This is a genomic window from Nocardioides sp. AN3 (assembly GCF_054653495.1).
The window spans coordinates 111,726-158,240 of record NZ_BAAIGC010000012.1 but is presented as its reverse complement, the minus strand read 5'-3'; the positions used below and the strand labels follow the sequence as shown (position 1 = coordinate 158,240).

The 46,515-nt window shown below is 68.9% G+C and carries 47 protein-coding genes and 1 tRNA gene; 28 read left to right on the top strand and 20 right to left on the bottom strand.

What is annotated here, in order from left to right; translation table 11 throughout:
- Positions 1-501 (bottom strand): biotin carboxylase N-terminal domain-containing protein (locus tag ACYQ1K_RS15295; RefSeq protein WP_459983971.1); only part of this gene is annotated, 501 nt, incomplete at its 3' end.
- A 116-nt stretch (positions 502-617) separates the two neighbouring features.
- Here ACYQ1K_RS15295 and ACYQ1K_RS15290 point away from each other — a divergent pair.
- Positions 618-1,814 carry an acyl-CoA dehydrogenase family protein gene (locus ACYQ1K_RS15290; RefSeq protein ID WP_459983970.1) on the top strand — a complete coding sequence of 399 codons (1,197 nt, stop codon included), beginning with the start codon at positions 618-620 and terminating at the stop codon, positions 1,812-1,814.
- 34 nt (positions 1,815-1,848) lie between these two features.
- Positions 1,849-2,370 carry a GtrA family protein gene (locus ACYQ1K_RS15285; protein ID WP_459983969.1) on the top strand — a complete coding sequence of 174 codons (522 nt, stop codon included), beginning with the start codon at positions 1,849-1,851 and terminating at the stop codon, positions 2,368-2,370.
- Here ACYQ1K_RS15285 and ACYQ1K_RS15280 read toward each other — a convergent pair.
- The 3 genes from ACYQ1K_RS15280 to bcp form a co-directional block, all read right to left on the bottom strand.
- Positions 2,355-2,963 carry a Maf family protein gene (locus ACYQ1K_RS15280; protein WP_459983968.1) on the bottom strand — a complete coding sequence of 203 codons (609 nt, stop codon included), beginning with the start codon at positions 2,961-2,963 and terminating at the stop codon, positions 2,355-2,357. The two genes, ACYQ1K_RS15285 and ACYQ1K_RS15280, sit on opposite strands and share 16 nt — an antisense overlap.
- 1 nt (position 2,964) lies before the next feature.
- Positions 2,965-3,037, bottom strand: a tRNA-Leu gene (locus ACYQ1K_RS15275).
- Positions 3,038-3,172: 135 nt separating this feature from the next.
- On the bottom strand, positions 3,173-3,640 hold the full coding sequence (gene bcp / locus ACYQ1K_RS15270) for a thioredoxin-dependent thiol peroxidase (protein ID WP_459983967.1): 468 nt from the start codon (positions 3,638-3,640) through the stop codon (positions 3,173-3,175).
- Between the two features lie 44 nt (positions 3,641-3,684).
- Here bcp and ACYQ1K_RS15265 point away from each other — a divergent pair, with 44 nt between their 5' ends.
- Positions 3,685-3,939, top strand: a complete 255-nt coding sequence (locus ACYQ1K_RS15265) for a DUF3618 domain-containing protein (RefSeq protein WP_459983966.1) — start codon at positions 3,685-3,687, stop codon at positions 3,937-3,939.
- Positions 3,940-3,947: 8 nt separating this feature from the next.
- Complete coding sequence (locus ACYQ1K_RS15260; RefSeq protein WP_459983965.1) at positions 3,948-4,271, top strand: GroES family chaperonin; 324 nt, start codon at positions 3,948-3,950, stop codon at positions 4,269-4,271.
- Between the two features lie 4 nt (positions 4,272-4,275).
- Here ACYQ1K_RS15260 and ACYQ1K_RS15255 read toward each other — a convergent pair whose 3' ends face one another.
- The 3 genes from ACYQ1K_RS15255 to ACYQ1K_RS15245 all read right to left on the bottom strand — a co-directional run bounded on the left by ACYQ1K_RS15255 (position 4,276) and on the right by ACYQ1K_RS15245 (position 6,711).
- On the bottom strand, positions 4,276-4,902 hold the full coding sequence (locus ACYQ1K_RS15255; protein WP_459983964.1) for a class F sortase: 627 nt from the start codon (positions 4,900-4,902) through the stop codon (positions 4,276-4,278).
- Entirely contained in the window at positions 4,899-6,188 is a 1,290-nt protein-coding gene (locus ACYQ1K_RS15250) for a hypothetical protein (protein WP_459983963.1), read from the bottom strand. The genes ACYQ1K_RS15255 and ACYQ1K_RS15250 overlap by 4 nt, the downstream gene beginning before the upstream one ends.
- 103 nt (positions 6,189-6,291) lie before the next feature.
- Entirely contained in the window at positions 6,292-6,711 is a 420-nt protein-coding gene (locus ACYQ1K_RS15245) for a PPOX class F420-dependent oxidoreductase (RefSeq protein WP_459983962.1), read from the bottom strand.
- A gap of 110 nt (positions 6,712-6,821) precedes the next feature.
- Here ACYQ1K_RS15245 and ACYQ1K_RS15240 point away from each other — a divergent pair, with 110 nt between their 5' ends.
- From ACYQ1K_RS15240 to ACYQ1K_RS15230, 3 genes are all read left to right on the top strand, one after another.
- Complete coding sequence (locus tag ACYQ1K_RS15240; protein WP_459983961.1) at positions 6,822-7,154, top strand: hypothetical protein; 333 nt, start codon at positions 6,822-6,824, stop codon at positions 7,152-7,154.
- A 171-nt stretch (positions 7,155-7,325) separates the two neighbouring features.
- Positions 7,326-7,574 carry a type II toxin-antitoxin system Phd/YefM family antitoxin gene (locus ACYQ1K_RS15235; RefSeq protein ID WP_459983960.1) on the top strand — a complete coding sequence of 83 codons (249 nt, stop codon included), beginning with the start codon at positions 7,326-7,328 and terminating at the stop codon, positions 7,572-7,574.
- On the top strand, positions 7,571-7,975 hold the full coding sequence (locus ACYQ1K_RS15230; protein ID WP_459983959.1) for a type II toxin-antitoxin system VapC family toxin: 405 nt from the start codon (positions 7,571-7,573) through the stop codon (positions 7,973-7,975). The genes ACYQ1K_RS15235 and ACYQ1K_RS15230 overlap by 4 nt, the downstream gene beginning before the upstream one ends.
- Positions 7,976-8,079: 104 nt before the next feature.
- Here ACYQ1K_RS15230 and ACYQ1K_RS15225 read toward each other — a convergent pair whose 3' ends face one another.
- From ACYQ1K_RS15225 to ACYQ1K_RS15210, 4 genes are read right to left on the bottom strand one after another with little or no spacing between them, the layout of a single operon-like run.
- Positions 8,080-9,258 (bottom strand): right-handed parallel beta-helix repeat-containing protein, encoded by a 1,179-nt coding sequence (locus ACYQ1K_RS15225; protein WP_459983958.1) that lies wholly within the window; start codon positions 9,256-9,258, stop codon positions 8,080-8,082.
- A gap of 24 nt (positions 9,259-9,282) precedes the next feature.
- On the bottom strand, positions 9,283-9,492 hold the full coding sequence (locus ACYQ1K_RS15220) for a hypothetical protein (RefSeq protein WP_459983957.1): 210 nt from the start codon (positions 9,490-9,492) through the stop codon (positions 9,283-9,285).
- On the bottom strand, positions 9,476-10,726 hold the full coding sequence (locus ACYQ1K_RS15215) for a glycoside hydrolase family 32 protein (protein WP_459983956.1): 1,251 nt from the start codon (positions 10,724-10,726) through the stop codon (positions 9,476-9,478). The genes ACYQ1K_RS15220 and ACYQ1K_RS15215 overlap by 17 nt, the downstream gene beginning before the upstream one ends.
- A gap of 6 nt (positions 10,727-10,732) precedes the next feature.
- Complete coding sequence (locus ACYQ1K_RS15210; protein WP_459983955.1) at positions 10,733-12,088, bottom strand: glycoside hydrolase family 172 protein; 1,356 nt, start codon at positions 12,086-12,088, stop codon at positions 10,733-10,735.
- Between the two features lie 172 nt (positions 12,089-12,260).
- Here ACYQ1K_RS15210 and ACYQ1K_RS15205 point away from each other — a divergent pair, with 172 nt between their 5' ends.
- The 5 genes from ACYQ1K_RS15205 (at position 12,261) to ACYQ1K_RS15185 (ending at position 17,558) form a co-directional block, all read left to right on the top strand.
- A complete protein-coding gene (locus ACYQ1K_RS15205; RefSeq protein ID WP_459983954.1) occupies positions 12,261-13,307 on the top strand; it encodes a LacI family DNA-binding transcriptional regulator in 1,047 nt (348 codons plus the stop codon).
- Positions 13,308-13,417: 110 nt separating this feature from the next.
- A complete protein-coding gene (locus tag ACYQ1K_RS15200; protein WP_459983953.1) occupies positions 13,418-14,740 on the top strand; it encodes an ABC transporter substrate-binding protein in 1,323 nt (440 codons plus the stop codon).
- 102 nt (positions 14,741-14,842) lie between these two features.
- Complete coding sequence (locus ACYQ1K_RS15195; protein ID WP_459983952.1) at positions 14,843-15,709, top strand: carbohydrate ABC transporter permease; 867 nt, start codon at positions 14,843-14,845, stop codon at positions 15,707-15,709.
- Positions 15,706-16,632, top strand: coding sequence for a carbohydrate ABC transporter permease (locus ACYQ1K_RS15190; protein ID WP_459983951.1), 927 nt, complete (start codon positions 15,706-15,708; stop codon positions 16,630-16,632). The genes ACYQ1K_RS15195 and ACYQ1K_RS15190 overlap by 4 nt, the downstream gene beginning before the upstream one ends.
- A 2-nt stretch (positions 16,633-16,634) precedes the next feature.
- The gene (locus tag ACYQ1K_RS15185) at positions 16,635-17,558 is read left to right on the top strand and encodes a carbohydrate kinase family protein (RefSeq protein ID WP_459983950.1); all 924 of its coding nucleotides are present in this window, start codon (positions 16,635-16,637) and stop codon (positions 17,556-17,558) included.
- Between the two features lie 110 nt (positions 17,559-17,668).
- Here the strand turns inward: ACYQ1K_RS15185 and ACYQ1K_RS15180 are convergent, their stop codons facing one another.
- Complete coding sequence (locus ACYQ1K_RS15180) at positions 17,669-18,337, bottom strand: alpha/beta fold hydrolase (RefSeq protein WP_459983949.1); 669 nt, start codon at positions 18,335-18,337, stop codon at positions 17,669-17,671.
- 179 nt (positions 18,338-18,516) lie between these two features.
- On the opposite strand from ACYQ1K_RS15180, the gene ACYQ1K_RS15175 reads away from it, so the two are divergent.
- From ACYQ1K_RS15175 to ACYQ1K_RS15135, 9 genes are all read left to right on the top strand, one after another.
- A complete protein-coding gene (locus tag ACYQ1K_RS15175) occupies positions 18,517-19,206 on the top strand; it encodes a GntR family transcriptional regulator (RefSeq protein WP_459983948.1) in 690 nt (229 codons plus the stop codon).
- A 1-nt stretch (position 19,207) separates the two neighbouring features.
- Positions 19,208-20,722, top strand: a complete 1,515-nt coding sequence (locus ACYQ1K_RS15170; protein WP_459983947.1) for an ABC transporter ATP-binding protein — start codon at positions 19,208-19,210, stop codon at positions 20,720-20,722.
- Positions 20,719-21,792, top strand: coding sequence for an ABC transporter permease (locus ACYQ1K_RS15165; RefSeq protein WP_459983946.1), 1,074 nt, complete (start codon positions 20,719-20,721; stop codon positions 21,790-21,792). Before ACYQ1K_RS15170 ends, ACYQ1K_RS15165 begins: the two co-directional genes overlap by 4 nt.
- A complete protein-coding gene (locus tag ACYQ1K_RS15160; protein WP_459983945.1) occupies positions 21,789-22,706 on the top strand; it encodes an ABC transporter permease in 918 nt (305 codons plus the stop codon). Before ACYQ1K_RS15165 ends, ACYQ1K_RS15160 begins: the two co-directional genes overlap by 4 nt.
- Positions 22,707-22,799: 93 nt before the next feature.
- Positions 22,800-23,951, top strand: a complete 1,152-nt coding sequence (locus ACYQ1K_RS15155; protein ID WP_459983944.1) for a BMP family ABC transporter substrate-binding protein — start codon at positions 22,800-22,802, stop codon at positions 23,949-23,951.
- 13 nt (positions 23,952-23,964) lie between these two features.
- Entirely contained in the window at positions 23,965-24,588 is a 624-nt protein-coding gene (locus ACYQ1K_RS15150) for a cysteine hydrolase family protein (protein WP_459983943.1), read from the top strand.
- Positions 24,585-25,292, top strand: a complete 708-nt coding sequence (gene biuH, locus ACYQ1K_RS15145) for a biuret amidohydrolase (RefSeq protein WP_459983942.1) — start codon at positions 24,585-24,587, stop codon at positions 25,290-25,292. Before ACYQ1K_RS15150 ends, biuH begins: the two co-directional genes overlap by 4 nt.
- Before the next feature lie 153 nt (positions 25,293-25,445).
- Complete coding sequence (locus ACYQ1K_RS15140) at positions 25,446-26,759, top strand: NtaA/DmoA family FMN-dependent monooxygenase (RefSeq protein ID WP_459983941.1); 1,314 nt, start codon at positions 25,446-25,448, stop codon at positions 26,757-26,759.
- 74 nt (positions 26,760-26,833) lie between these two features.
- Positions 26,834-28,456 carry an ABC transporter substrate-binding protein gene (locus tag ACYQ1K_RS15135; protein ID WP_459983940.1) on the top strand — a complete coding sequence of 541 codons (1,623 nt, stop codon included), beginning with the start codon at positions 26,834-26,836 and terminating at the stop codon, positions 28,454-28,456.
- Positions 28,457-28,522: 66 nt separating this feature from the next.
- Here the strand turns inward: ACYQ1K_RS15135 and ACYQ1K_RS15130 are convergent, their stop codons facing one another.
- Both ACYQ1K_RS15130 and ACYQ1K_RS15125 read right to left on the bottom strand, forming a co-directional pair.
- Positions 28,523-29,023 (bottom strand): flavin reductase family protein, encoded by a 501-nt coding sequence (locus ACYQ1K_RS15130; protein ID WP_459983939.1) that lies wholly within the window; start codon positions 29,021-29,023, stop codon positions 28,523-28,525.
- Complete coding sequence (locus ACYQ1K_RS15125; RefSeq protein ID WP_459983938.1) at positions 29,020-29,502, bottom strand: NADPH-dependent FMN reductase; 483 nt, start codon at positions 29,500-29,502, stop codon at positions 29,020-29,022. Before ACYQ1K_RS15125 ends, ACYQ1K_RS15130 begins: the two co-directional genes overlap by 4 nt.
- Before the next feature lie 191 nt (positions 29,503-29,693).
- On the opposite strand from ACYQ1K_RS15125, the gene ACYQ1K_RS15120 reads away from it, so the two are divergent.
- The 7 genes from ACYQ1K_RS15120 to ACYQ1K_RS15090 all read left to right on the top strand — a co-directional run bounded on the left by ACYQ1K_RS15120 (position 29,694) and on the right by ACYQ1K_RS15090 (position 38,978).
- Positions 29,694-30,977 carry an MFS transporter gene (locus ACYQ1K_RS15120; protein WP_459983937.1) on the top strand — a complete coding sequence of 428 codons (1,284 nt, stop codon included), beginning with the start codon at positions 29,694-29,696 and terminating at the stop codon, positions 30,975-30,977.
- The gene (locus ACYQ1K_RS15115; RefSeq protein ID WP_459983936.1) at positions 30,974-32,257 is read left to right on the top strand and encodes an MFS transporter; all 1,284 of its coding nucleotides are present in this window, start codon (positions 30,974-30,976) and stop codon (positions 32,255-32,257) included. The genes ACYQ1K_RS15120 and ACYQ1K_RS15115 overlap by 4 nt, the downstream gene beginning before the upstream one ends.
- A 147-nt stretch (positions 32,258-32,404) precedes the next feature.
- Positions 32,405-34,390, top strand: a complete 1,986-nt coding sequence (locus ACYQ1K_RS15110) for a dipeptide ABC transporter ATP-binding protein (RefSeq protein WP_459983935.1) — start codon at positions 32,405-32,407, stop codon at positions 34,388-34,390.
- Positions 34,391-34,421: 31 nt separating this feature from the next.
- Positions 34,422-35,732, top strand: coding sequence for an NtaA/DmoA family FMN-dependent monooxygenase (locus ACYQ1K_RS15105; RefSeq protein WP_459983934.1), 1,311 nt, complete (start codon positions 34,422-34,424; stop codon positions 35,730-35,732).
- Between the two features lie 11 nt (positions 35,733-35,743).
- A complete protein-coding gene (locus tag ACYQ1K_RS15100; RefSeq protein ID WP_459983933.1) occupies positions 35,744-37,057 on the top strand; it encodes an NtaA/DmoA family FMN-dependent monooxygenase in 1,314 nt (437 codons plus the stop codon).
- Positions 37,058-37,085: 28 nt separating this feature from the next.
- Positions 37,086-37,967, top strand: a complete 882-nt coding sequence (locus tag ACYQ1K_RS15095; protein WP_459983932.1) for an ABC transporter permease — start codon at positions 37,086-37,088, stop codon at positions 37,965-37,967.
- Between the two features lie 15 nt (positions 37,968-37,982).
- Positions 37,983-38,978, top strand: coding sequence for an ABC transporter permease (locus ACYQ1K_RS15090; protein WP_459983931.1), 996 nt, complete (start codon positions 37,983-37,985; stop codon positions 38,976-38,978).
- A 72-nt stretch (positions 38,979-39,050) separates the two neighbouring features.
- Here ACYQ1K_RS15090 and ACYQ1K_RS15085 read toward each other — a convergent pair whose 3' ends face one another.
- From ACYQ1K_RS15085 to ACYQ1K_RS15060, 6 genes are all read right to left on the bottom strand, one after another.
- The gene (locus tag ACYQ1K_RS15085; protein ID WP_459983930.1) at positions 39,051-39,830 is read right to left on the bottom strand and encodes a GntR family transcriptional regulator; all 780 of its coding nucleotides are present in this window, start codon (positions 39,828-39,830) and stop codon (positions 39,051-39,053) included.
- 132 nt (positions 39,831-39,962) lie between these two features.
- Positions 39,963-41,264, bottom strand: a complete 1,302-nt coding sequence (locus tag ACYQ1K_RS15080; protein ID WP_459983929.1) for an NtaA/DmoA family FMN-dependent monooxygenase — start codon at positions 41,262-41,264, stop codon at positions 39,963-39,965.
- A 94-nt stretch (positions 41,265-41,358) separates the two neighbouring features.
- Complete coding sequence (locus ACYQ1K_RS15075) at positions 41,359-42,561, bottom strand: MFS transporter (RefSeq protein WP_459983928.1); 1,203 nt, start codon at positions 42,559-42,561, stop codon at positions 41,359-41,361.
- Positions 42,562-42,646: 85 nt separating this feature from the next.
- The gene (locus ACYQ1K_RS15070; protein WP_459983927.1) at positions 42,647-43,963 is read right to left on the bottom strand and encodes an NtaA/DmoA family FMN-dependent monooxygenase; all 1,317 of its coding nucleotides are present in this window, start codon (positions 43,961-43,963) and stop codon (positions 42,647-42,649) included.
- Between the two features lie 16 nt (positions 43,964-43,979).
- Complete coding sequence (locus tag ACYQ1K_RS15065; RefSeq protein WP_459983926.1) at positions 43,980-45,293, bottom strand: NtaA/DmoA family FMN-dependent monooxygenase; 1,314 nt, start codon at positions 45,291-45,293, stop codon at positions 43,980-43,982.
- 15 nt (positions 45,294-45,308) lie between these two features.
- On the bottom strand, positions 45,309-45,995 hold the full coding sequence (locus tag ACYQ1K_RS15060; RefSeq protein WP_459983925.1) for a riboflavin kinase: 687 nt from the start codon (positions 45,993-45,995) through the stop codon (positions 45,309-45,311).
- Positions 45,996-46,515: the final 520 nt, after the last annotated feature.

Sequence of the window (46,515 nt, the reverse complement as noted above, 5' to 3'; positions counted from 1 at the left end):
ACCGCCGCCGAAGACGGCTTTGATCGCGACCGGGAGGCCGTTCTCGCGGGCGAAGGCGATGATCTCCTCGGCGTCCTTGACCGGGTCCTTCAGGCCGGGGGCGAGGGGGGCGTTGGCCTGTTGGGCGATCTGCTTGGCCTTGGCCTTGTCGCCCAGGGCTTCGATCGCGGCGGGTGGGGGGCCGATCCAGGTCAGTCCGGCATCGAGGACGGCTTGGGCGAAGTCGGCGTTCTCGGCCAAGAACCCATAGCCCGGGTGGACCGAGTCCGCCCCGGACCGCTTCGCGACGTCGATGATCTTGTCGATGGAGAGGTAGGACTCCGCCGGGGTCGCACCACCCAGGGCGTAGGCCTCATCGGCCAGCCGGACATGCAACGCGTGGGCGTCGGGGTCGGCATAGACCGCCACACTGCCGATCCCGGCATCCTTCGCAGCGCGGATCACCCGCACCGCGATCTCGCCACGGTTCGCGATCAGGACCTTCGACAGCGGCTTGCTCAACTCGACGACTCCTCCGACTACCAAAGCGTGGGCCGTCCCACTCTAGGGGAGTGCCGCACGGGCGTCGTGTGAGCATCGTCTCGCGGTTTTGGTTAATGAACGCTAACCTGTTCGTCATGCCTACTTCGAACGGTTACGGCGAGCTGTCCCGCGAGCACGAGGAGTTCCGGCGGGTCGTGCGCGACTTCGCCGAGGCGGAGATCGCCCCTCACGTCGCGCAATGGGACCGGGACCACCACTTCCCGGTCGACGTCGTCCAGAAGATGGGCGACCTCGGTCTCTTCGGCCTCACGGCTCCGGAGGAGTTCGGCGGCGCCGGCGGGGACTTCACGTCGCTGTGCGTGGCGATCGAGGAGCTCGGACGGGTGGACCAGTCGATGGGCATCACCCTCGAGGCGGGGGTGGGGCTCGGGATCAACCCGATCCTCACGTTCGGCACGCCAGCGCAGAAGAAGCAGTGGCTGCCGGACCTCGTCGCCGGCCACGCGCTGGCGGGCTTCGGCCTGACCGAGCCCGGCGCCGGCTCGGACGCGGGTGCGACCCGGACGCGCGCGGAGCTCGTCAACGACGAGTGGATCGTCAACGGCGCCAAGCAGTTCATCACCAACTCCGGGTCCTCGATCACCAGCCTGGTGACCGTCACCGCGCGGACCGGCGTCAAGGACGACGGCAAGCCGGAGATCAGTGCGATCGTGGTGCCGTCGGGCACGCCGGGCTTCACCGCCGAGAAGCCGTACGAGAAGCTCGGCTGGCACGCCTCCGACACCCACCCGCTCACCTTCGAGGACGTGCGCGTCCCCGCGGACCACCTCTTGGGGGAGCGCGGCCGGGGCTACGCCCAGTTCCTCGCCACGCTCGACGACGGGCGGGTGGCCATCGCCGCGCTGGCCGTCGGCCTCATCCAGGGGTGCCTCGACCTGTGCGTGACCTACGCCGGCGAGCGGCAGACCTTCGGCGGCCCGATCGGGCGCAAGCAGGGCGTGGCGTTCCAGATCGCCGACCTCGAGGTCATGCTGCACGCCGGCCGGCTGCTCACCTACCGCGCCGCGGCTCTCAAGGACGCCGGCGCCGCCGCCGGCAAGGTCAACACCGCGGAGTTCAAGCAGGCCGCGGCCATCGCGAAGCTCTACACCTCCGAGTCAGCGGTCACCGCGACGCGCATCGCCACGCAGGTGTTCGGCGGCTACGGCTTCATGGAGGAGTACGCCGTGGCGCGGTTCTACCGGGACGCCAAGATCCTCGAGATCGGCGAAGGCACCTCCGAGGTCCAGCGGATGCTCATTGCACGGGGGCTCGGTCTGCCTGTCGAGTGAGGCGCGGGGCGGTCCGCCTCCTACCATGGGCCGCATGCCGCGCCGCCACGTGATCGTCGAGGCCGCGCGGTTCATGGCGGTCGGAGCCGTGTCCACGGCGGTGGCGATTGTCCTCTACAACTGGCTGGCCTACGAGCCCTACCAGCTGTGGTCGCCGTTGAAGGGCCACCTCACCTGGGCCTACATCGTCTCGCACGGCGTCGGCATGATCGTGTCCTACGAGCTCTCGCGCCGGTGGACCTTCCGGCAGCGGTCCGGCAGCACGAAGGCCGGCGAGGGCTTCCTGTCCTACGCCGTCATCAACATCATCACCATGACGACGATCCCCCTCGGCTGCCTTTGGTTCAGCCGGCACGTCCTGGGGCTCACCTCACAGCTCGACGACAACCTCGCCGGCAACTTCATCGGACTGCTGCTCTCGCAGGTGGCCCGGTTCTACCTGTTCCGGCGGTTCGTGTTCCACCGGCCGATCCGCTACACCGAGGTCTACGACGACCCCTCCGAGGACCTCGGCGATCCCGACGAGCCGGTCGGGGAGCCTCAGCTGGTCGACTGAGCCCACAGGCTCGGCCACCAGTGGCCCAGCTCGCGCACGAGCTCGCGCAGCAGCGGCAGGCTGACGCCCACGACGTTGTGGTGGTCGCCTTCGATCCCGGTGACGAAGCCGCCGCCCAGGCCGTCGACGGTGAACGCGCCGGCCACGTGCAGGGGCTCGCCCGTGGCGACGTACGCCGTGATCTCCTCATCCGTCACGTCGGCGAAGTGGACGGTCGTGCTGGCGGTCGCGGCCGCCGTCCGGCCGGTCGCGGTGTCGACGAGGCTGTGACCGGTGTGCAGCACGCCCGAGCGTCCGCGCATGTCCTGCCAGCGCCTCATCGCCTCCTCCGGCGTGCCCGGCTTGCCCCAGGGCTCGCCATCGAGGTCGAGGACCGAGTCGCACCCGAGCACGAGCGCGCCGACGGGCACCTCGCCGCGCGGTGCCACCGCCGCGGCCTTGAGCTCGGCCAGCTGCAGCGCGAGCTCCACCGGGGCGAGCCCCTCGAGCTGGTCCTCGTCGACGCCGCTGACGATCACGACCGGGTCGACGCCCGCGTTGCGCAGCGTCTGCAGCCGGGCGGGGGACTGGGAGGCCAGCACGAGGACCGTCATGTGCGCCCGGTGAGATTCGAACTCACACTTGACGGCACCTAAAGCCGCTCTCTCTGCCGTTGGAGTACGGGCGCTCAGCGGACAGTCTAGGGACCTCCCTGATCGTCCTCGGGACCCGCTGGTTCGTCGAGGTATGCAGCCGAGTCGTCACTGCCCGCGTGGAACTCCGCACGGGGAGTGCCCACTCGGCTGCATACCTCGACGAACGGTCAGCCGAGCCCCAAGTCCTTGCGGAGCTTGGCGACGTGGCCGGTGGCCTTGACGTTGTAGGCGGCGTACTCGATCTTGCCGGTCTCGTCGACGACGAACGTCGACCGGATGACGCCCTCGACGACCTTGCCGTAGAGCTTCTTCTCGCCGAACGCGCCCCAGGCCTGCAGGACCTCCTTGTCGGGGTCGGAGAGCAGGGTGATCGTGAGGGAGTCGCGCTCGCGGAACTTGGCGAGCTTCTCGGGCTTGTCGGGCGAGATGCCGAGCACCTCGTAGCCCTGGGCCTTCAGCGCGTCGAGGGAGTCGGTGAAGTCGCAGGCCTGCTTCGTGCAGCCGGGCGTCATGGCCGCCGGGTAGAAGTAGACGATCACCTTGCGACCGGCCAGGTCACCCAACGAGACGCTCTCGCCGGTGTCGGAGGGCAGGGTGAAGGCAGGCGCTGTGTCACCGGGCTGGAGGCGGCTCATGGTGCGAAACCTACTCGGTGGCAGTGTGTTGATAACTTGGGCCCATGACCAAGGCCGATCGCTCGTCGCAGCTCGAGCACGAGATCGAGGTGACGCGCGAGCGCCTCGCGGGAACCATCGACCAACTGATCTACCGGTCCAGCCCGAAGACGATCGTGCGACGCCAGATCGAGGCGATCAAGGCGACGTACGTCGACCCGGTGACCGGCGAGCCCAACACGCCCAACATCCTCAAGACCGTCGGCGTCGTGGCCGGAGTCGTGGGGCTGATGGTCACCCTTCGCAGGCTGTCGCGGTAGCAGCGCCGGTGAGCAGCAAGACTCCGATCAAGATGCTCCACGACCGGATCCTCGTGGAGCTGGACCGCGAGGCCGGGGAGCGCCGGTCCTCCGGCGGGATCGTCATCCCTGCGACGGCCGCGATGGGCGCGCGCCGGCTGTCGTGGTCGCGGGTGGTCGCCGTCGGTCCGCACGCACGGTCGGTGCAGGTGGACGATCGCGTGCTGTTCGACGCCGAGGACAAGGCCGAGGTCGAGGTCTCCGGCGAGGTCTACATCATCATGCGCGAGCGGGACGTGCACGCCGTCGCGGCGGAGCGGGTCGCCGAGGAGGCCACCGGCCTCTACCTCTGAGGCCTCACCCGAGGGCGCCGGTCTGTCTCTCGGCGGGCTCGCCGAGCGGGCGAGCGAGGACCACCACGTTGCTCTCGTACTCGGCGCCGTTCCAGTCCGTGCACGTCACCAGGACCAGTCGCCCGCGGCCCCGGTCCTGGCCGAACAGCTGCTGCGCGTGCCGCGCGAGCTGACGATGGCTGTAGACGGTCGTGCGCTCGACCTCGTAGCGCATGGTGCCGCGCCGCGAGATCACGTCGACGAGGTCCCCCGTGGTGAGACGACCCAGCCGGTCCATGCTGGCGCCGCCGGTGTGCACCGTGTGACCGGTGATGACGGTCTGCCCCTGCGGCGCCCCCGGCTTGGCGCTCGCCGACCACCAGCCCACTTCGCGGTAGTCGCGTGGCGGGTCCAGCGCCCGGCCGGCCATCTCGATCGGCACGATCGGTGCCGTCACCCTCAGCTTCGGCATGGCGAGGCGGATCGGCGCTCCGGGACTGACCGCCGCATATCGCGGCGCCCCCGCCTCCGCCTCGTGACCCGGCACGACGAAGGACCCGATGACGGCCCCTCCCGCCAGGACGCCGACCAGGAGCTGGAGGCCGGTCGCGGTCGCGGCGGCGTACCGTCCGAGCCGCGCGAGCCCGCTCACGACCGGAGGCTGCGCCGGAAGCCCCAGACGCCCGCGCCGGTGCCGGCCAGCACGAGCCCGGCGAGTGCGGCGATCGCGAGCGCGGAGGGCGCGTCCTCGAAGGAGGCGGCGCCGGACTTCACGGCCGTCGGGACTGCCGTGTCCGCGGGCGGGTCGGCCACAGGCGCGTCAGCCGGAGTCGACGGGTCGAGCGCGGGCGCTGCGGCCGGAGCCGCGAGACGTCCACTCGGACCGCAGGTCACATGCCCGACGACCAGGCTCGCGAGATCGGCGTCGACGAACTGCTGGGCTGCGGGCAGCACACTGAGGTCGAGCGCCGTCACGTCGATGGCGCCGGCTGACGGCCTCGACTGCTTGTTGAGCTCGATGTCGAGCACGTTCTGGTCCAGCGGCGCCAGCTGAGGGCCGAGGGCGTCCGTGACGTTCGCCTTCACCTGGTCGAGGACGGTCGCCACCGTCATCCCGGCCGGCATCGTGAGGCTCGCCAGCGGCCCCGACGAGCCGCCCAGCGCGGTGTCGAGCTGGTGCGCGACGGCCTCCTCGACGGCGGTGACGACCTTGCTCATGTCAGTGAGCACGTGCGTGTTGGGAGCAGGATGCACGGGCAGCGAGACCAGGTCGACGCGGCCCAGCGGCGCCGGAGCCGCGAGATAGGCGGTCCCGTCCGCGATGCTGGCGGTGCCGCCGGCGGTCCCGGGGTCTGCGGCGCAGGAGGCCTGCACCGCCTTTACGTCGAGGCCGAGCGTGGGGCTGCCGAGAGCGTCGAGCAGCTGGTTGACCACCGGCGCCGCCGCAGCGGACACAGCACCGGCGATCGTCGTGTCGATGCCCTGGTCGATGTCGTCGGGCGCCACCTGCACATGGCTGAAGTCGGCGGTGGCAGCGCCCATGGTGACGGTCTGGCCGCCGGTCAGGCAGCTGGTCCCGTCCCCGACCTGGGCCAACGTCGCACCTTGCCCGGCGATTCCGGCGCAGGCGGCCGAGTGGCCGTGGCCGTCCGCCACACGTGCCGCGGCATCCTGCGCCAGGGTGCCGAGGTTCGTGGCCCGCTGTCCCGCGAGCGCCGGCACGGCGGGACTGTTGGTGCCGGAGGTCGACTCGCGGGTCCCGTCGTTCGTGGCCGTGAAGGTGCCCGAGTCGGCCCCGTGCCCCGCGACGCTGACCTGCAGCGCGGTCGCGGAGGCACGGGCGATCGGATCGGCGGCGTACGCCGGTCCCGTGGCCAGAAGCGCCAGGGCCGCGGCCGCTGCGGCCGAGCTGGCACGGGGGAACAGACGGTGACTCAACTCGACCTCCACGTCGCTCAGCGCCCTCCCCGCAGGCGCGGGTGGACGAACCGATCAACGGCCCCGGTCGGCGAAGGTTACGCGTCAGTAACTCGTGGGTCGCTCACGGCAGAAGGCCGTAGGCGCGCGTGGGCCGCAGACGCACCACCAGCCGGCCGTCGGCGACCATGGCGCGGCGGTAGTCGTCCCAGTCGTCGTGCTCGCCCTTGATGGCGCGGAACAGCTCGACCAGCTCCTCGACGGTCGCGTCGTCGGGATCCTCGGCGACGGGGGAGAGCTCGACATCGCACTCGAGGACGACGTACTCCCAGAAGCTGCTCCCGTTGACGTGCAGCGCCGCCCACGGCCGCCGGCGGAGGTTGCGGACCTTGGCGCGGTCGGCGACGCTCGAGACCCGGACGATGCCGTCGCTGCCGACCGCGTGCGACACGTTGGACAGCTGAGGGTGGCCGTCGTTCTTCAGGGTGGCGAGGACGGCTTCGTGGCCGGCGGCGACGACGGCCAGCGCATCGGTGATCTCCATGTCGGCAGTGTGCTCCACCGGTGGTCGTGTGGCGGGGACGTCGCCCGGGTACCTCCGAGACGGGAGTGAGGCATGACCCTGCATCGTCGCGGGGTTCCTGGGAGGACGTCATGAAGGCTCTTCGATGGCTCGGCGCGAGCCTGCTCAGCCTCGTCGGAGGACTGCTCGGGTTGGTCGGGGCGCTTCTGTGCGTCACGATCATCCTGGCCCCGCTGGGCATCCCGATCCTGTTCCTGGCGCGCCGCCTGTTCCGGACGGCGGGGGATCTGGTGATCCCGCGCAAGGTGCGGCACCCGCTCGAGGCGCTCAGCGATGCGGCCTCCGACAGCACGTCCGACGTGACCAAGACCGTCGGCAAGAAGGGCAAGGCCGCCCGCAAGCAGAGCAAGCGGGCGACCCGCAAGGTCACCAAGAAGGCGAAGAAGGCCAAGAGCGCCCTCTGACGGTCGTCTCCGGACCAGCGCCACCTGTCGCGGACGTCATGCGGACGGAGCAAGTGGTTGCACCATCGGCATGACGTCCTGGACGGAACCCGGCCAGGGGCGCCAGCTCCTGTGCTGGCTTCGAGGGATCGCGACATCTCGCACGGCTAGCACAAGTGCTACTCTCGGAGCATGGAGACGGTGGGGCTGCGCGAGCTACGACAGGACGCCTCCGAGCTGGTACGGCGGGTCGAGGCGGGCGAGGAGATCACGATCACCGTCTCCGGACGTCCCAGTGCTCGGTTGGTCGCGGCGCGCGCCGTGGAGTGGCGAGCGTGGGGTGAGATCGCAGACCTCTTCCACGGGCCCGCCGATCCGGATTGGGAGAGCGACAGGGACCTGGTCGACAACGAGGTTCGCGATCCCTGGGCAGAGCGGTGACGGCGTCGAGCGCCGCACCTGAGCGGGCCATCCTCGACACCAGCGTGCTTGTCGGTGAGCAAGTCGCGCCGATACCGGGCCTGCTCGCGATCAGCGCGATCACGCTTGCTGAACTGAACTTCGGCGTCCTGGTCGCGAAGACGACGGAGGTCAGGGCAGAGCGACTCCGTCGGCTCAACCTGCTGCAGCGTCGCTTCGACGCGCTCCCTGTCGATGAGGCTGTTTCCGTCAGCTACGGCCGCCTCGCGGCTGCTGTCGTCGACGCAGGGCGGCAGCCGCGGGGTCGCGTGATGGACCTCTTGATCGCTGCCACCGCTCACGCTCACGGCGCGCGGCTCTACACACGCAACCTTCGCGACTTCGTCGGACTCGACGGTCTCGTGGACGTTGTCGGGGTGTGACGGCTCCCGACGAGGGGACCAAGGGCCGCGAAGGGGACTTTCGACCGCGGCGCGGTGCGCTGGCCAAGAGTGTCCAGCGCACCGCGCGCTCGGGTGAAGGGGCCTCAGGGTGTGGCGACGAACGACATGTTGCCTCCCGTGAGGTCTTGCAGCTGCGAGGAGGTTCCGGACCACAGGACCTTCGTGGCAGTGGTGCTGGAGTCCAGGACGTGGCGCACCGGTATGTTCGAGACGAGCTTGTTGGTGGCCAGGTAGTTGCCGTTGCCGCCCTTGACGAGCACGACGGTGGGCGTGGCACCCGCGGGCACGACGTTGGCCGCAGGCACGTTGAACGAGAACGTGTTCGACGTGACCGAGTTGTCGTTGCCGTTGAGCTGGACCATGCCGTAGAGATCGTCGTTGCGGGCGGGCCCGCCGTCGCCGAAGATGCGGCGGAAGTGGTTTCCGGAGATGAGCTGCTCGTGGCACGGGGTCTCGTGCACGATCATCCCCGAGAAGTTGCTGACGAACTTGTTGCCGGTGATGACGGCGCGGTGCACGCTCTTGAACTGCATCCGTGCCCCCCACAGCAGGCTGTTGCCGCTGATGACGCAGTTCTCGTTGTTCTCGATGAAGAGCGAGTTCCCCGCCCACGCGCTGATCAGGTAGTTGTTGGTGACCTTGCCGACGATGGACCCGTCGTTCATCTGGATGGCGCTGCCGCACTCGGCGATGAAGTTGTTGGTGATGTTGAAGGCGTCGGCGTTGCGCACGACGAGGGCGTTGGCGAGGTAGACGAACCCCATGCCCTCGACGCGGAGCGAGTCGGTGTCGTACTGCACCTTGATGCCCGTCTTGCCGTTCCCCGGCAGGTAGGGCTTGGAGCTGCTCACCCCGTCGATGCAGAAGTCCTGGAAGACGATCGAGTTGAGACGCCCGTTGGTCCCGGGGTCGGTGGCCCGGTTGACGAGGAACCCGACCTGGTTGGTGTTGGCGATCTGCACGTGGCTGGACCCGGGCAGGGTCTCGACCCAGGCGGAGTGGTCGACGTCGTCACGGATCGCCTCGGACATGAAGCCGTGCCCCGACCCCTTGATCGTCAGGAAGCCGACGTCGATGTTCACCGTGGTCTGGAGTGTGTAGTGCCCCGGCGGGATGTAGATGACGGCACCCGGACGGGTCGTCTGCCCGGTCTGCTGGGAGTGGATGTCGGCGATGATCTCGTTGATGACCAGGCCGATGTCGGTGTAGGGGGACACGGTCGCGCCGGGCCACGCGGTCACGTCGTAGACGGTTGATGCCATGGAGTGGTTCCTCTTCCTTCTCGCTCAGAGCAGGCCGACGATGGAGTCGTACGGCGGTGGGGGCTGCCAGGCAGGAGCGGCCGCGTCCGCGCGGTCGATGCCGAACGCCAGGCGGGCGAAGGGCGTCACCGCCGCGGTCGCGGCGAGGACCTGCAGGATCCTGCGACGCGAGACGCCCGGGTGCGGCCTCTCGTGCGCCGACTCGACGGACCCCATGTCAGCGGCCCGTCCCAAGGAACCATGCTTCGACCCCTTCGCTCGCCGAGCGCCAGGTGGTCGTGTGCTCGACGGGGCCACCGAGGATCCCGCGATCGGAGGAGACCTCGATGACGGACCCGTCCACGACGACCCGCAGGCGCTCACCGCTCCAGGGCATCGACCAGGCTTCCTGGCCGGGCCGCTCGAGCGTCACGATCTGGTCCTGCACGGCCAGGCGGGCGGTCTTGCCCGCGGGACCCTCGAGCAGCAGTTCAGCGTCGGTGGACGTCGGGTGCCAGGTGAGATCGAAGCTTGCGGCAAGCTCGCCGGCCTCGAGGGGCTTCTGCCGCCTGAGATCCAGGTCGGGGTGGGGTGAGGCGACCAGCCGGCCCTCACGCACCGACAGCAGGTGGGGCACGCTCAGGCAGCTCGCCCACCCGGCCTCGGCATCGACGACGCCGCGCATCCAGAACATCAGGCACGGCCGGCCGTCCTTGTCCCGGAAGAACGAGGGCGCATAGTAGGAGCCGCCGAAGCTGAGCTGCCCCCACTCGGTCGGGGAGAACCGACCGGCGGCGTAGGTCTCGGGCCCACCGAGCGCGTAGCCGGCGTAGTGGAGGACGTCGTCGTCCCAGACGGAGCTGACCATGGCCCAGTGACCGTCGACGTCGAAGATCTGCGGGCACTCCCACAACGCCCCCATCCAGACCGGCTCGACCTCCGTCGTCGACCGGGACAGTGCGACGCCGTCGTACGTCCAGGTGTCCAGGTCCTCGGAGGTGTAGGTGAGTGCGAGTGCGTCCCCGCCGCGGGTCGCCGCCCCGACGAACATCCGCCAGCCTTCGCCCTCGCGCCGGACGAACGGATCGCGGAAGGCGATGAGATCCAGCTCGGCAGGGGGCCGGACGACGATCTCGCCCTTCGTCCAGGTGTCCCAGGTGGTGTCGTGCGGGGTGGCGAGCCTGACGCGACCGAGCCCCAGGTCGGGGTGGGCCACCGAGGTGTAGAGGATGCGCGTGCGCTCCCGGTCGTCCACGAGGCTGCCGGTCCAGATGCCGTCGTCGCCGTCGCCGGGCGCGATGGCGATCTCGCGGTGGCTCCAGGTCAGCAGATCCGGGCTGACGGCGTGGCCCCAGTGGCAGTTCGGCCCCCACACCAGGCTGTCGGGGACGAACTGGTGGAAGAGGTGATATTCGCCGGCGTGGAAGGTCAGGCCGTGCGGGTCGTTGATCCAGCCCTGCTCGGCGGTGAAGTGGAGTAGCGGCCGCATCGCCAGTCACTTCCTTCCAGCGTCGTAGGCGCGACGGATCGCGCGGGCCTGCTCGACGTTGCCGCGCTCCCACTGGTCGACCTGCTCGCGGCGCTCCTCACGCAGCGCGTCGCGGGCCTCGACGAACCTCCGCATCCGCTCCTCGGCCTGTGCGCGGGCGGCGCGCTGCTCGTCGGTCAGCGTCGGGAGGGGCGCCTCGATCACCCGGTCGACGGGCCTCAGCGGGAGGCGCTGGTCGACGTCGGGCACCTCCAGCACGGGGGAGGGCAGGGTCTGATACCAGTACGCCGTCGACGACCAGTCGTCGGAGAGGTGGTTGCCGTGACCGTGCTCGAAGGTCACCTTGATCCGCTTCTCGAACCGGATCGGGTCGACCATGTGGAACCGGTAGCTGTGGTGGAAGCCGGGGACGTCCTCCTCGTGCACGATCGTCCCGTTGAACTGGTAGGCGTTGCGCTGCATGCCCCAGGCGTGTCCGAAGTAGTCCTCCATGCCGGTGCCGTGGAGGCTCGGGGGCCAGGTGTCGTCGTCGATGAAGATCATGTCGTCGCCCTCGCCCCACCACGAGCCTTGGAAGTGGCGGACGGCCAGCGTGCAACCGACGTAGTGGCCGCGGCCCTCGGTCTCCAGCGCGACGTAGTTGTCGGCTCCATCGAGGTTGGCGACGGTGGTCTCGATGCTGTTGGCCTGCAGATCCGGACCCCAGCCGACGTTGGGCAGCGCCCGACGCCAGTGGGCGTGGAAGTAGACCGTGTCCTCGGGGAGAGGCGTGGGGGAGAGCTCGTAGTCGATGTAGAAGTACTGCAGGTAGGGGATGTCGTTCTGGTTCTCCACCACCACGCGCGCCCGCTTGGCGAACGGCATCCGGAAGTAGCTGTTGAACGCGGCGCTGCCGCCGAAGGTGTGCAGCTCCGGCTCCTTCGCCGACACCGACAGCGGCAGGGAGTCATAGCTGCCGGACAGGGAGTTCATCAGCCCGAAGAAGTCGCCGAGTGGTGCGATGACGCTCGGGGTCTCCTGGTCGTCCCAGTAGATCTTGAACAGGATCTTGCGGTAATAGTCCGGGTCCACGACCTCCCAGCTGACGCCGAGAGCGTTGTGGATCTCGAGCATCGGCACGCCGACGACGGCCGGGTCGATCTGGCCGGGCCCGGGCTGGATGCGGCAGGACTGCGTCATCCAGATGTGGGTGATGAACCCAGGGCCCTCGAGGTCAGCGAGGGTGCGCTCCTCGCCCGGCATGACGATCCAGTTGTCGCGGTTGCGGCCGGTCTGGTCGAAGCTGGAGGCGCGGGCCGACCGCCCCGAGCGGGCCCTGGTGAGATCTCCCAGGAGGCCGCCGGTAGGGGAGTCTGAAGTCATGGTCGTCCTTTCGTCGGGGCATGCCCAAAGCATCGAAACGTTTGCGTGTGTGCCGCATCGTAGACAGGGTGACTCCCGTCACGCAATCAACGCCGTCCGACAGGTATGGTCTGCGAATCACATGGGGATGCCGGATATCCGGCCCGCTGGCAAACGTTTGAACGGAGACGGCATGGCAACGATCGTGGAGGTCGCACGACTCGCAGGGGTCTCGACCTCGACCGTGTCCCACGTGCTGAACGGCACGCGCAACGTCGAGTCCCACACGCGCCAGAAGGTCCTGGACGCGATCGAGCAGACCGGATACCGCCAGGACGCGCTCGCGCGCGCTCTGCGCCGTTCGCGCACCGACAGCATCGGCCTGGTCGTGTCGGACGCCGGGGAGCCGGCCTTCGCCGAGATGGTGCACGGCGTCGAGCACGCGGCCGCGGCCCAGGGCCTGACGCTCATCCTCGCCAACTCCGCCGAGGATCCCGAGCGGGAGAAGCGCGCGGTCGAGACGCTCCTCGAGCGCCGCGTCGACGGGTTGATCCTGGCGCGGTGCGCCGCCTCGTCGTCGGACGTCGACGCCCATCTCGCGGCCGAGACGCCGCCCGTCGTCCTGCTCGACCGCGTCTTCGACGGCGCACCGTGTGACCAGGTCGGCGCCGACAACCGCGAGAGCATGCGCCGACTGACCGAGCACCTGCTGGGCGCAGGACATCGCCGGTTCGTCCTCGTCGCCGGCGATACGCGAGTGCCGACACTGCGTGAACGACTGGCCGGATTCCAGGATGCGATCCTGGGCGTCGCCACCGATCCGGTGTCCTGCGAGCTGCTGGAGGGCCCAGACTTCGAGTCCGTCGGGGACGCCTTCTCCGCCGCACTCGGCCGCGGCGGCTACACCTGTGTGGTCGCGGCGAGCAGCCCGCTGGCGGTCACGGCCCTGGAGCGGCTGCGCGACGCGGGGGTCTCGGTTCCCGGCGACATCGCCTTCGCCACCTTCGACGGCTTCAACCACTCCGACCTCTTCCAGCCCGCGATCACGACCGTCCGGCAGCCCGCCTTCGAGATGGGAGCCGCGGCCGTGGGCCTGCTCCTGGAGCGCCTCCAGTCTCCGAAGAAGAGCCCCCGCGTGACCCGACTCCAGCAGCGGCTCGAGCTGCGCGCCTCGAGCGAGGACTACCGGTTCGGCTCATTGGTCGACGACGCCCAAGGTCGGACCCCGCAGACCGCTTGACAGGTGTGATGCAAGCCACGTAATTTCGGCGAAACGATTCGCGCAAACGTTTCGATGATCTCGGTTGATCACTGGCCCCTCCGCCCTTCTCCCGTAAGGAACAACCGCCCATGCTTGGTCGCAAGCTCGTGAGCCGACGCCGACGCCACGTCGCCGGCATCGCCCTCGCCGTCATGTCGCTCGTCGGGCTTGCTGCCTGCAGCAGTGCCAGCGACGGCGGCAGCGCCGACGGCAAGACCACGATCACACTCTCGATGCAGAACCCGGATGTGAAGACCGCCGACCCCGCCACGTGGGCGATCGTCCAGGCCTTCGAGAAGGCCAATCCCGACATCCACGTCAAGGTGAGCGGCCAGGCCGTCGCCGAGCACCTGCAGAGCCTCTCGATCGCGGCGCAGAGCGACACCCTCCCCGACATCTTCTGGGTCTACAAGGCCACCGCCGAGGACATGCTCAAGGCCGGCAAGCTGATGGATCTCAAGCCGACCCTGGATGACCTCGGCATCAGCCAGCACCTGCCGCAGAGCACCGTCAGCAACTTCACCGCCGGCGACAAGGTCTACGGCGTTCCCTACCAGGGGCTGCTCACCGGCCTGTGGGTGAACAAGAAGATCCTCGCGGACAACGGCCTCCAAGAGCCGACCACCTTCGACGACCTGGTCGCCATCGCCAAGAAGCTCAAGAGCAAGGGCATCGTCACGATCTCCGACGGCGCCAACCAGTCCTCCTTCAGCGTCTGGTCCTTCCTCGTCTGGCTCGACCGCTTCGGCTTCGAGGACAAGATCGACGGGATCCTTGACGGGTCGCAGAAGTACGACAACGCCGACTTCGTCCGCATGTACCAGCACATCGCCGACCTGCGCGACGCCGGCGCCTTCGCCACCAACGTCTCCACGCAGACCTACCAGCAGGCCGTCGACCAGTACCTGAACGGCAAGGCAGCGATGCTCGACGCCGGCGTCTGGGCCTCCAGCGCGATCCAGGGCTCCTCCGTCGCCGCCGACACCGCCTTCTGGAACGGCGCGACCTTCGACGACGGCGTAGGCAAGCAGGACATCGTCATGAACGTCGCCTCAGCCCCGCTGGTCATCGACCACAAGGTCGCTGACAACAAGTCGAAGCTCGCCGCGGTCAAGAAGTTCCTCGCCTTCTACTACGGCGACACCGCCCAGCAGTTGCTGGTCGACAACGGACAGCCTCCCGTCACCGACTACCAGCCCAAGATCGACGCCACCAAGCAGAGCGTCCTCAAGTCCGCGCTCGACGTCGCCACGGACGCGAACCTGACAAGCCCGCAGTCACAGCCAGACCTGCTCGTCTCCACCGCGGTGGCGAGTGCCATGTACGACAGCATCTACGGCGTCATCGAGGACCAGCTGACCCCCGAGAAGGCGGTCGCCCTGGTCCAGAAGGCCCTCGACGCCGAGAAGTAGATCGCAGCTCGCTGCAAGCTGGGGTGCGCCCGGCTCGTCCGGGCGCACCCCGAACCAACCGGGCCGCACCGCGGCTCACGATCCAAGAGGACGACACGCACGATGGTCTGGATCAGCTCCCGCTGGAAGATCGCCCTGATGCTCGCGCCAGCGCTCATCCTGTTCACGGCCTTCTTCGTCTACCCCGTGGGGTACGCGATCGCCTTCAGCCTCACGAACTCCGCCGGCTTCGGCGCGGCCAAGTTCGTCGGGCTCGACAACTACACCGCACTCACCAGCGACCCTTTCTTCTGGCAGTCGCTGAAGAACACCGTCGTGATCCTGGTCGTGAGCCTCGTCATCCTCGTGCCGGCGTCCTTCGGGCTGGCGCTGCTCCTGCGGCAACGCAAGGGGTCCGGTGCGCTCCGCGCCCTCGTGTTCGGCCCGGCGATCATCGCGCCGATCCTCGTCGGGCTCATCTGGGTGTTCATCCTCGATCCGCGTGTGGGACTGCTGAACCGGCTGCTCGACGCGGTCGGCTTGCCGCCGGTCCAGTGGATCGGCGGCAACACCCTGACGCCGTACGCCGTCTCCGTCGTCTTCATCTGGAGCAGCATCGGCTTCGCGATGACGATCTTCTATGCCGGGCTGCAGCTGCTCCCCGGCGACGTCATGGAGGCCGCCACCCTGGACGGTGCCACCAGCTGGCAGCGACTGCGTCACGTCACTGTTCCGATGATGCGGGAGACCTTCGCGATCGTCACGATCCTGCTGATCACGAACGTCTTCAAGATCTTCGAGCTCGTCTACATGCTCACCGGCGGAGGTCCCGTCCACAGATCCGAGACGCTCGTCAGCTACATGTACTTCGTCACCTTCACCAACCAGCGCTACGGCTCGGGTATGGCGATCGCCGTGGTGATCTTCGTGCTCGGCGCGGTGACGTCGTTGGCCTATCTTGTTGCTGCTCGCCGCCGGAGCCTCGCATGACCCAGACGACGACGCCGACGACGCCCAACCACGAAGCCTCGAGGACCCAGGTGACCGCCCCGAGCCACATACGCGACGACTCGAGCTCGATCAGGCGTCGGCGGATCGGTCTCGTCGCGGGCGGTGCCACCGCCTACCTGATCACGTTCCTCATCGTCCTGCCGATCCTCTGGATCGCCTTGCTCTCGCTCGAGCCCAGCAAGACGATCCTGTCCGACCCGTTCTCGCTGCGCAGCCTCACCTTCGCCAACTACCGCGACGCGATCGCATCGCTGCCGCTGGTGCAGATGTACAAGAACACGATCATCGTCGCGGTCGCCTCGGTGACCATCGGCGCGGTCGTCTCGTTCATGGCGTCGTTCGCGCTCACGCGCATGGTCTTCCGCCGCCGTGCGGCCCAGTCCTCGGTGCGGTTCTACTTCCTCGCCGGGCTCGCCGTGCCGGTGTACGTGCTGTTGTTCCCGATCTACCGCATCGACCTCGCTCTCGGCATCTTCGGCACCTACGCGGCGCTGATCCTGCCCTACATCGCCGTGTCGATCCCGTTCAACACGTTGCTCCTGACGGGGTTCCTCCGGGAGTTCCCCGGCGAGCTCGAGGAGGCGGCGATCATGGACGGTGCAGGCCTGTTCCGCATCTGCTGGTCGGTCGTGCTGCCGACCATGCGGCCCGTGATCGCGACCATCCTCATCTTCAATGTGGTCTACGTCTTCAACGAGTTCCCGTTCGTGTCCATCCTCATCAACGACCCGAACCTGGCGACCGTCTCGCTCGCTGTCTCGCGGTTCCAAGGCCAGTACACCGTCAACTACGGAGGCATGATGGCGGCCGCGACGCTCGTGCTCCTGCCCCAGCTGGCCATCTACGCGCTTTTCCAGCGTCACGTCATCGCAGGTCTGACCGCCGGCGCGGTGAAGGGCTGATGGTGAGCGCTCCTCCTCAGGCGCTCGTCATCGGCGAGGCGCTGGTCGACATCGTCCGCGATCCCGAGGGTGTGACCCTCGAGGCGGTCGGGGGCTCCCCGCTCAACGTGGCGGTGACCCTGGCGCGACTGGGCGTGCCGACCCAGCTGCTCACGAGCCTCGGGGACGACCATCGCGCCGACTTGATCGAGGATCACCTGGAGCAGTCCGGCGTCGAGCTCGTCCCGGGCGCACGTCGGCTCGCGCGCACCTCAACGGCCACGGCCACGTTGCAGGCCGACGGCTCGGCCCACTACGAGTTCGACCTGGAATGGGATCCCACGCCCGCGCAACCGCGAACCGCCACCTGCACGCACGCCGGCTCACTCGGGCTGTTCCTGGAGCCGGGCGCGGATCTCGTACGCTGCCGGCTCGAGGAGGCCGCGCACTCGTCACTCGTCACCCTCGACCCGAACATCCGACCGACGCTGCTCGCTGACCTCGGCCGCACCAGAGTCGCCTTCGAGCGGCTGTTGCCGCTCGCGAAGGTCGTCAAGCTCAGCGACGAGGACGCGGGCTGGCTCTACCCGGGAATGCCCGAGCGCGAGGTCGTGCGCCACCTCCTCGGCGCAGGGCCGACCGTCGTCGCGGTCACACGCGGTCCCCAGGGCTGCGTCATGGCGTCGGGCGAATTCGTCGTCGAGGTCCCGGCGGTCCGGACCGACGTCGTCGACACGATCGGCGCCGGTGACTCCTTCATGGGCGCGCTCCTCCATCAGCTGATGGTCAGCGGCCTGACGGCCGATGTGCTCGCAGGGGAGACGCTGTGGCCTGAAGAGCTCGATCTCCTCGGGCGGCGTGCAGCGCAGGTCGCCGCCGTCACAGTGAGCCGCCCTGGCGCCGACCCGCCGTGGCTGGCCGACCTGACGAGCACCGCCACCGGATAGCCGGCGAGGCGCCGGACGGCACCCGGCCCGGGCTCGACGTCATCGCAAGAGCCACGGACGGCCGGATCCGGCGGCTCGAACTGCCGAAGTGGCGGTTCGTCTTCGCCGCGTCAACCCACTGACATGCCGGCACTCGGCGCCCCGGCCGATCGGATGACGTCGAGGACGACGGCAGCGAAAGCGGCAGGCGCGTCATAGGGCGCGAAGTGGGACGCCTGCGGCACTTCGCGAATGCGATAGCCGAGATCGCCTTCGAGGGCGTCGGCGGCCAGGTGCCGCAGCGGCGGCGAGTGCTCGCCGACCGTGATGATGACCGGGCCGGCATCGCGCGACGGGGCGGCTGGCTCGAAGCCCGAGAACATGGCCAGCTCGCGAGCCGTCACGTCGTCATCCAGCCAGAGCCCGACGCCGCAGAGGTCGACCGACCAGGACGGGCCGTAGAGAGTGCGCGCGAAGGCCGCGGTTCCTCCTGCGGCGAAGGCGACCCGCATCGGCGTGAGAAGGTCGGGGACGAGGCTGCCGACCGCCGGCTCGTGCAACACCGCACCGGCGAAGGAGCCGCCGCGGGCGGACAGTGCCAGGCCGAGGGTGGCGCCGCCGCTCAAGCCCACGAGCCATGAGTCGGCCACCAGGCCGGAGAGCCACTCCAGCTCCAGGTCGAGGCTTCCGGTCCGAGGACGCTCGGGCGCCACCACGTCGCAGTCGCGCAGGTGGGGGATCAGCCGGTCCCACACCCGCGCCGTGCTTGCTGCGCCGTGCAGCAGGACGAGTCGGGTCACGGGACGCGAGGCTAGGACACACCGCAGCCACCCCCGTGACGGCGCCTTAAAGACTTCGTAACAGCACGAAGACGACGCTCGAAACATCCTGCATACAGGGTCGGGCACAGACCCGGATACAGACCGCGGTCACCGAGCCAGAAGGATCGGCGTGCGTGCGGACCCGTAGCAGAACCGAAGTGGCTGCCAGCCGGCGCGAGCACGCCTACCTCCAGATCCGCCGGATGGTCATGCTGGGGGAGTTCCCGTCCGGGCATCGGCTGGCCGAGGAGCAGATCGCCGAGCAGCTGCAGATGTCCCGCACGCCCGTGCGTGAGGCGTTCGTGCGACTCCACAGCGACCGGCTCCTCAAGCGCTTCTCCGATGGCGGCTACTACGTGGCCGAGATCGACCTCCTCGACCTGCGCGACCTCTATGAGCTGCGCCTGACCCTGGAGCTGCGTGGCATCACCCGTGCCGCGGAGGCAGGGATCACGCACGACCGGGGTGCGTTGACACAGCTGCTCTCGACGTGGCAGGCGATCAGGGAGGACCCTCCTGAGCCGGACGGCTCGTTCATCGGTCTGGACGAGGCCTTCCACCTGGCACTGCTGCGCGCGTCGGGGAACCTGGCGCTCGCCGAGATGCTGGAGACCGTCAACATCCGGATCCGGCCGGTGCACACCTACGACTTCCTGTCTGCTGACCGCATCACCACGAGCATCGATGAACATCTCGGGATCGTCACCGCACTGCTCGACGGCGAGGTCCTGCTCGCCGCCGATTTGCTGCGCGAGCACATCGGCGCCTCACTCGAGGTCGTCGAGCAGCGCGCCGCCAGTGCGATCCGTCAACGAGCGCTGCTCTCGCGCAGCACCCGGGAGGTCTGACATGTCCGCTCGCCATCCGCGGCCTCTGTTGGAGGTGCTCGGACTGACCAAGCACTTCGGGGAGGTGAAGGCGAACACCGACGTGAGCATGGAGGTGATGCCGGCGGAGGTGCACGCTCTCGTCGGCGAGAACGGCGCCGGCAAGAGCACGCTGCTGAAGATGATCTACGGCGTCTATCAGCCCAACTCCGGCCAGATGATCGTCGACGGCAAGGAGGCACCGATCGCCAGCCCGGCCGACGCCCGACGGCACGGCATCGGCATGGTCTTCCAGGACCTGCGCCTGGTCCCGGCGCTGACGGTGACCGAGAACGTCGCGCTCGCCGTCGCCGAGGGGCCGATCCTGCGACTGCGGGACCTGGCGCGCCGCATCGAGAAGGCGAGCGACGAGTTCGGGCTCGCCGTCGACCCGTCGGCGAAGGTGGCCCACCTCTCGATCGGCGAGCGCCAGCGGGTCGAGATCCTCAAGGTCTTGATGACCGGGGCCAAGCTGGTCATCCTCGACGAGCCGACCAGCGTGCTGGCTCCCCAGGAGGTCGAGGCGCTGCTCGGGGTCGTGCGCCACCTGCGCGAGCGTGGCTTCGCGATCGTCATCGTGACGCACAAGCTCGACGAGGTCCGCAGCATCGCCGACCGTGCGACCGTGCTCCGTGGGGGGCGCACCGTCCTGACGAACGTGGACCCGGCCGACTACACCAACGCGGAGCTGGTCGAGGCGATGGTCGGGCGTGCCGTGGCCGACCTCGACCGCACCCACCGGACCATCGCGGAGAGCCAGGTGCCGGCGATCGAGCTGGTCGGGGTCCGCGCTCGCGGGGACGCCGGCCACGTCGCGCTCAAGGGTGTCGACCTGACGGTGCGTCCTGGTGAGCTGGTCGGGGTCGCGGGAGTGGCGGGCAGCGGCCAGCGCGAGCTGTGCGAGGTCATCCTCGGCCTACGGCCGGCCGAGCAGGGCTCGGTGCGCCTCAACGGCCAGGACGTACGCCGTCCCACCGACGCGATCGCGGCCGGCGCGGCCAGCATCCCTGAGGATCCGGTGGCCGACTCGGTGGTCGGACGGCTGACGGTGCTCAACCACATGGTTCTGCACGGTCGCCCCATCCCGAGGCGCGGTCTGGGGATCAACTGGCGGACGGTGGATGAGCACACGACGGTCAGCAACAAGCGCCTCGGCCTGAACCTCGCACCGCGTGGACGTCGCGTGGCCGAGCTCTCCGGTGGGAACATCCAGCGCGTCATCCTGACCCGCGAGCTGGCCTTGGAGGCGACGGTCGTCGTGGCGGCGTACCCGAGCCGGGGGCTGGACATCGCCAACGCCCGCCGCACCCAGGAGCTGCTCCTGCAGCGCAGCGAGGAGGGCGCCTGCGTGCTGATGGTCTCCGAGGACCTGGACGAGCTGATGTCGATGGCCGACCGGATCGTCGTGATGCGCGACGGTCACATCACCGGGGAGGTACACCCGGTCGACTTCGAGCGCTCGAGCATCGGCGAGCTGATGACGGGGGGTGCGGCATGACCACCCACGCCGCCACGAGGGTCGGGGCCCTCCGGGTCAGCGTCCCGGCGCTGCTGCGCGGGCTCTCCGTCGCCGCACGATGGGTCGGCGCCCTCGCCGTGGCGATCACCGTCTTCGCTGTCCTGCTCATGATCAAGGGCGCGCACCCGGTCGAGGCCTACTCGGCGATGCTGCGGCTGGCCTTCGGGGAGCAGGCCTCGGTCGACCAGATCGTGATCCGGATGGCTCCGCTGGTCCTCGGCGCCCTCGCCGTCGCCGTCCCGGCGCGGGCGGGCCTCACGAACGTCGGCGGCGAAGGTCAGATCATCATCGGCGGCGTCGCCGCCTGCGGCGTCACGCTGTGGCTCCCGGAGACGCTTTCCGGTCCGCTGCTGATCGTCGCCATGTTCCTCGCCGGCGCGCTCGCAGGGTCGCTGTGGGCTGCCCTTGCCGGAACGTTGCGAGTGGTCACCGGGGTGAACGAGGCGATCAGCACGCTGCTGCTGAACTTCGTCGCCGTCGACATCCTGCTGTTCCTCATCTACCAGCCATGGCGTGAGACCCCGGCCGGTCAGCCGGCCACCAAGGAGCTGGTCGACACCGCCAAGCTCCCGCTGCTCTCGGCGACGAGCCGGATCAACATCGGGATCGTGATCGCGCTGGTGCTCACGGTGCTGGTCCACCTCACGCTCACCCGGACGCGGTGGGGCTTCCAGATCTCGGTGGCTGGCGGCAACAGCGAGGCCGCTCGGCGCTCTGGCCTCAACGTCCCACGACTCCTCCTCTCGGCCCTGCTGGTGGGCGGCGCCCTCGCCGGGATCGCCGGGATGATCATCTTCGCCGGGGTGGAGTACAAGCTGCGACCCGGCTTCGGTCACCAGGTGGGCTACACCGCGTTCCTCGTCTGCTGGCTGGCCCGCCACCGGCCGTTCCCGATCCTGCTCGGCTCCTTCCTGATGGCGACGCTGGCAGTCGCTGGCGACAGCCTCCAGATCGACTCCCAGATCCCCTCAGCTGCCATCTACGTGCTGACGGCGCTGATCCTCATGGCCGTCCTCGGCTTCACCAGGTCCCGGAAGGCGAACGCATGAGTCTCGCGACAGACGTCCTGGCCAGCGGCGTCGCCGGCGGCACCTCGATCATGTTCGCCGGCCTGGGTGAGACCGTCGGTGAGCGCGCGGGAGTCATCAACCTCGGGATCGAGGGCAGCATGCTCGGGGGCGCGCTCGGCGCCTACGCGGTCACGGTCGAGTCGGGCAACCCCTGGCTCGGGGTGCTCGTCGGCGGAACGGCCGGCGCCACGCTCGCGCTGGTGCACGCGTATCTGGTCGTCTGGCGCCATGCCAGCCAGATGGCGAGCGGACTGACGGTGCTCTTCCTCGCGCTCGGCCTGACCTCGCTCTTCGGCGTCTCCTACGTCGGCAGAGCGCTCAAGCACGGCTTCGGGACCTGGGACGTGCCTGGTCTGAGCTCGATCCCGGCTGTCGGTCCGATCCTCTTCGAGCACGACCCGCTCGTCTATGTCGGCTACCTCACCGTCCCGCTCGTCTGGTTCCTCCTGTTCAAGACCAGGGCCGGGCTGCTGGTGCGGACGGCCGGTGAGCGGGCCGACTCGCTCACCGTGCACGGCTACGACATCCGATGGACCCGCACCCTCGCGGTGACCGCCGGCGGATTCCTGGCCGGGGTCGGCGGCGCCCACCTCTCGATCGCCTACGCCAACGCCTGGTTCGAGAACATGGTGTCCGGACGCGGCTTCATCGCCGTGGCCCTCGTCATCTTCGCCGTGTGGAGCCCGGCCCGCGTGATGGCCGGCGCGTGGCTCTTCGGCTGCGCCCTCGCACTCGGGAGCGCGTTGCAGGCCCGTGGCTACCAGGTCAACCAGTTCGCCCTGGACGCCGTCCCGTTCCTGCTCACGCTCGTCGTCCTGACCGTCCTCGGCCGCCGGACACTGTCGTCCTCCCCGGCCGAGCTGAAGAAGGTCTTCGAGAACTCCGCCACCTAGTCGACCAGGAAACGTCGCAAGGCCACCGCACCGGGCGCTCCAGCCTCGAAACCAGTTCGCCCGGCGCGGTGTTGAACACGAGAGGAACCACTCATGCCCACACGTAAACCTACCGCCCTGCTAGCAGGGCTCGCACTCCTCGCAGCCCTCGGCGCCTGCGCCCCTGCGGCCAGCAACAGCGACTCGGGCTCCTCGGGCCCTCCGGGCAAGGGCACGAAGGCCATCGGCTTCATCATGGTCGGCCCGAAGGACGACTTCGGCTACAACCAGGCGGTCTACGACGGCAGCCAGGTGATCAAGAAGGAGTTCCCCGGCGTCAAGGTGCTCACCGCCGAGAACGTGCCCGAGGACGACACGGCTGCGACCACGATGGAGCAGATGATCAGCAAGGGCGCCAAGCTGATCTTCGCCACCAGCTACGGTCACCTCGACGCCGCCCTGAAGGTCGCGGCCGCCCACCCGGACGTCGTCGTGGTCCAGCAGGGCAACACGATCACGCCGGAGAGCAAGATCACCGCGAACGTCGGCACCTACTTCGGCACCGTGTACGAGCCGATGTACCTGGCCGGCATCGCCGCGGGCGCCTCGACGAAGTCGAACAAGCTGGGCTACGTCTACGCCTTCCCGATCCCGCAGACGATCGCGAACATCAACGCCTTCGAGCGGGGAGCCCAGTCGGTGAACCCGAAGGCGCAGACGATCACGGTCTCGACCTCCTCCTGGTGCGATCCGGGCAAGCAGCAGGCCGCTGCTGAGAGCCTCCTGTCCCAGGGTGTCGACGTCCTCACTCAGCACCAGGACTGCACGGCGACGGTGATCCAGGCCGCCGAGAAGGCCGGGGCGATGACCGTCGGCTACCACGCGGACGCCTCCTCCTTGGCGCCGAAGGGCTGGCTCACCGGAGCGGTCTGGAACTGGGGCCCGCTCTACACCGACATCGTGAAGACGGTGCTGGCCGGTGACTTCGTCGGCAGCAAGTACAACGCCAACTTCCGGGTGGGCTACAAGACCGGCACGAACCCGTTCGTCCTGGCTCCGTTCGGTCCGGACGTGACCGCGCAGACCAAGGCCAAGATCGACGACGCCCAGAAGTTCCTGGCCACGCCCGACGGGTCCCCGTTCGTCGGGCCGGTCGAGGACCAGACCGGAGCGGTGAAGATCAAGGCCGGCGTGATCCCGACCTACGAGCAGAACGACGCCATGGACTTCTTCGTCAAGGGTGTCGTCGGAAAGCTCGCCAAGTAGGGGCGTGACGAGGATGAACCCCACTGTCGCCGGCAGCACGCCGTACGCCTGGCCGTACGACGCCAGCATGGAGGCCTCTCGCCTGGCGCTGGTCGTCGTCCTGCCCGGATCGGACGGCGCGGTCTCCGGCGAAGGGTCATCCTGGCCGGACCCGGTCCTGGACTCGGCGCTGGACGCGGTCCTCGGCCGGATCGCCGACCTGGCCGGTGCGGTCCACGCGAACGGCGGCGTCGTGGTCGAGGTGACCACGGCGCCCCGTTCCCGGGGCGGCCCGGCGACGCCTCGGCTGGGTGCCACCGGCCTGAAGGGCGACGCTCACCGGGTCGTAGCCGGGGGGATCGACGGCTTCTTCGCCAGCCCCCTGGATGCGACCCTGCGATCGCTCGGACGCGACCAGCTGCTGGTCTGCGGCCAGTGGCTGGAGACGAACGTCCACTCGACGATGCGCTCGGCCAACGACCGTGGGTATGAATGCCTGCTGGTCCTGGACGCGTGCGCCCCCCTCGACCCGGATCTCGTCGCCTCGTCGCGATCCCAGGTCGAGATGTCCGGGGGCATCTTCGGCGCCGTGGGCGAGACCACGGCGGTGCTCGACGCCCTGCTTCCACGACCGCATCTCCAGAAGGAACTGACGTGACCCTCACCTTCGGGCCTGTCGAGGCCCAGCCCTACTCCTGGCCGTACGACGGGTCGTTCACGCCCGAGCGCACGGCACTGATCAACATCGACTGGCAGGTCGACTTCTGCGGCCCGGGCGGCTACGTCGACCGGATGGGCTACGACCTGTCCCTGACCCGTTCCGGCCTGCCGGCGACCCAACGCGTCCTGGCCGCGGCCCGTGAGGTCGGCATGTTCGTGGTGCACACCCGAGAGGGCCACCGCCCTGACCTCTCGGACTGTCCTCCGAACAAGCTGTGGCGCTCGGAGCAGATCGGCGCCGGCATCGGCTCGGACGGACCGTGCGGAAGGATCCTCACCCGAGGCGAGCCCGGGTGGGAGATCGTGCCCGAGGTGGCTCCGATCGATGGCGAGCTGGTGATCGACAAGCCAGGCAAGGGATCGTTCTACGCCACCGACCTCGACCTGCTGCTGCGCACGCGCGGGGTCACCCACCTGATCTTCACGGGGATCACCACCGACGTCTGCGTGCACACCACGATGCGCGACGCAAACGACCGCGGCTACGAGTGCCTGCTGCTCACCGACTGCACCGGAGCCACCGACGTCGGCAACTACGAGGCCGCCCTGAAGATGGTGACCATGCAGGGAGGCGTCTTCGGGGCGATCGCCGACTCGAACGCTCTCCTGACCAGCCTCACCGGAGCATCCAGCGCCGCGTGAGCGGAGCCGCTGCCGTGGCGGGGTGAGCGACGTCACCACCGATCGAAGGCGAACGGAGGACGGTTCCTGCGCAATCGGGTCGAAACGTGTCCCCGCGTGAGGTGAAACATCCAGCAAGCACAGTCCTGCCACCGCGAGTGAACGGAGGCAGCGATGTTCCACCTCGGCTGGTTCATGGGCAGTGGCTTCAGTGTCCAGACCTGGGCAGGTGATCCATGGGCCGGCACCACCGGCCGTGACTGGATGAAGGGCGGCATCTTCAAGGATCTCGCGGCTTCGTTGGAGCGCGCCGGGTTCGACTTCCTGCTGGTCGAGGATACGAGCATGATCGAGGACGCCTTCGGCGGCTCGATGGAGACGACGCTCAAGCACGGGCTGCTGGGGCCCAAGAGCGACCCGGTTCCTCTCATCCCGCTGCTGACGCAGGACACCCGGCACATCGGCGTGGCGGTGACTCTCTCCACGAGCTTCTACCACCCCTACATGGCCGCTCGGACCATGACCACGCTCGACCACCTCACCGATGGACGGGTCGGCCTCAACGTCGTCACCGGCAGCAGCCGCGCGGCGGCCATGCAGTACGGCTACGACGACCTCCAGCCGCACGACGAGCGCTACCAGATGGCGCACGAGTGGATGGAGGCCGTCGGCGCGCTCTGGGAGTCGTGGGAGGAGGGTGCGGTGCTTCTGGATCAGGAGACTCCTCGCTACGCCGACCACACCAAGGTGCACCACGTCGACTTCGTCGGGAAGTACTTCAAGACGCGGGGGCCGCTGAACACGATCCCGGGGCCGCAACGACGCCCGGTGATCGTGCAGGCGGGCGCCTCGCCGGCAGGACGTGATCTCGCCGCGAAGTACGCCGAGACGATGCTCGCCCACGGGACGACCGTCGAGATGATGAAGGCGTTCCGGGAGGACATGCATCGGCGCCTGGAGGGATACGGCCGGGACCCGAGTGAGCTGAAGATCCTCTTCCTGCTCGAGCCGACTCTCGGGGAGACCGACGCCGTCGCCCAGGCGCGGGTGGAAGCCCAGAACGCCTACCTGCGCACGGACGAGGCGATCGAGAAGAAGCTGTGGGGCCTGTCCTACGCCTCAGGGGGCACCCACGACTTCTCGACGTACGACGTCGACGGGCCCGTGCCCGATGTGTGGGGCAACGGCGAGCAGAGCACCTTGCGCAACTTCGTGGAGCGGGGGCAGGGAATGAGCCTGCGGGAGGCGATCGCGACGATCGACACCCACTCCGGACTCGCCTTCGTGGGCTCACCGGACACGGTGGCCGCCCAGATGGGCGAGGCGATGGAGGAGGTCGGCGGCGATGGGTTCCTGCTCTCTCCGACCGTCACCCGCCGCAACATCGCCGAGATCGCCGACGGTCTCGCGCCGGCGCTTCGCAGACGTGGCCTGATCCGGGACGGCTACCACCACCAGACCTTCCGAGAGAACCTGCTCGAGTTCTGACCGAACGCACCACCCGACTGCACGCCGACGGCGCCGTGGGTCATCCCGAGAAGCGCGACACCCAGGAGGCCTCGATGCCCCGATCCGCCGAACCATCGTTCCAGCTCAACCCGAATGTCGATCGCCGTGCCTTCATGCGGCTCAGCGCCGTCGCTGCCGGCAGCGTCGGGCTCTCATCGCTGCTCGCCGCGTGCGGCGCCGGAGGCGCGTCGCAGTCGGGAGGCAAGCTGACCCTGACGATGCCCTTCCTCGAGGACATGCAGGTGCCCGACCCGGACATCATGTACGAGGGCGAGGGCGTCCAGGTGATGCATGCCGCCTACGAGGGCCTGTGCCAGTACAAGCCCGGCACCAGCGAGGTCATTCCGTTGCTGGCGGAGTCGTGGACCCTCTCGTCGGACAACCTCACCTACACGTTCAAGCTCAAGCCGAACGTGAAGTTCCACGACGGCACTCTGGCGGACGCACAGTCCTGGATCGACTCCTTCGACCGGCGTGCGAAGGTCAACCAGGGGCCGGCGTACATGGTCCAGGGCATCGCGAAGTCCGAGGCGCCCGACCCGACGACCCTGGTGGTCACCTTGAAGGCGCCGAACCAGGCGTTCCTCCACTACCTGGCCTGTCCGTGGCATCCCCTGGTCACCAGCCCGACGGCGGTCAAGAAGTACGCCAAGGGCGACGACCTCGCGCAGGGCTGGCTCAAGACGCACGACGCCGGCACCGGCCCGTTCGTGATCAGCGAGTTCGTCCCGGGCAGCCACTACACGCTCACGAAGTTCAAGGACTACTGGGGCGGCGACGTCGGCTTCGACACGATCCGGATCGCGATCACTCCCGACGTCTCCACGCAGAAGCTGCAACTGGACTCCGGCGCCTTCGACATCGTCACCAAGGGCTTCCCGGTCGAGTCGGTCAAGAGCTACCAGAAGAACGGCAAGTTCACCGTCCCGCTCGCCTTCGGTGGGGGCGGCAACGCGATCTGGCTGAACTTCAACAGGCCGCTCTTCAGCGACAAGGCGCTGCGCCAGGCACTGGTGAAGGCGATCGATCGCAAGCCGATCGTGGAGACCGGCTTCGGTGGGTTGACGCAGCCGCAGAAGGGCTACTGGCCCGATCTGCTGTTCGACGCCTCGCTGGTGCCGCTCAGCGACAGCGTGGACACGGCCGACTGCAAGGCGCTCGTCGCGAAGCTCTCCGACAAGACCGTCGACGTCGCGTGGGGTGCCAGCGGCGGCGAGCCGAACCACCAGATGGCCAACCAGCTGCAGATCCAGCTGGCCGCGCTGGGATTCGACGCCACGGTGCGTCAGCTGCCGACCTCGCAGGAGTTCGACCTCGCCAACCAGCCCCAGTCGAAGCGGCCCGACATCCTGGTCGACTTCATGGGCGGCGACGCCCTGCACCTGGACACGGTGCTGCGCATCCTGCTGCGCACCGACGCGAAGCCGCTCAACTTCTTCGGCTACAGCAACCCGCAGCTCGACAAGCTGATGGACGACGCCGTCGTGCAGCCGACGGTGGAGAAGATGAACGCGATCTACGTGCAGGCCACCAAGCTGCTCGAGGACGACGCCATCTACATCATGCTCTGCAACACGCCGTACCCGATCATCGCGCAGAAGGACATCACCGGGATCGTGCTCGACTCGGACTACCCCGAGATCTTCGACTCCTCGAAGATCAGGAGGTCCGCCTGAGTGGCGGCACACGAGTGAAGGGGCCCGGTTCCGCACCGGGCCCCTTCTTCGTTCGTCGACGTCGGCTCAGCCGGCCGCCGCCAGCGAGTGGAAGCCGCTGCGATGGAACACCATCGGCACGACGTCCGGGTTCATCGTCAGCGCCTCGACGTTGAGCTGGACGATCTGATGGTCACCGCCCGCGACGACGCTGTGGATGGTGCAGTCCATCCACAGCGTCGAGCCGTGCACGAACACGGCGCCGCTCTCGTCGGCCACCCAATCGACGTCAGCGAACCGGTCTCCGCTCTTCGAGGCGAGCGAGCGCGCCACCGTGCCGTGGTCGCTCGCGAGCACGCTGAGCCCGAGATGACTCAGCTTCGAGAGCCGCGGCCAGGTCGAGGACGTGTTCTGCACGCAGACGAGGACCAGGGCCGGGTCGACCGAGAGCGAGGTGAAGGAGCTCGCGGCCATGCCGTCGGGCACGCCGTCCACGAGTCCGCAGAACGCGGTCACGCCGCTGGGGAAGCACCCGAACGCCTGCCGCAGCAGAGCCGCGTCGAACCGGCCGTCGGTCGCCTCGATCATGAGGACACCGCCGACGGCACGTAGGAGCGGGCGAGGGCGAGCCACTCGTCGAGATCGGCCTCGTAGCCCGAGTCCAGGAGATAGAGGCTGGGTGCCGGGCAGCTGGCGCCGATCTCGACGAGCACGGGACGCAGGGTGAGCTCCGGGGCGAGCGCATGCTTCCACGAACCGCCCAGCATCACCGGAAACGTCGTGATGCCGCCGAGCTCGCCCTGCCCGAACTGGTCGAGGAAGAGCTTGAGCAGACCGGTATAGGTGGCCTTGAACGTGGGCGACGCGACGACGAGCGAGTCGGCCTGGAGCACGGTCTGCTTCGCTTCGGCGACCTTCGGGTCACCCCAGCCGAGCAGACCGGCGCCCAGGTCCACGACGTCGATCACCGCGGTTGGCGCGGTCCCCGTCAGCGTGGTGACGATGAGCTCCGCAGCGGCCCGGGTCCGAGACATCGGCTTCGGGTTGCCGACGATGACGACGGTCATGTGTGATCCTCCAACCACGGTCGACGGTGGTGACGGTTCCAGTGAAGGTCCGGCGGATTTCTCGGGCTCCGCCCCGTGGTTAACCTTCGATTGCGCCGCCGTTGCGCATCGGGACGAGGAGCCGACCCAGCGCAATGGAGGCGCTACCTCCACGAACCGGGAGGGGCCACCGGCCTCCCTAGCGTGCTCGCGTGGACTTCGCCGCACTCCCCATCGCAGCACCATCGGTCAGTCCTGCCGACCTCGTGGCGCTCCAGCGGCGCACGCTGCGAGTGCTGGCCGTCGGCCAGGCGACCGGCGCAGCCGGCCTCGGCGCGGCGATGACCGTCAGCGCCTTCGTCGTGGAGGACATCGTCGGTGTTCACACACCGTGGGTCGGGGTGGCGAGCACGGCACTGACGGCCGGCTCCGGCGTCGCAGCCGAGCTGCTCTCGCGGATCATGCGGCGCCGCGGCCGGCGCGTGGGGATGACCTGGGGCTACGCCGCGGCGACACTGGGCTGCCTCGTCGCCTTCGTCGGCGACCAGAGGTCGATGTTGCCCCTCTTCGTGCTCGGCATGTTCCTGTATGGGGCCGGCGCCGGCACGAACCTGCTGGCGCGCTATGCCGCGACCGACCTCGCGGAGCCCGGTGCCGAGAGCCGCGCGATGGGGCGGATCCTGTTCGCCTCCACGTTCGGCTCGGTCTTCGGCCCGCTGCTCGTCGAGCCGGCCGAGCAGCTCGGACTGCACGCCGGCCTCGACCGCTACTCGGGGCCGTGGCTCCTCGGTGCGGTCTGCTTCGCCACGACGGGACTGCTGATCGGCACCCTGCTCCGGCCGGACCCGCTGCGGCTGCGCCCCTCGCACAGGAGCCCGACCCCGCCGCCGACGACCGCTACGACTGCCGCCCGTAGCTCGCTCGGAGCGATCCGCGACTCGGGCGGCGCCTCGCTCGCCCTCCTCGCGATGGTCGTCGTGCACGCGATCATGGTCGGGCTGTTCGCGCTCGCGCCGCTGGAGATGCGCTCCCACGACCACGAGTCCGCGGGGCCCTGGATGGTCTCGCTCCATGTGGCGGCGATGTTCGCCTTCGCGCCGATCGCTGGCCGAGTCGCCGACTGCTTCGGCCCGCTCGTCGGGATCACCGCCGGGACCCTCCTCGTCGCGGTCGCCTGCGTGCTCTCACTGGGAGCGTCGACCAGCGTCGACATGATGTTCGCCGCGATGTTCGCGCTCGGGCTCGGCTGGGCGCTCGCCTACATCGCCGGCTCCACGATGCTCACCGCGTCGGTGGCCCCGTCGTCCCGCGTGTCCGTGCAGGGCACCGCCGACCTCATCACCGCAGTGGGCGCTGGCGTCGCGAGCATCGTCTACGGCTTCGGGCTCGACCTCGCCGGCTTCGGCGCGGTCGCAGTGGTGTCGGTCGTGCTCATCATTCCCGTGCTGGGTGCGATCGTGCGCGGGCGTGGTCTCGGCCGGATCGAGGCGGCGTGACGACGGACGAGGTGCTGACGCACACCGATGCGTCCCTCGACCATGCGGGACTCGCGGCGATCCTCCGGGTGCGAGGCTATCCCGCCCTCTGCGCCAGCTCCTTCCTGTGGCACACCACCCGCTGGGGTGGCCTGTTCACCACGAGCTACCTGCTCACCCACCTCCAGGTCTCTCCGATGGTCAACCAGGTCGCGGGCGCCCTACTGTTCGCGCCCATGCTCATCGGTGGCTTCCTCGCCGGCGTGATCAGCGACCGCTTCGACCGGCGTTCCCTGATCCTCGCCACCCAGATCGCGCTCGTGCCGGTCGAGCTGGTGATGTCGTGGCTGGTGCAGACAGGCGACGTGAGGGTCTGGATGACCTCTCCCTACATGTTCCTGCTCGGCATGGGCGGGCTCGTCAACATGACAGCGCAGCGTCGACTCATCTACGAGACCGTGGGCACGCGGTTCGCCGGACCGGCGATGACGATCGAGGCGACGGCACAGGCCGGGTCGGTCATGGTCGGCACCCTGGCGGGTGGCGCGATCATCGACCACGTCGGCCTCGGGGCGGCCTTCCTGGCGATGGCCCTGCTCCTGTGCGTCTCGCTCGGGCTGCTCACGCTGGTCCCGGCATCGCACCCGGCAGCCGAGGAGCTCGGCGCCCCGACGTCGGTCCGTGAGCAGGTGCGTGCGGGCCGGGCGCTGGTACGCCGCAGCGCGAGGCTGCGCGCGATGCTGATGGTGACCGTCGTCATGAACCTGTGCATGTTCGGATACCTGCCGCTGGTTCCCGTGGTCGCGGAGCGGTTCGCCGTCGGCGCGACGCTCGCCGGACTGCTGGCGGCGGCGCCGGGGTTCGGTCAGATCGTCGGCGGGCTCGCCCTCACCTGGCGACAGCCCGGTCGCTACTTCGCGGTGTTCCTCGGCGGCTCGACGGTCGGGCTCGTCGGCCTGTGGGCCTTCGCGACGGCGCCGATCTTCGCAGTCGCCGCCGTGGCCCTGTTCGTCTCCGGTGTGGGGCAGTCGGGCTTCGGCTCGATGCAAGGCCTCCTGGCGATCGAGTCGGCCGAGGAGTCCGAGCGCGGCGTCGCGCTGGGCGTGCTCAGCACGTGCATCGGTGCACTGCCCATCGGCACGGTGCTGATCGGGGTGCTGGCGGCGCAGGTCGGCACGCGACCGGCGCTGACGACATCCTCGCTCACGGGCCTCGCCGGCGTCGGGGTCGCCGTCCTGCTCTCACGTCGTGCGCTGCGATCGGACCCCGAGGGCGACGGCTGGGTCGACCCCGGCCCGTAACACAGACCGTGTGCGCGCGTCACTCGGCGCAATCGAAAGGGCACGCCGAGGACCCGGCGCCGACACGCCTGCTTGATTCCATGGACGACGTCCGATGCGCGGCAGGGACGCCGTGTGGCGAACGCTGACCCTCCGAAGGGACCCGCTATGACGCTCAGCCAGGAGAGAACCGCCGCCGCCACGATCGACGCGCCGGCGACGCCGCGCGCGCAGATCGAGGACCTCACCGTCACCTTCCAGCGTGGCGGTGTTCCCGTGCACTCCCTGCGCGGCGTCACCCTCGACGTCCAGCCCGGCGAGATCCTCGCCATGGTGGGGGAGTCGGGGTCCGGCAAGAGCGTCACCGGCCTTGCCCTGCTCGGCCTGCTCCACGGCGAGCCGATGCCCGTGATCACCGGTGTGGCGCAGGTGTGCGGCACTGACATGGTCACCGCCTCGCCTGCCGTGCGCCGCGAGGTGCGCAAGCGGCACCTTGGAGCGATCTTCCAGGACCCGATGACCTCGTTGAACCCGACGATGAAGGTGGGTCGTCAGGTCACCGAGGCCGCCGGCTCGCCGGAGGAGGCCCTGCGGATGCTCGAGCTCGTCGGGGTGCCAGACCCGACCCGTCGCATGAAGGCCTTCCCGCACGAGCTGTCGGGCGGACTGCGCCAGCGCGTGATGATCGCGATGGCCGTGGCGGGCAAGCCCGACCTCGTGATCGCCGACGAGCCGACCACGGCCCTCGACGTCACCGTGCAGGCCCAGGTGCTCGCGCTCATCCGCGACATCTGCGACGAGCTCGGCACCTCCTTCATCCTCGTCACCCACGACATGGGCGTGGCGTCGCAGATCTCCGACCGCGTCGCGGTGATGTACGGCGGCCGGGTGGTCGAGGTCGGCCGGATGGCCGATGTCCTGGCGCAGCCGACGCACCCCTACACCGAGGGCCTGCTCAATGCACGTCTCGGTCTGGAGCTTCCTGTCGGGCACCGCATCCCGACCCTGCCGGGCGAGCCACCGGACCCCCGCGCCGAGACCTCGGGCTGTGCCTTCGCGCCGCGCTGTGCCGCCGCCGTCGAGGCCTGTGCCGAGACGCTGCCGTCGATGCTTGCGGCCACGACCCACGACGGCACCGCGGCCTGCCTGGTGCCGCACGCGGTTCAGTCGATCGCACGACTCGAACAGACCCCGGCCTTCGCGCCGATGATCGAGGTCGACACGTCGAAGCCGGCACTCGAGGTGAACAGCGTCGACAAGCAGTTCGACGTCAAGACGGGTCTGGTGAAGCGGTCGAAGCTCCACGCCTTGCGCAACATCGTGCTCGACATCCAGCCCGGGGAGTCGGTCGCCGTCGTCGGCGAGTCCGGGTCCGGCAAGTCGACGCTCCTGCGTGTCGTGTCGGGGCTGATGAGCCCGACCTCCGGCGGCGTCGATCGCTCCGATCGTCGTCCCCAGATGGTCTTCCAGGATGCGGGGGCGTCGCTGACCCCGTGGCTGACGGTCGGCGAGATCGTCGGCGAGCGCCTGCGGCGTACGACGAACCGCGCTGAGCGTGAGGAGCGCGTCGACCTGGTCCTGCGCCAGGTCGGCCTTCCCCCGGACGTCGCCGGTGTGAGGGCCGGGTTGCTCTCAGGGGGCCAGCGGCAGCGGGTGGCGTTCGCGCGGGCGATCATCATCCCACCGTCGCTGCTGCTGTGTGACGAGCCGACCTCGGCGCTGGACGCCTCGCTCGCCGCCTCGGTGCTCAACCTGCTCCAGGACCTGCGACGCGAGCTCGGCATGGCCGTCATGTTCGTGACGCACGACCTGGCCGCGGCCCGCTTCATCTCCGACCGCACGGCGGTGATGTACCTCGGGCAGATCGTGGAGGTCGGGCCGACCGAGGAGATCATCAAGGACCCCAAGCATCCCTACACCAAGGCTCTGCTCTCCGCGGTCCCCGAGCCCGGCACGAAGCCGGTGCGGCTGCAGGGGGAGCCGGCCAGCCCGCTGGCGGTGCCCTCCGGGTGTTCGTTCCACCCGCGCTGCGCGGAGCGGATCGACCGCTGCAGCAGCGAGTCACCGCTCCTGTACTCCATCGACGGAGAGAGCCGCCGTGCCGCCGCATGCCTCATCACGGCCACCTCGACCGAGCAGAGCTTCGCCGTCTAGCTCTGAGCGGACGGCACGGAGAGGAGCTGGGATGACGACGAGGTTCCACCTCGGGTGGTTCATGAACTTCACGCCTCCGGACTGGGAGTCCGAGTGGGCCTCGCCGGACGCGGCCGAGTGGCCGACGGGCCGCTTCCACGTCGAGATGGCGCGCACGATGGAACGGGCCGGGTTCGACTTCATGATGATCGAGGACACCGTCATGACCCCGGACGCCTACGGCGGCACGATGGAGGGGTCGCTCAAGAACGCGGTGTTCTCGCCGAAGCACGACCCGGTGCCGCTCGCGATCCTCGTCGCGGCCAGCACCTCGCGCCTGGGCGTCGTGGCGACAATGTCGACCACCTTCTACCCGCCGTACCTGCTGGCCCGGCTGTGCTCGACCGCCGACTCGATCGCCGGCGGCCGCTTCGGCTGGAACATCGTCTCAAGCGCCGAGGACCGGGCAGCCCAGAACTTCGGGCTGGACGCGCTGCCCGAGCACGACGAGCGCTACAACGTGGCGGAGGAGTACTTCGACGTCGTGAACCAGCTCTGGGACAGCTGGGAGTCCGACGCCGTGCTGATGGACCGGGCCAGCCATACCTACGCCGACTTCGAGAAGGTCCACACCATCGACTTCGACGGGAAGTACTTCACGTCCCGGGGTCCGCTCAACACGATCCCGAGCCCGCAGCACCGGCCCACGTTCCTGCAGGCCGGCGCGAGCCCGAAGGGTCGGCAGTTCGCTGCTGGAGCCGCCGACGCCATCATCGCCGTAGGCGCGACGACCGCCCAGATGAAGGAGTACCGAGACGACGTCCGCGCCCGAGCCGCGGCGGCCGGCCGCAACCCCGACGACATCAAGCTCTTCTTCTGCATCTCACCGACGATCGGGGCCACCGAAGAGGAGGCTCGGGCCGAGGACGAGCGCTACAGCACCGATGAGCGCACGATCGAGAAGGCGCTGGTGGGGATCTCGTCCAACACCGAGATCGACTTCAAGCAGTTCCCGCTCGATGAGCCGCTCCCGCCGGATCTGACGACCAACGGGGAGCGGGGCTCCCTCGAGCACTTCATGCGCGGCGACGGCACCCCGGGCATCAAGACGCTGCGCGAGCTCGGCGTCGAGGCCTCCGGCTTCGGCGTCAAGGTCATCGGTACGGCGCCCCAGGTGGCCGACCAGCTGGAGGCGATCGCCGCCGAGGTCGGTGGTGACGGGTTCCTCATCAGCCTTCGCGGACTCACCCGCAGGTACATCACCGACATCTGCGACAGCCTCGTGCCCGAGCTGCAGCGCCGCGGCCTCACCCGCACCGAGTACACCAAGCCCACCCTGCGCGAGACCCTGCGCGAGTTCTGAGGAGTGCCACGATGACGAACAAGTTCCATCTCGGCTGGTTCATGAACTTCATCCCCCCGGAGTGGGACACCGACCACGCCTCGCCCGATGTCGCGAAGTGGGCCAACGGCGACTTCTACGTCGACATGGCGCGCTCGATGGAGCGGGCCTGCTTCGACCTCATCATGATCGAGGACACGGTCATGGTCGCCGACGCGTACGGCGGCACCATGGAGGGATCGCTCAAGCACTCGATCTTCGCCCCCAAGCACGACCCGGTGCCGCTCGCGGTCAAGATCGCCGCGAACACCTCGAAGCTCGGCGTCGTCGCCACGATGTCGACGAGCTTCTACCCGCCCTACATGCTGGCCCGGGTCGCCTCGACGGTGGACTCGATCGCTGGTGGCCGCTTCGGCTGGAACATCGTCTCCTCGGCCGAGGACCGGGCCGCACAGAACTTCGGGCTGGACCGGCTCTACGAGCACGATGAGCGCTACAACATGGCCGACGAGTACTACGACGTCGTCACCCGGCTGTGGGAGTCCTGGGACGCCGATGCCGTGGTGATGGACCGCGAGACCCACACCTACGCGGACTTCAACAAGGTCCACGTGATCGACTTCGTGGGGAAGTACTTCAAGTCCCGCGGCCCGCTCAACACCGTGCCGAGCCCGCAGCACAAGCCGACCATCCTCCAGGCCGGCGCCTCCCCTCGGGGTCGCGCGTTCGCCGCGAAGGCCGCGGACGCGATCGTGGCGGTCGGCACGGGCATCCAGGGTATGAAGGAGTATCGCGACGACATCCGCCGCCTTGCCGCGGAGGCCGGCCGCGACCCTGACGAGATCAAGCTGCTGTTCTGCATCTCGCCGACGGTCGCCGCGACCGAGGCCGAGGCGCGGGCCGAGGTGGAGCGGCTCACCTCGAGCGACCTCTACGTGACCAAGCAGCTCGTGCAGATCGCGTCGAACACCGAGATCGACTTCTCTCAGTTCCCCCTCGACGAGCCGCTGCCCGAGGACCTCACCACCAACGGCGAGCGCGGCTCGCTCGAGTGGTTCATGCGCGGCGACGGGTCCGGCACCCAGACCCTGCGCGAGCTGACCGTCCACATGGCCACGCAGGGCATCGACATGGTCGGCACCCCCGCGCAGGTGGCCCGGAAGATGGGCGAGGCGATGGAGGAGATCGGCGGTGACGGCTTCCTCATCATGAAGCCAGGCTGGGATCTGAACCGCAAGTACATCACCGACATCTGCGACGGCCTGATCCCCGAGCTGCAGCGCCTCGGCCTGGTGCGCACCGAATACACCAAGCCGACGCTGCGCGAGACCCTGCGCGAGTTCTGAGCGAGAACAACCCACCCCAGGAGAAGTGATGGCAGTCGCAGAACCGTACGTCTCCAAGAACGGGCTCACGGCCCGCGGGCAACGCCTCGGGTCCGGTGTCCGCCACTACTTCCGCGGGACGACGATCCCGAGCTGGATCGCGTTCGGCGCGCTGGCCGCCATGTTCGTGATCGCGACCTTCGCCCACGTGCTCGCACCGCACGACCCGCTCGTGCCCGCCGGGACGCCGATGAGCGCACCGAGCCTCCACTACTGGTTCGGCACTGACACCGTCGGTCGTGATGTGCTCAGCCGGGTGCTGGTCGGCATGTCGACGAGCTGGTGGGGCGCCCTCGCCGTCGTGGTGTCGGGTGTCGTGGTCGGCGGCCTCGTCGGCCTGGTCGCCGGAGCCGTCGGCGGCATCGTCGACGCAGTCCTGATGCGGACGACGGACGTCTTCCTCGCGCTGCCCGGACCCATCCTGGCGATCGCGGTCGTGGCCGCCATGGGACCGTCGTACCTCCACACCCTCATCGGCGTCGCCTTGGTCTGGTGGCCGCTCTACACCCGCATCGTGCGTGCGGAGATCCGCAAGCTGCGCGCCTCCCCGCACATGGAGGCGGCGCGACTCGCCGGGGCCGGGTGGTTCCGGCAGCTCCGTCGCCACCTGCTGCCGGGCGCCGTCCCGGTGACGATCGTGACCGCCAGCCTCGACATCTCGGCGCTCGTGCTGATGCTCTCGAGCCTGTCGTTCCTCGGCCTGGGGGCGCCGCAACCGGCGCCAGAGCTCGGCGCCATGGCGGCGCAGGGCATGACGAACATCTTCAGTGCTTGGTGGATCCCGGTCTTCCCCGCCTTCGCGGTGGCCCTCATCGCGATCGTCAGCAACTTCGCCGGCGACGCGATCCGAGACCGGATCCGGGACCGCTGAGAGAGAGGAACTCCCATGCTGCTCACCTTCGCTCGCCGGCTCCTCGGCGCCATCCCTGTGCTGCTCTCGCTCGTGCTCGTCGTCTTCACCCTGCAGAAGATCGCCCCCGTCGACCCCGTTGCGGCGCTCGTCGGCGACAAGGCTCCCCCCGCCGTGTACGCCGCGGCCCGCCACAAGCTCGGGCTGGACCAGCCACTCCCGGAGCAGTTCGTCCACTACGTCGGCAAGGCGATCACCGGTGACCTCGGTCAGTCGAGCGTCACCCGCACTCCCATCGCGACCGACCTGCGTCACTTCCTGCCGGTCACGCTCGAGCTCGTCCTCATGGCGTTCCTGTTCATCACCATGATCGGGTTCTTCATGGGCCTCGCGACCGCTCAGGGCTGGCGCGGGTCCGGGGTGCTCCGGATCGTCATGATCGCCGGCGCCTCGATCCCACCGTTCCTCGCGTGCCTGATCGGGATGCTGGTGTTCTACCGCTGGCTCAACCTGCTGCCCGTCACCGGCCAGACCTCCGCCTTCGACGCGCCGGCGGGGCCGACGGGCTTCCTGCTCCTCGACAGCTGGATCCACGGCAGACCCGACCTGTTCGTCGACGACCTCAAGCACCTGGTGCTCCCGGCGCTCTGCGTCGCGATCACCCCGGCGGTCTCGGTCGCGCGGGTGCTGCGCAGCAGCCTGGAGAGCACGATGAGGTCGGACTACATGCGCACGGCGCGGGCCAAGGGCCTGGGTGAGCGCCGGGTGCTGATCGGGCACGCGCTGCGCAACGCGCTCGGTCCGGTGCTGGCGCTCATGGGCCTCCAGCTCGCGGCCCTGATCGGCGCCTCGATCATCGTGGAGACCATCTTCGCCCGGCCTGGGATCGGGCTCTACGTCGCACAGGCGATCGACAAGGGCGACTTCAACACGATCGCCGGGGTGACGTTGGTGATCGGGTTCCTCTACGTCGTCGCCAACATCGTGGTCGACATGCTCCAGTCGATCGCGGATCCGCGGGTGGAGGTCTGAGGAGACCATCGCACGAAGCAGCTCGGCCGGCCCGTCGCGACGGGCCGGCCGAGCTGCTTCATGGGCGAGGTGTCAGGCGGGCTTGCGCTGGGCGCAGGCCGAGAACGCGATCCTGTCGCTGCGCAGCCGTGACTGGAACAGCGCCCAGGCCCGGCCGTTCTCGTCCTCGAGGACGTCCTCGAGGAAGATCATCGGCGCTCCCAGCTCGACACCGACGAGCTGGGCCGATTGCACGTCGGCCGCCGTCGCGCTGATCGTCGTCCGGCTGCCCGCGATCTGCACGCCCATGTTCTTCTCCAAGAAGACGATGGGATCCGGCTCGTCGACGATGACGTCGTGGGCGTCGTCCGGGCTCAGCGCGATGTAGCTCGTCGAAAGGCCGAGAGGTGCGCCGTCGGCCTGCGTCATGAGGCTCTCGATCATGAGTACCGACCAGCCCATGGGCAGCTCGAGCCTCTCGCGGACGACCTGAGGACAGCCCAGCGTCTGGTACTCGAGCGTGCGCAGCTGCGTGTGCACCTTCTCGCCGGCCGAGCCGTACTCCTCGACCGGTGCGATGTCGGTCAGCTGCAGGAGGATCTGCGGCTCGGAATGGGTTCCGCGCTTGGGGCTGCGCGTGACCATGCCCTCCTTCGCCAGCTGCTGCAGCACCGCCCGGACGGTGTTGCGGCTGGCCGAGAGCGCGTCGCTGAGCTCGCCCTCGACGAGGTACTGGCTGCCGCGTCCGTGCTGCAGCGTGGAACGCAGAAGGTCGTAGGTCCGGCGCTGGGAGTTGTTGAGGCGGTCAGGCGTCTGCCTGTTCCGCTGGTAGAGCGTCTCGGGCCGCACAGGGCCGGCCGGTGGGGGCCTCATCGCCCGGCTCCGGTGATCCCAGGCTCGACAGGGACGTGGATCTTCACGCACACCTCCATCAGGCTGTCGTTCGTCAGGATGCCCGACCGCTGTTTCGGCCGGAGTCCCGGGATGGGTCGTCCAGGTGACCCGTCAGAACTCGCGCAGGCTCTCGCGCAACATCGTCTGGGTGTAGGAGGTCCGGGCAGCCCCGCGCCTCTGCAGCGCCGGCACCAGTCCGTCGGTGATCTCGGTGACGTAGCGGCGGTTGAGCCTCATCACAGGGCTGGTGATGAGGAACCCGTCGCCGCCGACGGCATCCATCACGTCGATCATCTTCTCCGCCACCTCGTCAGGGGTGCCGGTGAAGTCCATGTTCCCGCCGCCCATGCCGTTGCCGGTGACGAGCTCGCGCAGCGTCTTGTCGCGTCCCCGGGACAGGAACGTCTCGAGCGCACCCCGCTCGCCGTTCGTCGTCACGTCCGGCACGGGCTCGTCGAGGTCGAACTCCGCGAAGTTGATCTCGGTGATCGAGGAGATCTCGGCGAGCTGGTACTCGATGTAGAGCGGGTCGTTGAACCAGCGGTGCTTCTTGGCCTCGGCTTCGTCGTGGGTGTCGGCGACGACCGGGGCGACGATGTAGAGCACCTTGATGTCGTCGGGGTCGCGGCCATTGTTCGCGGCGCGCTCGCGGATGTCCTCACGGTACTGCGTCATCGCCTCGAGACCGTTCGCCGGTGCGACGATGGTGTCGGCGTACTTGCTGGCGAGCTCGCGTCCGGGAGGCGACGCGCCGGCCTGGGCGATCGCCGGCCAGCCCTGCGGGCTGCGCGAGGTGTTCAGCGGCCCACGCGACTTGTAGTACTTGCCTTCGAAGTCGATCGTGTGGACCTTCGTATAGTCCGTCAGCGTGCCGGTCGACTGGTCGCGCACGACGGCGTCGGGCTCCCACGAGTCCCACAGCCTCGTGACGACCTCGATGAACTCCTCGGCCATGTGGTAGCGCTCGTCGTGCTCGTAGAGCCGGTCGAGGCCGAAGTTCTGAGCGGCCCGGTCCTCGGCCGACGTCACGAGGTTCCAGCCGAAGCGGCCGCGCGACATGTGGTCGACGGTGCTGGCGAGACGGGCGAGCATGAAGGGCGGGTAGAAGCTGGTCGACATGGTCGCGCAGACACCCAGCCGCTGGGTCGCCCGCAGCATCGCGACCGCCAGGGGGACGGGGTCGAACTTCGGGTTGACGCCGTGCTTGAGGTCGTACTTCATGGTGCCGTCGTAGGCGGTCGACACCATCAGCTTGTCTTCGAGCAGGATGTAGTCGAAGCAGGCGCGCTCGAGGTCCTGCGCCATCTCGACGTAGAAGTCGCCGCTGAAGTCCTTGGCACCGTCGCCCCAGGTCCCGTTCCACTCGTCGGCGACGTAGTTGAGGAACCATCCCAGGTGGAACTTCGTGACCATCGCGCGCTCCTGTCGTCCCTGCAGACTGCTGCTTGTTCGTCCTGACAGGACATCAGCCGGCGGTTTCCGAGGGTGGTCCTGTGACGTTCCAGGTCTATTGCGCCGACGCCGACACGGTGTTGTGTGGCTCACGCCGCGCGAGGTGGACGACGAGCGCGATGCCACCGCCCAGCACGGTGGCGACGCTCCAGAACATCGCGCTCGCGCCGTACCTCGTCCCGACAGCGGCGCAGCCGGTGGCGCCGAGGGTCATCCCGAGCCCAGCGGAGATGCGGAAGCGGGCGAGGCCTGAGGCCGAGTCGCCGACACGACCGACCACCATGAGGGGGAGACCGAGGGTCTTGCCGGCGAGTGCGGCACCGAAGACCGCGGCGACGACGAGGTAGGAGCCGACGGATGTGTCGAGCGCGAGGGTCATGGCACACCCCAGACCGACGACGAGTGAGCACAGGAGCACGCCGGCGATGCCGAGCCGCGGGACGAGGTGCGCGGTGGTGGAGATCCCGACGACCTCCACGCACGACATCAGCGCGATGGCGATGCCGATCGTGAGCGTGCCGTAGCCGCGTTCGCCCCCGACCAGGGGGAGCGCGCAGAACAGCACGCCGCCGCGCAGGAAGTCGCCGACCATCGCGAGCAGCAAGGCCGCAACGGTTCCGCTGGCGCGCTCGAAGCGGGGCAGACCGATGACCGCGCGGGACCCCTCGGGAGCGGGCAGGGTGGGCAGCGAGCGCCACATCAGCGCCGCGATGCCTGCGGCGAGCGCGCCGGCGAGTGCGAAAGCCACGCGGTAGCCGGCGATGCCGTGCAGCAGGGCCGCGAGCAGCAGGCCGCCGGGCGAGCCGATCGCACCCCCGAGGAGGAACGCCATGTTGTAGCGGGCGACCGCCCGGCGGGTGTCGGACGGGCTCAACCGCGAGCTCGCCTGCAGGCCGGCTCCGATCAGCAGGCCGCTTCCGAAGCCCTGCACCATCCGCACGCACATCATCAGCGGCCACCAGGTCGTGAATGCCATGGCGAGGCAGGCGATCGCGAACAGCGCGGTGCCGCCGGGCAGGCACCGCCGTGCGTCCAGCGCCGGCACGAACCGGGTGCCGAGCACGTCGACGACGATGACACCGAGGGAGGAGGTGAGCATGAACAACGCGATCAGGGTGGTGCCGTAGCCGATGTCCTGGGCGAAGAGCACCTCCAGCGGCGCCGTGAGACTCATCGAGAACCCGGCTGCGGCGACGAGCGGGACGAACGCACGCGCCGTGGCCAGAGAGGGCGTCGTCGGCGCGGCCTGCAGGGTCACGCCGAACAGCACACCCGTGCGAGGTCACGCATCGAGGTCGGTGCGGTTCCCGCGCGATTGCGCCGCTGTAACACAGCCCACCCAGTCAGAACTCGAGCAGGCTCTCGCGCAGCGTGGTGCCGGGGTACGACGTCCGTACGGCTCCGAGATCGCGCAGCGCCGGAACGAGGCCCTCGGTGATCTCGGTGACGTAGCGCCGCGACAGGTGTTGGAGCGGCGTCGTGAGCAGGTAGCCGTCGCCGCCCACCTCCTCCAGCGCCGCGACCATCTCCTCGGCGACGGAGGCCGGCGTGCCGACCAGGTCGAGCGAGTCGCCGACGCCCGAGACGGCGAGCTCGCGCAGCGTCTTGGTCGCGCCGGCGGGGTCACCCTTCTGCATGAACTTCGTGAGCGAGCCCTGCTCGCCGTTGGTGGTGAGGTCCTGCGGCAGTGGCTGGTCCAGGTCGAACTTCGAGAAGTCGATGTCGGTGACGGTCGAGATCATGCCGAGACGGGACACCACGGTGGCGTCGTCCGCGTCGATCGCCGCGAGCTTGGCCTGCGCCTCTTCCACCGTGCTGCCGAGAACGGGGCTGATCAGGAAGAGGACCTTGATCTCGTCGGGGTTCCGTCCGGCCTTCGCGGCCCGTGCCCGGACGTCGTCGCGATACTCCTTCATCCCCGAGATCCCGTCCGCGGCCGCGATGATCGCGTCGGCGTTCTCGGCCGCGAACTGACGACCTGCCGGCGAGCCGCCGGCCTGGAGGTAGGTGACCTTGCCCGACGGGGGTTGGGGAAGATTGAGAGGTCCTCGCACCTTGTAGTGCTTCCCGACGTAGTTGATCTCGTGGACCTTCGTGAAGTCCGCGTAGGTCTGGGTCTTGCGGTCCATGACGATCGCGTCCGCGTCCCACGACTGGTGCAGCTGGGTGACGATCTCGGTGAACTCGCCGGCCATCTCGTAGCGCTGCTCCCGTGGCGGCAGCTTGTCCAGGCCGAGATTCTGGGCAGCCTGGTCCTCGCCGGAGGTGACGATGTTCCAGCCGCCACGGCCCTCGGCGATGTGGTCCAGCGTCGCGATCGCTCTGGCCAGCGTGTACGGCGGATGCGACATGATCGACATCGTCGCGACGATGCCGAGCCTCGTGGTGGCCTTGGCGACGAGGGCGGCCAGCAGGCTCGGGTCCATCTTCGGCGTCTGCAGTGCGTACTTCAGCGTCGTCTCCGCCGTGCCGCCGTACACGTTGGACACCATGAGTGTGTCCTCGAGCATCATGAAGTCGAAGCCGGCGTTCTCGAGCATCCTGGCGACCTCGACGTGGAAGTCGCCGTTGGTCCACGAGGTGCCGATCTGGTCAAACGGGTCGAGCCACTGTGGCGGTGCGAAGTTCAGGAACCAGCCGAGGTGCATCTTCATGGTCATCAGGTCCTCCTGGGGCTCAGAACTCGAAGAGGTTCTCGCGCAGCGTCTTGTGGGTGTATTCGCGACGCACCAGACCGCGACGTTGCAGTGCCGGCACGAGGCCGTCGGTCACGGTCGCCCAGGCGTGGCGCGTCATGTCCTCCATGGAGAACAACAGGCCGTCGCCGCCGACCTCCTGCATCATCTCGTCGAGCTGGGCGGCAACGGTGTCCGGCGATCCGGCGACCACCGGTGCGGTGTCGGCGACCAGCATCTGGCGCAGCGTCCTGGTGCCGGCGCGAGCGACGAACGTGTCCATGACGCTCTGGTGGCCGTTGGTGTGGAGGTGCTCGACCTGGTCGGTCACGGGCCGGTCCAGGTCCAGCCGCGAGAAGTCGACGTTCGTCGTGAACCCCATCATCGCCATCTCCTCGACGGGGTCGACGAGCCGAGCCGCCCGGTCGGCCTCGAGCGCAGCTCGTGCCTCGGCGTCGCTCGCCGCGATGAGGGGCGAGACCAGGAACAGCACCTTGACCGAGTCAGGGTCGCGGCCCTGCGCCGCGGCGTAGGAGCGCACCGAGTCTCGGTACTCCTTCATGCCCGCGACGTCGGGGGCGTAGCCGATGACGGTGTCGGCCCACTTGGCCGCGAACCGGCGGCCGACGGGCGAGGCGCCGGCCTGCACGGTCACCGGACGGTCCTGCGGCGAGCGCGGCACGTTGAGGGGTCCGCGGGTCTTGAAGTACTTGCCGACGAAGTCGACCACCTTCACCTTGGTGTGGTCGGCGTAGACCCCCGCGGCACGGTCCTCGACGATCGCGTCGGCGGCCCAGGAGTCCCAGAGCTGGAACACCGCGTCGCAGAACTCGTCGGCGCGTGTGTAGCGCTCGTCGTGGGGGAACAGCCCGTCTGTGCCGTAGTTCTGGGCTGCGAGGTCGGACGAGCCGGTGACCATGTTCCAGGCGGACCGGCCTGCCGATGCGTGGTCCATCGTCGCGATCAGCCGGGCCAGCATGTAGGGCTGGTACTCACTGGTCGACAAGGTGGTGGCGACGCCGAGGTGAGTGGTGAACTGGGGGAGCAGCGAGCCGAAGACCGACGGGTCGTACTTCGGCACCATGAACGCCTTGGAGAGGTAGGTCTCCATCGAGTTCCCGAACTGGTTCGGGACGAAGGAGGAGTCCTCGAGCAACAGGTAGTCGAAGCACGAGCGCTCCAGCGAGCGCGCGAAGTCGATGTAGAGGTCGGCCGACATCGTGTGGCGCCCACCCGGCCCCGAGAACGGCCCATTCCAGGAGTAGGCCTTGAGCCCGTTGAGGAACCAGGCGAGGTGGAACGGTCGTGCTCCCATCGGTCAGTCCCTCTCTCAGCGCGCGATGGTGGCCAGGTCGTCGACGTCGGGGAAGCGCCAGACGAGGTAGCCCAGAGGTAGGCCGGTACGCCCGGCGACCCACTCGTGGCTGAGCTCACCGGGTGCGGCGTCGAGCACAGCGTGGATGATCCGGTCGGTCCTTGCTGCTGCGCGAGCGCGGATCGTGGCGCGCCTGTCCTGGCGAGCCCGCGCCTGTGGGTCGCGGCGGCGCCGCGGCTGTGGCTCGGGCTCGAGCAGATGGGCCAGCCCGTTGCACCATGCCCACCACCTGGTCGCCTCCACGTCCAGGTGGAGCTGACGCACGAGCGTCGCGGTGTCGACGAAGCGGTGCTGCGGCCGCAGCCTGACGTGGAGCTCGATGCGCACGGCCCTGCCGTACAGGTCGCCGGAGAAGTCGAGCAGGTTGGCCTCCAGCAGGCGCAGCCCGTCCTTGCCGTAGTAGGTCGGGCGGTGACCGACCGACACAGCGGCGATGTGCATCGGGCCGCTGGCAGCAGGATCGATCTGGAGCGTCCCGGCGTACACCCCGTCGAGCCTCACCTGGTCGGTGTCGCGCACATTGGCGGTGGGGAACCCGAGCATCCGCCCGCGCTGGTCGCCGTGCTCGACCACGCCCTCGACCACGATGACGCCGCTCAGGTCGTCGATGGACTCCACGGGAAGGGGTGCTGTCTCGGTCACGATCGTCTCCTCCGCTGTCGCCGAATGCGACCACCGTGGCGGACAGCGGTTTCTGTTCCGTCACCGAGGAGTCGCTGGATGATTGCGCCGATCAGGCGAGGCGAGGGGCCAAACACCGCTGCCCCGGCCGTCAAGGGAGCCCGGTGTGGCCGGGGCAGCGGGTTTGACCGGCAGGACGCGAGGGATCAGATGGGGGGACCGTCTCGCGTCAGGTGCCGTCGTTGAGCGCCCAAACGTGGGGGAGCGGTGTTTGGGTCATGCGCTCGGTGCGACGTTAGACCGGCGAAAGGGACCGCAGATGGCGGCGTTCCGTAACAATCCGGTGAACTGACCGGTGCGCCCGGTCTCTGAGGCCCAGGGGCCGACGCCAGGTCTAGACCATGTGGCGACCCTCGCAGCGCGATGTGCCAGGCCAGGCTCACACTCGCAGAGTGAAGATGCTCCGTAGGTGGCGCCGCAAGTGGCGGTGCAGACGACGGTACGGCGCCGGCCGGTGCCCGCACATCGAGCTGCACTGACC

Bases quoted from the DNA above. Each gene is read 5' to 3' on its own strand.
- ACYQ1K_RS15290 (WP_459983970.1), top strand. From the start codon at position 618: ATGCCTACTTCGAACGGTTACGGCGAGCTGTCCCGCGAGCACGAGGAG.
- ACYQ1K_RS15285 (WP_459983969.1), top strand. From the start codon at position 1,849: ATGCCGCGCCGCCACGTGATCGTCGAGGCCGCGCGGTTCATGGCGGTC.
- ACYQ1K_RS15280 (WP_459983968.1), bottom strand. From the start codon at position 2,963: ATGACGGTCCTCGTGCTGGCCTCCCAGTCCCCCGCCCGGCTGCAGACG.
- bcp (WP_459983967.1), bottom strand. From the start codon at position 3,640: ATGAGCCGCCTCCAGCCCGGTGACACAGCGCCTGCCTTCACCCTGCCC.
- ACYQ1K_RS15265 (WP_459983966.1), top strand. From the start codon at position 3,685: ATGACCAAGGCCGATCGCTCGTCGCAGCTCGAGCACGAGATCGAGGTG.
- ACYQ1K_RS15245 (WP_459983962.1), bottom strand. From the start codon at position 6,711: ATGGAGATCACCGATGCGCTGGCCGTCGTCGCCGCCGGCCACGAAGCC.
- ACYQ1K_RS15240 (WP_459983961.1), top strand. From the start codon at position 6,822: ATGAAGGCTCTTCGATGGCTCGGCGCGAGCCTGCTCAGCCTCGTCGGA.
- ACYQ1K_RS15235 (WP_459983960.1), top strand. From the start codon at position 7,326: ATGGAGACGGTGGGGCTGCGCGAGCTACGACAGGACGCCTCCGAGCTG.
- ACYQ1K_RS15225 (WP_459983958.1), bottom strand. From the start codon at position 9,258: ATGGCATCAACCGTCTACGACGTGACCGCGTGGCCCGGCGCGACCGTG.
- ACYQ1K_RS15215 (WP_459983956.1), bottom strand. From the start codon at position 10,726: ATGCGGCCGCTACTCCACTTCACCGCCGAGCAGGGCTGGATCAACGAC.
- ACYQ1K_RS15210 (WP_459983955.1), bottom strand. From the start codon at position 12,088: ATGACTTCAGACTCCCCTACCGGCGGCCTCCTGGGAGATCTCACCAGG.
- ACYQ1K_RS15205 (WP_459983954.1), top strand. From the start codon at position 12,261: ATGGCAACGATCGTGGAGGTCGCACGACTCGCAGGGGTCTCGACCTCG.
- ACYQ1K_RS15200 (WP_459983953.1), top strand. From the start codon at position 13,418: ATGCTTGGTCGCAAGCTCGTGAGCCGACGCCGACGCCACGTCGCCGGC.
- ACYQ1K_RS15195 (WP_459983952.1), top strand. From the start codon at position 14,843: ATGGTCTGGATCAGCTCCCGCTGGAAGATCGCCCTGATGCTCGCGCCA.
- ACYQ1K_RS15190 (WP_459983951.1), top strand. From the start codon at position 15,706: ATGACCCAGACGACGACGCCGACGACGCCCAACCACGAAGCCTCGAGG.
- ACYQ1K_RS15170 (WP_459983947.1), top strand. From the start codon at position 19,208: ATGTCCGCTCGCCATCCGCGGCCTCTGTTGGAGGTGCTCGGACTGACC.
- ACYQ1K_RS15165 (WP_459983946.1), top strand. From the start codon at position 20,719: ATGACCACCCACGCCGCCACGAGGGTCGGGGCCCTCCGGGTCAGCGTC.
- ACYQ1K_RS15160 (WP_459983945.1), top strand. From the start codon at position 21,789: ATGAGTCTCGCGACAGACGTCCTGGCCAGCGGCGTCGCCGGCGGCACC.
- ACYQ1K_RS15155 (WP_459983944.1), top strand. From the start codon at position 22,800: ATGCCCACACGTAAACCTACCGCCCTGCTAGCAGGGCTCGCACTCCTC.
- ACYQ1K_RS15150 (WP_459983943.1), top strand. From the start codon at position 23,965: ATGAACCCCACTGTCGCCGGCAGCACGCCGTACGCCTGGCCGTACGAC.
- ACYQ1K_RS15140 (WP_459983941.1), top strand. From the start codon at position 25,446: ATGTTCCACCTCGGCTGGTTCATGGGCAGTGGCTTCAGTGTCCAGACC.
- ACYQ1K_RS15135 (WP_459983940.1), top strand. From the start codon at position 26,834: ATGCCCCGATCCGCCGAACCATCGTTCCAGCTCAACCCGAATGTCGAT.
- ACYQ1K_RS15130 (WP_459983939.1), bottom strand. From the start codon at position 29,023: ATGATCGAGGCGACCGACGGCCGGTTCGACGCGGCTCTGCTGCGGCAG.
- ACYQ1K_RS15125 (WP_459983938.1), bottom strand. From the start codon at position 29,502: ATGACCGTCGTCATCGTCGGCAACCCGAAGCCGATGTCTCGGACCCGG.
- ACYQ1K_RS15110 (WP_459983935.1), top strand. From the start codon at position 32,405: ATGACGCTCAGCCAGGAGAGAACCGCCGCCGCCACGATCGACGCGCCG.
- ACYQ1K_RS15105 (WP_459983934.1), top strand. From the start codon at position 34,422: ATGACGACGAGGTTCCACCTCGGGTGGTTCATGAACTTCACGCCTCCG.
- ACYQ1K_RS15100 (WP_459983933.1), top strand. From the start codon at position 35,744: ATGACGAACAAGTTCCATCTCGGCTGGTTCATGAACTTCATCCCCCCG.
- ACYQ1K_RS15095 (WP_459983932.1), top strand. From the start codon at position 37,086: ATGGCAGTCGCAGAACCGTACGTCTCCAAGAACGGGCTCACGGCCCGC.
- ACYQ1K_RS15090 (WP_459983931.1), top strand. From the start codon at position 37,983: ATGCTGCTCACCTTCGCTCGCCGGCTCCTCGGCGCCATCCCTGTGCTG.
- ACYQ1K_RS15085 (WP_459983930.1), bottom strand. From the start codon at position 39,830: ATGAGGCCCCCACCGGCCGGCCCTGTGCGGCCCGAGACGCTCTACCAG.
- ACYQ1K_RS15080 (WP_459983929.1), bottom strand. From the start codon at position 41,264: ATGGTCACGAAGTTCCACCTGGGATGGTTCCTCAACTACGTCGCCGAC.
- ACYQ1K_RS15070 (WP_459983927.1), bottom strand. From the start codon at position 43,963: ATGACCATGAAGATGCACCTCGGCTGGTTCCTGAACTTCGCACCGCCA.
- ACYQ1K_RS15065 (WP_459983926.1), bottom strand. From the start codon at position 45,293: ATGGGAGCACGACCGTTCCACCTCGCCTGGTTCCTCAACGGGCTCAAG.